This is a genomic window from Rhizobacter sp. P2_D12, from assembly GCF_056404395.1.
In genome coordinates, this window is the sequence record NZ_JBFUEB010000001.1 from 57,672 (window position 1) to 112,803 (window position 55,132).

Below are 55,132 nucleotides of genomic sequence, written 5' to 3' on the forward strand. Positions count from 1 at the left end.
GCCCGCGCGTTGTTGTTCACCGGCACCAGCGCATCGCTGCGGCCCGCCACCACCAGCGTCGGCTTGGCGCGCAGGTTGCCGTTCACCACCACCTCGGCCATGCCGGCCTGCACGGCCGCCGCCTGCGCGGCCGTCGGGCGCGTCGAGGTTTCCGTCGAGGTCAGCGGCGCCCCGGTCTCGTCGACGCCGGTCACCAGCGCGCGCTGGCACAGCGCGTTGTCGAGGCCGAAGTCCTGCACGCCGGTCGATTCGGACACCGCGAACGACCACTGCTTCGCACCGCCCACGGAGTCGTTGTAGACCACGCTGGCCGGCGCACCGTTGGCCGTGCCGTTGCCCACCGCAAAGCTCTGCGCCTTGCTGGCCGCGAGGATGGCGATCGGGTTGCCGCTCGCATCCACCTGCGCGAAGCTGGTGTGGCACAGGTTGTCGGTCACCGAGAAGCGGCCGTACATCATCGGGTACATCGCCGACAGGATCGGCCCGTTGCCCAGCGCGTAATGCGCGTTGTGCATCTGGTCGTTGTCGGCCGTCCAGCCGTAGGCGCGCAGCTTGGCCAGCGCATCCGCCGATTGCGCCGCGGTGTCCGCCCCGCTCACCAGGCCCTTGGCCGCGAGACCCGTACAGCGCGCCGTGGCCTTCGCGGTCTGCGCGGTGGCCACGAGGTAGTTGAAGGTCGAGGTCTCGGCCATCGCCGCGCCCGCGGCCAGCGCGGCACAGGGCTGGTAGAGGTTGCCGAAGGTCGTGAAGTCGCCCAGCTTCTTGCCGTAGCCGGTGACCGCGACGCCGCCGAACTGCACGCCGTAGCCGCTGGTGGTCGGCAGCTCGGTGACAGGCTCGCCGGCAACGACGCCGTCGATCAGCCCCGTGCTGTCGGCCTCGGCCGCGCGCAGCACCGCCGCGCCGCCGTTCGACACCGAGCCGGCGATCACCATCGTGTTCGCCGCGGTGAACGGCACCGGGGTGGCCGTGCTGCCGTAGCGGTCGTTCAAGGCATACAGCGCGTAGGCGGCCGCGCTCAGCGTGTCGCTGCCCCAGTCCTTCTCGGCGTTCTGCTGCGAATGCGCCTGCTTCAGCGACAGGCGGTTCGGGAACAGCACGTTGTAGGCGGCGCGGGCGCTGTCGCTCACCGCGGCGGCGAACGAGCCCAGCACGCCGGCCGCGGCACGCGTCGCACGCGTGCCGTCGATGCGGTTCACCGTGTCGTCCGTCATGTCGTACAGCCCCATGCCCTTGCCGGCATCGGTCAGCGCGACAGCACAGCCGTGCTTCAGGCCCCACTCGGCCGACGTGGCGATCGCGCCATACACGCCGCGCGAGCCGGACGACGGGCCGAGCACGATGCAGGGCGCGCTCGGGCTGAAGCTGTCGGGGATCTGCACCGCGATCACGACCCGCTTGGTGCCGGCCGCGTTGTCCAGCACCGCGACGTATTCGCGGCCCGGGATCAGGCCCTCGCCGGTCGTCGCCTGCCCGCCGGCATCGACGTTCGGCCCGTACAGCGTGCCGTAGCCGCCGGCCGCGCTGATGTCGACCAGGCCGCGGTAGTTGCTGAACAGCGCGTTGCGGCGCAGCTCGGCCGCGGTCGGGTTCAGCGGGTCGACATAGGCCGGCGCCGCGCCGCCCAGGCCGGTGCGGCCGAGGCCGGCGGTCAGCAGGTCTTGCGTCGCGGCGGTGCTGCCGGTGCCGGCGGTGGTGGCGGGATAGTCCGTCACCGCCTGCTGCGTGACGTGGGCGGGAATCGTGTTGACGGGCAAGGGCGTGTCGTCATCGCCGCAGCCGGCGAGGGCGACGGCCGACAGTCCGAGCACGGCGAGCGCGAGCGGGTGCAGGTTCATCTTCATGGTGATGTCTCCTTCTTGATGTGGTGGGCGGGCTGGCTTGTCTTCATCGCACGCAGCCGTCCCACGATCCCGTTCGGGAAGTGGTAGACCGACAGCACGAAGAGAACCCCGAGCCACAGCAGCCAGCGCTCGGGCGAGATCAGGGTGGAAAGAAGGGGCACGCCGTCGACCGCCGGGGCCGCGAGCTTCATCAGGTCTTGCAGGTAGCTCTGCGCCAGCACGAACAGCAGGCTGCCGACGACCGCGCCATACACCGTGCCCATGCCGCCGATCACGACGATCAGCAGCACGTCGAGCATGATCTCGAAGCTGAGCGAGGTGTCCGGCCCGTTGTAGCGCAGCCAGAGCGCAAGCAGGCAGCCGGCCAGCGTCGCGAACAGCGCCGACAACACATTGCCCAGCGTGCGGTACACCACCGTGCGGTAGCCGATGGCCTCGGCGCGAAACTCGTTCTCGCGGATCGCCTGCAGCACGCGGCCGAACGGCGAGTTGACGATGCGCAGCATCACCAGCACCAGCAGCGTCGCGCACGCGAACAGCAGCCAGTAGCTGGCGCGCCGGTCGGCCAGCGCCTCGGGCAACCGGAAGCTCAGGCCGTCCTCGCCGCCGGTCCATTCCGACAGCTGCGAGGCCAGCGTCAGGAAGGCCGAGGCCACCGCCAGCGTGATCATCGCGAAGAAGATCGCCTTCACGCGCAGGCCGAACAGCCCGATCAGCAGCGACAGCAGCAGGGATGCCGCCAGCGCCGCCGCCACGCCCACCGCCAGCGCGCCCCAGCCCGGCCCGAGCTGCGTGCTCGCGATCGCGATGCCGTAGGCACCGATGCCGAAGAACATCGTGTGCGCGAAGCTGACGATGCCGGTGTAGCCGAGCAGCAGGTCGAAGCTCGCCACCAGCACGATGAAGACCAGCACCTTGGCCGCGACGTTCAAGGCCTTGGTGCCCGGAAAGACGAGCGGCGCGACGGCCAGGCCCAGCACGATCAGCACCAGCAGCACGGCCAGCACGCGGCTGCGCGGCAAGTCATGCGAGAGCAGGCGGGCGATCATCGCGAGGTCACCGGATAGAGCCCGCGCGGGCGCCACAGCAGCACCAGCACCATCAGGCCGATGTTCGAGAACAGGGCAAGCTTGGGCCACAGGAAGCCGGTGTAGTTGGCCAGCAGCCCGACCAGCAGCGCGCCGGCAAGGCAACCGAGCGTCGAGCCCAGCCCGCCGATGATGATCACGATGAAGATCAGCACGTTCAGCTGCGCGCCGATCTGCGGCACCACGCCCTGCTGGTACAGCGCCCACAGCGCACCGCCCAGGCCGGCCAGCGCCGAGCCGGCGACGAACACGCCGACGAAGAGCCGGCGGATCGGGTAGCCCAGGCTCTCGACCATCTCGCGGTCCTGCACGCCGGCGCGCACCAGCAGGCCGAGCTTGGTGCGGTTCAGCAGGTACAGCATCGCCACCAGCACGAGCGCGCCCAGGCCGGTGGCGAGCAGGCGGAATTTCTCGACGCTGGCATCGCCCAGGGCGAGCACGCCGCGCAGTGCCGCGGGCAGCGACAGCGGCACCAGGGCGGGCCCCCAGATCGCCTTGATCAGCTCCTCGCCGATGATCATGCCGCCCATCGTGATCAGGATCTGCTTCAGGTGCTGGCCGTAGACCGGCCGCACCAGCACGCGCTCGAAGGCCCAGCCGACGGCGGCGGCCAGCGCCATCGCGGCCAGCATCGCCGGCAACAGCGCGGCGAGGTTGAGCCACAGGCTGTCGGCGCCGGTCCAGTCGGCCAGGCCGCCGAGCACGCTGGTCGCGATGAAGGCGCCGAACGCGATGAACACGCCGTGGCCGAAGTTCAGCACGTCCATCAGCCCGAACACCAGCGTCAGGCCCGACGCGACGATGAAGACGATCATGCCCATCGCGAGGCCGGCCACCGTGAGCGTGAGCCAGGTCGACGATGTGCCGACCAGCGGCCAGGCCGCGAGCGCGAGCGCCGGCACCAAGGCGAGCGGAACGACATCGAAGCGGGTGCGTGGCAAGGTCGCGCTCATTGGTGCGCCCCCAGCGACAGGCCCAGCAGCCGCTGCTGCAACGCGTCGTCGTCCACCAGCGCGGCCATTGACCCGCGGTGCACGACGCGGCCGTTGTCCATCACCGCGACGTGGTCGCCCAGCGCGCGCGCCAGCGCGAAATTCTGCTCCACCAGCAGCAGGGTGGTCTGCGTTGCCTTCATCTCGCGCAGCGCCGCGATCAGGTTCTGCACGATGGCCGGCGCCAGGCCCTTGCTCGGTTCGTCGACCAGCAGCAGCCGGCGCGGCTCGATCATCGCGCGCGCGATCGCGAGCATCTGCTTCTGCCCGCCCGACAGCGCGCCGGCCGGGTGCAGCCAGAACGTGCGCAGCGCCGGGAACAGGCCGCACAGCCAGTCCAGCCGCTGCGTGTCGATGTCGTCCAGCGTGCGCGCGCCGCGTGCCGCGAGCAGCAGGTTCTCGCGCACCGTCAGGTCGCCGAAGATGCCCATGTTCTCGGGCACGTAGGCGACGCCGCACTGTGCGATGGCGGGCGTGCCGAGGCGCGTGATGTCCTGGCCGCCGAAGGCGATGCGGCCGGCCGAGGCCGCCCACAGGCCCATGATGGTGCGCAGCGTCGTGGTCTTGCCGGCGCCGTTGCGGCCCAGCAGCATCGTCACCTGGCCGGCCGGCACCTCGAGGTCGACGCCGTGCAGGATGTGGTACGCGCCGATGTGGGTGTGGACACCCTGCAGGCTCAGCGTCATGCGGCGAGCCCCAGGTAGGCCTGCTGCACGATCGGCGAGGCGATCACGAGCTCGGGGTCGCCATCGGCCACCAGCTGCCCGTTGTGCAGCACGACGATGCGGTCGGCCAGCTCGCGCACCACGTCCATCTTGTGCTCGACCAGCAGGATCGCGCAGTCGCGTCGGGCCTTCAGCGCGCGGATCAGGTCGAGCACCACCGGCACCTCGTCGACGCTCATGCCGGCGGTCGGTTCGTCGAACATGAAGACGCGCGGTTGCAGCGCCATCAGCATCGCGACCTCGAGCTTGCGCTGGTCGCCATGCGGCAGGCTGCCGGCCAGCGCATCGGCCTGGCCCGCCAGGCGCACCTGCTCGAGCAGCGCCTGCGTGCGGTCCAGCACCTCGCGGTGGTCGCGCCACACCGACCACAGGTTCAGCCCGAGCCGCGCGCGCGATTGCACGACCAGCCGCACGTTCTCGCGCACCGGCAGGCCGGGGAACAGCTGCGTCAGCTGGAAGGCGCGGCCGATGCCGCGGTGGGTGCGCGCCGCCGGGCCCTCGGCGGTGATGTCGACGCCATCCAGCCGCACGCGGCCGGCGCTGGCACGCAACTGGCCGGAGACGAGGTTGAAGTAGGTCGTCTTGCCGGCGCCGTTGGGCCCGACGATGGCCGTCAGCGTGCCCGCCTCGAACGCGCAGCTGACGCGGTCCACCGCGACGTGGCCGCCGAAGCGGATGGTGAGGTCCTCAGTCTCGAGCATCGGGGCGGTCAGGGGCAGGTCCCGATGACGTAGAAGTTGGCCCCGGTCATCTTCAGCGTCGTCGTGACGAACAGGTTCCACAGCCCCATGTTCTGGTTCGACCCGTTGGCCAGCGCATAGCCGCCCTGCACGTGCGCCCGGTTGGCCGCGACGTGCGCATAGTTGCTCGCGGTGGTACAGGTGGCGGCCGGTGGCGCGCCGGTGGTGGTGCCGGTGGCTGGTGCCGACGACGCCCCTTCCACGCCGCCGCCATCCACCGCCTTCACCGTCCACGAATAGGTGGTGCCGGCGGCCAGGCCGGTGTCGGTGTAGCTCGTTCCGGCGACGAGGCTCGCATTGACCTTGCTGCCGCCGCGGTACACGTTGTAGCCGCTCGCGCCGGTGACGCTGCCCCAGCCGATCACCATGCTGCCGGCGGTGGCGCCCGAGGTGCCGACGCCGGTGGGGGCCGGCAGCCCGGACGGTGCCGAGCCGCTGCCCAGCGTCGTCATCATCGCGCGCACCGCCGCCATCTGCGGGCCGGACTTCTTCGCGTAGTTCGCGTTGTCGTAGCCCCACCAGTCCCAGCAGCTGTTGGTGGCCTGGGTGCTGGTCTGCGGGTACAGCACCACCATGTCGTTGGTGTCGGCCCAGCGGTTGTAGCCGGTGTTGCGCACGTACTGCTGGCCGACCAGCGCGGTGTTCTGCTGGCAGCCGTGGAACACCACGTGCAGCTTGCACACCGTGCCCGCGCTGCAGCTCTGCGGCACGTAGACCCAGCCGGTCGTGGCCATGCCGTGGCCCGAGACGAAGGCGGTCTGGTCGAACTCGGTGAACGTGCCCGACAGCGTGCCGTCGTTGCGCGCGTTCAGCGGGCCATGCAGCTGCTTCAGGATCTCGCCGGCGAGGTCGAAGTCGCAGTCGTTGATGTAGGGCGACGCGGTGCTGCCGCAGCTGCTGCCATAGTCGTCGGTGATCATCGCGTGGCCGGACGCAATCGTGTTCTTGTAGAAGATGCCGGCCGCCGGCACGAAGCTCTGGTAGTACGTCTTCAGGTCGTTCATCACCGCCTGCTTGACGGTGTTGTCCGAGGTGCCGGAGTAGAGGTAGACCTTCGAGGTGTTCAGGTTGGCCACCGGGTCGATCAGGGCGCTTGCGGCCCAGCTGTTGGTGGTGCTGACCAGGCTGCCGACCGGGATGGTGCTCGCATGCGTCATGCACCGGCCGGTGGCGTTGACGATCGATCCTTCGGCGCAGTCGTACGGCCCGCCGGCCACGATGCCGGCGCCGCGCCTGAAGGTGGCCGAGTACGCGACGTGCATCTGCACCGCCATGAAGCCGCCCGACGACAGGCCCGACACGCTGACCTCGGCGGGGTCGATCTGCAGTTGCGGCAAGGGTGCGGCCTGGGCCGCGGCGACAAGCGCCGCCGTGACGGCAGCGAGCATGATCTTCATGGGAGGTCTCCTGTAGCCCGGATGCCGATCCGGGATCGGCTAGCGCTTGTTGCGCACCGGCACGTCCATCTCTTCCGGCTTGATCTCGCGCACCAGTTCCGGCACGCCCCACGCGAAGGCCGGGTCGGCCTTGATGCGGAAGTGGTACATGCTCTGCATCGCCTGGTGGTCCTGCTTGCGGAACACCATGCGGCCCTTGGGCGTCTCGAAGGCCAGGCCTTCCATCGCGGCCACCAGCCTGTCGCTGGCGGTGGCGCCCTGGGTCTTCTTCAGCGCCTCGACGATCGCGATCGCCGCGCTCATGCCGCCGGCGGTGAAGAAGTCCGGCGGCGCCTTGAACTGCTTGTAGTGGTTGGCCACCAGCCATTCGTTGACCGGGTTCTTCGGGATGCCGAAGTAGTAGTAGGTTGCGCCTTCCATGCCGGGGAAGTTCTTGTACGCGGCCATCGCGGGCAGGATGTTGCCGCCGGTGGCGATCTCGATGCCGTGGCGCTTCAGGTCCAGGTCGGCGATCTTGTAGGGGTTGCCGGCGCCGGCCCACAGGATCCAGATGATCTTGCGGCCCGGCTGGTCCTTCAGCTTGTCGATCAGGCGCTGCGCGCCGGCGGTGAAGTCGGTGGTGCTGGTCGGCAGGTATTCGCCGTCGATGAACTTCGCCTTCTTGATGGCTTCCTTGAAGGCCTTCACGCCGTCGCGGCCGAAGGCGTAGTCCTGCGCCAGCGTGGTGATGGTGACGCCGGGCTTGTCGAGTGCGACCGCATTCGCGATCGCATCCTGGGAGCTGTTGCGGCCGGTGCGGAAGATGTAGGGGTTCCACTTGTCGCCGGTGATCGAATCGGCCACCGCGGGCTCGACCAGCAGCACCTTCTTGTATTCCTCGGCCACCGGCAGCAGCGCCAGCGCGACGCCCGACGATGACGGCCCGACCGCGATGTCGGCCTTGTCGTCGCCATAGGCTGCGGCGAGCTGGCTCTTGCCGACGTCGGGCTTGCCCTGGTCGTCCTTCTCGATCACCGTGAGCTTGCGGCCGGCCACCGTCATCGTGCCGCCGGTCGCGTAGTCCAGGCCCATCATGAAGCCGGTCTGCGTCTGCTTGCCATAGGCCTCCAGCGGGCCGGTCCTGCTGTACACGTGGGCGATGCGGATCTCGGCCGGAGCCTGCGCCAATGCGCTCGTGGCGGCCAGGGCAAGGCAGGCCATCAGCGCCATCTGGCGCCGTCGGGTCGCGGTCATGCTGTCTCCTGTTTTTCGATGTTCGAGGTAGCGCGTGCACCATCACAGCGCAAGCCACGTGCCATCGTGCGCCGCGAAACGCAAGCCCTTGATCGGCAAGGACTTTGTCAGGCAGTCCGAGGGTTGTTCCCGGGGTGCTGCGGGCCGGCCGTGATCGGAAAGCGGACAGCGGGGCGTGTCCGGACAGCAGGCAATGTGGTCAGAACTTGCGCATCACGGCAAGCTGCGGCGACGCCTCGGTCACCGTGGTGTCGAACGGATGCGTCAGCATGCGCGACGACTTCAGGATGCGGCTCACGTAGCCCAGCGTCTCGGCATACGGCGGCACGCCGCGGTAGCGGTTCACCGCGCCTTCGCCGGCGTTGTAGGCCGCGGCCACCAGCGTGACGTCGCCGCGGTAGTAGGCGAGCAGCCAGCGGATGTAGGCCAGGCCGCCGCGGATGTTCTGCGCCGGGTCGAACGGGCGCTTCACGTTGAAGCGCGCCGCGGTCTCCGGGATCAGCTGCATCAGGCCCTGCGCGTTCTTCGGCGATTGCGCGACCACGTCGAAGTTGGACTCGACCTGGATGAAGGCCAGCGCCAGCTGCGGGTCGACGCGGTACTCGGGCGCGATGGTCTTCACCAGGTCGACGATGTACTTCGGACCGTTGCTGCGCAGCTCGGTGGCGGGCTGCGGCGTCGGCACCTGCGCGACCGCGGCCGCGACCACCGGCGCCGGCGGGCGCATGCAGTCGGGCAGGTCGGGGCCGGGCTGCCCGACACGGTCCAGCATGCGCACGGCCTGCGGCAGGCCCTGCTCGGCGGCGGCGTGGAAGAAGAACGACGCGGTCGCATCGTTGCGCTCGATGCCGCGGCCGTTGGCGTACATCCATGCGAGGTTGTATTGCGATTCGGCATCGCCCTGGCGCGCCGCCTGGCAGTACAGCTGCGCCGCGCGCACCGGGTCCTTGGGCACGCCTTCGCCGTTCTCGTAGGCGATGGCCTCGTCGCGGGTCAGCCGCACCAGCAGGTCATCCGACGCCGGTGGCTGCGCCTGCGCCCAGGCCGGGCCGGCGAGGCCGCACAGCAGCGGGAGGAGGAAGAAAGGCAGGCGCATGGGCGTGGCAAGGGGCGGTGCCGAAACTTAATCGCCGGCACCGCCTGCCACAACCGCCCAGCCAAGGGGGTCCGGGCCCCCCGAATCAACGGACGGTATACCCCCGGCCGTCCATGCAAGCCGCCACCGCGCGCTGGAACACCGCCGCATCCGCCATCGCCGCCGGCTGCGTGGTGGCCCAGCGGTTGCATTCCTGGCGGTCGGCCTCGGTCTGTGCCGGGCTCTGGCCGTTGCGCGGGTAGACGATCGGGTCGGGTTCCGGCTTCGGCGGCGGGGGCGGCGGCACCGGCTGCGCGACCTCGGCCCCCGGCGGCGGCGCGACCACCGCATAGCCGCCCGGCGCGGTCGAGTAGTACACGCCGTTGGCGTAGTAGTACGGGGCACCGCCGATGTACAGCGTCGTGTAGGCCGGCGGCAGCAGCGGCACGACGATGCCGAACGGCGGCGCGACGACCACGAAGCGCGGCCCCTGCGGGCGGAACCAGACCCCCCCGTGGTAGTAGTAGCTGCCGCCGTGGAAGGCGATGCTGACGCTGCCGCCCGGCAGCGAACCGGCGATGTAGCCGCGCGACGGGTAGTAGTGGTCGTGGTGGTAGCGGTTGTCGAACTGCCAGTACGGCGATCGGTAGCCCGGCGCCGGCCCTGCCGGCCGGCCGGGGCCGCCGTGGCCGTGACGCTCCTGCGCCTGCGCGATGCCGCCCAAGGCCACCAGCGCGAGGGCCGCGCCGGTCAACACGAATCGCTTCAATGAGGTCATTGCAGTCTCCTGGACGAGATCATCGTCGGATCGCGTCGTGTCGGATCCGTTGCGGCCATGCAAAGAAACTTGGCTGAGCGGCAACCCCCACCCGTTCGCCCTGAGCAGGGACCGAGCTTGTCGAGGGCCTGTGTCGAAGGGTTGCAGCCGGAGCGCGTCGGCGGTCCAGCCGCACATCCACCGAGGCTTCGACAGGCTCAGCCCGAACGGGGTGGCAGACCGTTCTTCGACAAGCTCAGCCGGAACGGGGTGGCAGACCGTTCGCCCTGAGCAGGGACCGAGCTTGTCGAGGGCCCGTGTCGAAGGGTTGCAGCCGGAGCGCGTCGGCGGTGCGGCCGCACATCCACCGAGGCTTCGACAGGCTCAGCCCGAACGGGGTGACCCAGCCCGAACGGGGTGACTCGGCACGAACCGGGTGGCTCAGCCCGAATGGGGTGGCGCAGCCCGAACGGAGTTCATTCAGCCGTTCAGGTGCGGCAGCTTCTCGTACAGCGTCGCGCGCGAGATCCCCAGCAGCCGCGACGCCGCCAGCTTGTTGCCGCCGGTCGCCGCCAGCGCCTCGCGGATCGCACGGCACTCCAGCTCGGCGATCGCCTGCGGCAGCGACTTCGGCTTGTCCACGACGCCCGCCGACGGCAGCGGCTCGGCCGCCGTCTCGATCAGCGGCACGCCGGCCCCGGGCTGCACCACGCCGCGGAAATGCCGCGCCGACAGGCTCATGTCGTCGGTCATCAGCGTCGCCTGCTCCAGCACGTTGCGCAGCTCGCGGATGTTGCCCGGCCAGCGGTGCCGCGCCAGCAGCGCGAGCGCGTCCGGCTCCAGGCTCTTGTGCGGCAGCCCGCTGCGCCGCGACACGTCGTCGGCCAGCGCCTCGACCAGCGCCTCCAGGTCGGCCATGCGCTCGCGCAGCGCCGGCAGCCGGATCGGCAGCACGTTCAGGCGGTAGAACAGGTCGGCGCGAAAGCGACCGTCGGCCACCATCGCGGGCAGGTCGCGACTGGTCGCCGCGATGATGCGCACGTCCACCCGCAGCACGGTGTTGCTGCCCAGCGGCTCCACCTCCTGCTCCTGCAGCACGCGCAACAGCTTCGACTGCAACGCGAGCGGCATGTCACCGATCTCATCGAGGAACAGCGTGCCGCCATCGGCCAGCTTGAACTTGCCGTCGCGCCCCTTGCGCTCGGCGCCGGTGTAGGCACCCGGCGCGACGCCGAAGAACTCGGCCTCGAGCAAGGTGTCGGGCACCGCCGCGATGTTGACACCGACGAACGGCCGCGACGCCCGGCTGCTGGCCGCGTGGATCGCGTGCGCGAGCAGCTCTTTCCCGGTGCCGGTCTCGCCCAGCAGCAGCACCGTGCTGTCGGTCTGCGCGACGCGGCGCGCCTGGCGCTTCACCTCCATCGCCTGCGGGCTCGCGCCGATGAAGCTCGCCACCGTGAACTTGGGCCGGCGCTGCGCGGCCAGCTGGCGGCGTGCATCGTCGAGCTCGCGCTGCAGGCGGCTGAACTTGGTGATCAGCGGCTGCATCGTCGTCTCGGGGTGGTCGAGCAGCACCATGCCCATCGCACCGATCACCGCGCCCTGCTCGTCGCGCAGCGGCAGCCGGCTCACGAGGAAGGTCCCGGCCTGGTTGGTCAGCAGGTCCACCAGCATCGGCTGGCCGCTGTCGATCACGTGCGCCATCAGCGTGTTGGGCACCACCTCCTCCACCAGCCGCCCGACGAAATCGTCCTCGGCATGGCCGAGCGCCGGCAGGAAGCGCTTGTAGCCCTCGCTGATCCACACGATGCGGTGGTTGCGGTCGACCACCAGCGTGCCCATCGCGGTGCGGGCAAGCGTGTCGAACATGCTGCGCGCAGCCAGCTTCAGCAGCGCGTCGGCATCGGCCGGCAGGCCGGGCGACGGGAGGGTCGGAGGGGTGTCTGGCACGCGGACACTGTAGCGAGCGATGGGCGCCGCGGTCTCAGGGTTTGTCGCCGATGACAACCGATTTCAACCCTGCCTGCTGCACGGCCTCTTGTAATTATGAATTACTGGATTTAGAGTCCTTACCACTGCGGCACCGCCGCGGCCCACCGGTGAGCACCCATGGTCGATCCGACTCCTCTGCGCCCTGCCTCGCTGCACGAAGAAGTGGCCACACGCCTGCGCAACATGGTGTTCGAGCGGCAGCTGGTGCCCGGCCAGTGGATCGACGAGCTGGCGCTGGCGGGCGATTGGCAGATCAGCCGCACGCCGCTGCGCGAGGCGCTGAAGGTGCTGGCCGCCGAGGGGCTGGTCGAGCTGGTGCCGCGCCAGGGCTGCCGCGTCACCGCGCTGTCGGAGGACGATGCCGACGAGCTGTTCCCGGTGATGGCGCTGCTGGAGGGCCGCTGCGCCTTCGAGGCGGTGCGCAAGCTGACGCCGGCCGGCGCCCGCACGCTGCAGCGGCTGCATGCCGCGCTCGAGAAACACGCCGCCGCGCACAACATCGACGGCTACTACCGCGCCAACCACGACTTCCACACCACCGTGCAGGCGCTGGCCGCCAACCGCTGGCTCGACCGCGCCACCAACGACCTGCGCCGCTTCGTGCGGCTGCTGCGCGGGCGCCAGCTGAACTGGCCGGGGCGCATCGAGGAATCGATCGGCGAGCACCGCGCGCTGATCGCCGCCATCGAGCAGCGCGACGCCGAGCAGGCCGGGCGCGTGATGCACGACCACCTGATGGCGCAACTGGCGGCGCTGAAGGCCTTGCGCTCGCACGAGGCCGCGCTCGACACCGTCCCCGACCCGGAACACCACCATGCTTGAAAGCCTGAAGAACGCCGCGCGCCGCGCCGGCAACGACCGCGCACTGCGCAGCCTGATGCTGGATTGCCGCCGCCTGCTGTCCGAACGCGGCGAGGCCAACAGCGTGGCCATCGCGCGCGACCTGGTGGCACGCTTCAGCAGCCTGCCGGACGACCAGCAGGCCGGCTTCTTCGAGCGGCTGTCGCGCGATTTCAGCCCCGATCCGAAGGCCGTGCTGTCGGTGGCCCAGGCCTATGCCGACGAGCCGTCGGCCGACAACCTGATCCGCCTGACGCACCTGGCCGAACCCCCGCGCCAGGAGCTGCTGCGCCGCATCAACCGCACGCCCGGCGGCACCGCGCACATCGTCGCGATGCGGCGCAAGCTGCTGGCGCGCGTGAAGGCGCAGCCCGAGCTGCGCGCGCTCGAGGCCGATTTCCTGCACCTGCTGTCGTCCTGGTTCAACCCCGGCTTCCTGCAGATGCAGAAGGTCGACTGGCGCTCGCCGGCCCAGCTGCTCGAGCAGATCATCCACCACGAGGCGGTGCACGAGATCGACGGCTGGGACGACCTGCGCCGCCGGCTGCAGCCGGATCGCCGCTGCTTCGCGTTCTTCCACCCGCAGCTGCCCGACGAGCCGCTGATCTTCGTCGAGGTGGCGCTGCTGCCGGAGATGCCGGGCGCGATCGCGCCGCTGATCGACAAGAACTCGCAGCCGCTGCCGCCCGACCAGTTCAAGGTGGCGGCGTTCTACTCGATCAGCAACTGCCAGCCGGGGCTGAAGGGGGTGTCGCTCGGCAACTTCCTGATCAAGCGGGTGGCCGAGCAGTTGAAGCGCGAGCTGCCGCAGCTGAAGACCTTCTGCACGCTGTCGCCGATTCCCGGCTTCGCCGCCTGGCTGGCGCGCAACGAAGACCTCGCCGCCCTGCCCGGCCTGAAGCGCGGCGAGGGCGAGCGGCTGGTCGAGGCGCGCGCGCTGGTCGACGAGGCGAGCGGCGGCGACCTGGGCGCGCTGGCCAGCGCGGCCACGCTGGACGGCCTGGCCGAGGCCGAGCGCGAGGCGCTGTGCCGGCTGTGCGCGGCCTACCTGGTGCACGCATCGACCACGCCGCAGGGCGATGCGGTGGCGCGCTTCCACCTCGACAATGGCGCGCGGCTCGACCGGATCAATCCGTCGGGTAACCTGTCGCGCAAAGGACTCAAGCAATCGTTCGGGATGATGGTCAACTACCTCTACGACCTGCAGAAGATCGAAACCAGCCACGAGAAATTCACCCAGGGCGACGTGGCGCATTCGCGCGCCGTGGCCGCCTTGCTGTGACCGTTGTGACACCCCCCTTCCACACCAACGACCGGGAGACACCATGAGCTTCGATCATCGACGCGCGCCTTCGCGACGCGACTTTCTGCGCACCGGTGCGGCCGCGGCAGCAGCCCTGTCCGTGCCCTACGTGCAGGCACAGAGCGCGTGGCCGGCCAAGCCGGTGACCATCATCGTGCCCTTCCCGGCCGGCGGCGGCACCGACGCGTTCGCGCGCCCGCTGTTCGGGCTGATGAGCAAGAACGCCGGCAAGCAGTTCATCATCGACAACAAGGGCGGCGCCGGCGGCACCGTCGGCGCCACGGTGGCGGCCCATGCCGCGTCCGACGGCTACACCTTCTTCATGGGCGCGGTGCACCACGCGATCGCGCCGTCGATGTACCCGAAGCTCGACTACAACATCGAGACCGACTTCATCCCGGTGGGGCTGATCGCCAGCGTGCCGCAGGTGATCGTGATCAACCCGCAGCGCGTGCCGGTCACCGACCTGAAGGGCCTGCTGGAGCACGCGCGCAAGAACCCCGGCAAGCTGAACTACGGCTCGGCCGGCAACGGCACCTCGCACCACCTGGCCGGCGAGCTGTTCAAGCTGCAGACCAAGACCTTCATCACGCACATCCCGTACCGCGGCGCCGGCCCGGCCCTGCAGGACCTGATCGCCGGCCAGGTCGACATGATGTTCGACGGCCTGGGCTCGTCGGCCAACCACATCAAGGGCGGTCGCATCAAGGCGCTGGCGGTGGCCTCCGAGCGGCGCGCGCCGGGCTTCGCCGACGTGCCCACCGCGGCCGAGGCCGGCGTGCCCACCTACCAGGTCGCCACCTGGTACGGCCTGTGGGCGCCGAAGAACACGCCGAAGGAGATCGTCGAGCAGATGCGCAACGAGATGCGCAAGGCCTTGACCTCCGACGACCTGGTCAAGGCCTGGAACGGGCTGGGCGCCGAGACGCCCAACCTGTACGGCGACGCGTTCGGCAAGTTCGTCGGCGCCGAGGTCAAGCGCTGGGCCGAGGTGGTCAAGGCCTCCGGCGCCAAGCTCGACTGATGGGCTCGATCACGCTGGCGCAGCCCGAACCCGGCGTCGCCCGGGTCGGCATCGCCAACCCCGGCAAGCACAACGCGATCGACATCGCGATGTGGCGCGAGCTGCAGGCCGTCTTCGAGCGCCTGCAGGCACTGCCGGCCGGCGACGCGCCGCATGCGGTGATCGTCTGCGGCGCCGATGGCCAGTTCGCGTCGGGCGGCGACATCGTCGAGTTCGCGCAGTTCCGCTTCGACGAGCAGCGGCTGCACGACTTCCACGAAGGCGTGGTGGCGCCGGCACTGCAGGCGCTGCTCGGCTGCGACATCCCGGTGATCGCGCAGATCGAGGGGGCCTGCGTCGGCGGCGGGCTGGAGATCGCCGCCTGTTGCGACATCCGCATCGCCGGCATGGGCAGCCGCTTCGGTGCGCCGATCGCGAAGCTCGGCTTCCCGATGGCGCCCGGCGAACTGCAGTTGCTGGCGCGCGTGGTGCCGGCACCGACGCTGCGCGAGATGCTGCTCGAGGCGCGCCTCATCGATGCCACGGTCGCGCTGCAGCGCGGGCTGGTGCATGCGGTGGTGGCCGACGAGCAGGTCGCGGTGCACACGCTGCAGCGCGCGCAGGCGATGGCGGCGCTTGCGCCGCAGGCCGCGCGCATCAACAAGCGCACGCTGCGCCAGCTGGCGGCCGGCGGGCCGAACGCCGACGAGCGCCGCGCGCACTACGCCTATGCCGACAGCGCACAACACCGTGAAGGCATCCAGGCTTTCATTGAAAAGAGGCCGCCGCATTTCCAGCGCGGCTGAGCATCACCCGCGAGGAGGTTCCATGAGTTCCCCATCCGCCGTCGTGGACGGCAACCTGTTCACCGCCCTGCGTGCGGCCTTCCCGGCCGACCTCGACCAGACCGCCATCGAGACGGCCGACGGCGATCCGCTGCGCTACAGCTGGCGCGACCTCGACCGCGCCACCGCGATGCTGGCCAACCTGTTCGAGTCGCTGGACCTGCCGGCCGGCAGCCGCATCGCGGTGCAGACCGAGAAATCGGTCGAGGCGCTGATGCTGTACCTGGCGGTGCTGCGCGCCGGCTTCGTCTACCTGCCGCTGAACACCGCCTACCAGGCGGCCGAGATCGAGTACTTCATCGGCAATGCCGAGCCGGCGGTGGTGGTGTGCGCGCCGAAGAGCTTCGGCTGGGTCAGCAAGATCGCGTTCAAGGCCGGCACGCGCCACGTCTTCACGCTCGGCGACGACCGCACCGGCAGCCTGCTCGAGCGCGCGTCGCACCACGGCGATGTGCACACGCCGGCCGAACGCGGCAGCGACGACCTGGCCGCCGTCCTGTACACCAGCGGCACCACCGGCCGCAGCAAGGGCGCGATGCTGACGCACGGCAACATGCTGAGCAACGCGCGCACGCTGAAGGCGTACTGGGGATGGCAGCCGGGCGACGTGCTGGTGCATGCCTTGCCGATCTTCCACGTGCACGGCCTGTTCGTCGCGATCCACGGCGCGCTGCTGAACGGCAGCCGGATGATCTGGCTGTCGAGGTTCGACCCGAAGCGCGTGCTCGATGCGCTGCCGCGCGCGACCGTCTTCATGGGCGTGCCGACGCTGTACGTGCGGCTGCTGGCCGAGCCGGGCCTGACACGCGCGGCCTGCGGCACGATGCGGCTGTTCGTCGCCGGCTCGGCGCCGCTGCTGCCGGAGACCTTCAACGCGTGGCGCGAGCGCACCGGCCACACCATCGTCGAGCGCTACGGCATGAGCGAGACGGTGATGCTGACGTCCAACCCCTATGACCCGGCGGCCGGCGAGCGCCGCGCCGGCACGGTGGGTTTCCCGCTGCCGGGCGTGGGCCTGCGCGTGCGCGACGAGCAGGGCCGCGAGTGCCCGGCCGGCGAGATCGGCGGCATCGAGGTGAAGGGCCCGAACGTGTTCGCCGGCTACTGGCGCATGCCCGAGAAGACGAAGGAAGAGTTCACCGCCGACGGCTGGTTCAGGACCGGCGACGTCGGCCGCATCGACGAGCGCGGCTACGTCTGCATCGTCGGGCGCAGCAAGGACCTGATCATCAGCGGCGGCTACAACGTCTACCCGGCCGAGATCGAGGGCTACATCAACGAGATGGCGGGCGTGGCCGAGAGCGCGGTGGTGGGCGTGCCGCACCCCGATTTCGGCGAAGCGGTGGTGGCGGTGGTGGTGCCCAAGCCCGGCGCGCAGCTGCAGGGCAGCGAGATCGCCGCGGCGCTGAAGGCGAAGATCGCGAACTTCAAGGTGCCCAAGCTGGTGGAGCTGGTGCAGGAATTGCCTCGCAACACCATGGGCAAGGTGCAGAAGAACCTGCTGCGCGAGAGGCACAAGGGGCTGTTCGCCGCGGGTTGATGGCGCCTGCGCGCAGCGTAAGCAGTTGCGTCTGCCGTGAGGGGGCGCAACACGGTTGACGTGCTGCGGCAGCGTGGGGGCGCAATTGGTCGCCCGTCCGGGGCCGGCTTGCGGCCCTTGCCCGGACAGCCATGCCGAAAGCGGTTGGCAGGCCCCTTGCAGGGACGAAAGGTCCACGCCACGAGACCGACGCCATGACCTTGCATCCGATCGCTCGACCCGCCCTGGCGGTCAGCCTGGCTCTGACCGCGCTGGCGGCGCAGGCCACCTATGACCCGGCGAGCGGCAAGCGGCTGTTCGAGGACACGATCAACGAGACCGGCCTGTCGACCCTCACCGGCAACTGCACCAGCTGCCACACCAACGTGCAGAACCGGCGCACGAAGATCGGCGGCGACCAGTTCGCTGCCATCGAGACCGACCATGCGCTCGATCGCGTCGGCTATGCGCTGAACAACGTCAGCGCGATGAAGCAGTTCCAGGCGCTGGATGCCGACCAGCTGACCGACATCGCCGCCTTCATCGCCGACACGCCGAAGACCAGCGACGCATCGCTCGGCTTCTCGGCCGCCGCGATCAACACGCCGACGGTGGCGCAGAACCTCGACCTGACGAACGGCGTGACCTTCGGCCAGCTCACGATCGACAGCGTCGCGATCAGCGGCGCCGGCGCGGCGCGCTTCACGCTGAAGACCGACAGCTGCACCGCGCAGAAGCTGGCCGCGTCGGCGAGCTGCCGCGCGACGGTGTCGTTCAGCGCGGGCGACATGCAGGCCTACAGTGCGACACTGACGCTGACCATGCACCAAGGCACCTCCACCACCAGGTTCACGCGCAGCGTCGCGCTCGACGGCGCGGTGGGCGCGGCGCCGCCGCCGTCCGGTGGCGGGGGTTCGAGCAACAACAACGACGACTCGGGCGGTGGCGCGCTCGGTTTCGGGTGGCTGGGCGGGCTGGCGCTGGCGACGGCGCTGCTGCGGCGGCAACGTGAGCGTGCAAGCCGCTGAGCCCACCGACAACAGCACCTGCCCGCGTTGCGCGCGGGCGTTTCATTGCGGCGTGAATGACGAGCAGCCGTGCTGGTGCAGCCGGGTGACGGTGAGCGCCGAGACGCTGGAGAAACTGCAGTCGATGTACGACCGATGCTTGTGCAGCGCGTGCCTGGTCGAGATGTCCGAGCGCCCCGACACGGGCTCCGGAACCAGCCCACCCTGAGCTGTCGCGCCACTGTTTGCCGTCAGGCCCGTCGCCTCGCCAACCACAGCCCTGCGATGCCGGCCAGCATCAACACCGCCGTCGCAGGCTCCGGCACGAGGCTGACGGTCAGGCTGGTCACGTTGGCCGACAACACCGTCGAGGTATGCGCCAGGTCCTGGATCGTGAAGTAGCCCTGCGTCCAGCCGCTGGACAGCCAGCTGTTGGTGGGCAGTGCGGTGCCGGCGAACGACGTGTCCGGGCCGAGCAGATCGAGGTAATAGGAAACGCCCAGGGTCTTCTGCAGGAACGAGACGTTGTCCATCGCAGGGGTCGACCACGTGGAGTTGTCAGTGACCTCGATGGCACGGAACCCCTTCGACACATCGGGAGAACCCGATGGGAATTGCAGGCGGGTCTCGCCCGTGCGGGCGATGTAGAAGTAGTCGGTGCCCGCCGTTCCATGGAGGAACCGCGGATCGACCGCCTGGCTCGTGAAGCTCGCCGGATCGCGGTCGAAAACGTAGTGGCCGCTGATGACGCTGCCCACCGGCGCATAGCCGGCCGTGTCGAGCCAGACCGTGGCGGTGAAATCCAGTGCCACCTGCTCGGCGCGGGCCGCCGTTGGAAGCAACACGCAGACGGCGATCGAGGCGCAAAGAGCTTTCAGTGACATGGAACCTCCCTGGTTCAGTGGGTCAGCGCAGTGTAGAAGGCCGACAGCAGCGTCATCGAAGATGCCGAGGTTTCACCCCGGCTTCGGCAAGAACACCACGTCGGGCAAGCTCTCGAAATGGGCGTCGCAGGTCAGCAACTCCGCGCCTTGCTGCCGCGCCGTTGCATAGACAACGGCATCGGCAGTGGCCGAGAGTTCAAGTTGCACGATCGTGGGGACGATGCACTGTGTCTTGTCCGACAGCTCCTTGGCCAGCTTCTTGCCGAGTGCGCTGCCCGTCAGCCATTCGATCCACGCCGAGGTGTCGACCACGCGCAGAGGTGCTGCCATCGGTAGCGATCCTTGCGATCGCGGTAGCCGTCCTTGCGCGCGCCCTTGGCGATGCCGGCCAATTCGTCGAGTTCGGGCACCGGCATCACCAGGACGCCATGGCCCTTCGGAATGAACACGAACTCCTGCCCGGCCTGCCAGTTCTGCATCTCACGCACGGCTTTCGGGATGGAGATCTGGAATTTGCTCGACAGGGTGGCGGTGGGAGCCATTTTCGTACCTCATGGGCGTCGATGAGATTCTTGTAAGAATACACGGACCCCGGCGGGAAAACGAAAACGCGGGCTGTGTCTCCACAGCCCGCGCAGCGGGGCTTCCATCAAGCCACTCCCCAGGATCCGGCTCCGCCGGGCCGAGGGGAGGCGCCCCTTGGGGGCAGGAGCGGCAGCGACTGGGGGGCTGATCAGTCGCTCGCGTAGATGTCCACGTCCTTGGTCTCCTTGACGAACAGCATCCCCACCACGAAGGTGATCGATGCGAACACGATCGGGTACCACAGGCCGTTGTACATGTTGCCGGTCTGCGCCACGATCGCCAGCCCCGTCGCCGGCAGCAGGCCGCCGAACCAGCCGTTGCCGATGTGGTACGGCAGGCTCATCGAGGTGTAGCGGATGCGCGTCGGGAACATCTCGACCAGCATCGCCGCGATCGGGCCGTAGACCATCGTCACGTAGATCACCAGCACCGACAGGATGGCCACCAGCGTCCACCACTGGCCGCTCATGAACGAGATCGGCTTGGCCTTGGCCGGGTAGCCGTGTTCCTTCAGGGCTCCCGCGACCTCCTTCTTGAACGCCGCATCCTTGGCCTTGACCTCGTCCGCGGGCAGGCCCTTGGCGGTGTACGACTCGATCGTCTTGTCGCCGATCGAGATCTTCGCCGGGCCGCTGCCGGCCACGTTGTCATAGCTCACCGAGCCCGCCGCCAGCACCTGCTTGGCGATGTCGCACGAGCTGGTGAACTTGGCCACGCCGGTCGGGTTGAACTGGAACGAGCACTCCGACGGATCGGCCGTCACCGTGACCTTGGCGCTCTTCTGGGCTGCCGCGAGTTCCGGGTTGGCGGTCTCGGTCAGCGCCTTGAACAGCGGGAAGTAGGTGAGCGCCGCGATCAGGCAGCCGGCCATGATGATGGGCTTGCGGCCGATCTTGTCCGACAGCGAGCCGAACACGATGAAGAACGGCGTGCCGATCAGCAGCGCGGCGGCGATCAGCACGTTGGCCGTGGCCCCGTCCACCTTCAGCGCACCGGTCAGGAAGAACAGCGCGTAGAACTGGCCGGTATACCAGACCACCGCCTGGCCCATCGTCAGCCCGACCAGCGCCAGGATCACGATCTTCAGGTTCTTCCACTGGCCGAACGACTCGGTCAGCGGCGCCTTCGAGGTCTTGCCCTCTTCCTTCATCTTCTTGAAGGCCGGCGACTCGTTCATCGACAGGCGGATCCACACGCTGACGGCGAGCAGCAGGATGGAGACCAGGAACGGAATGCGCCAGCCCCAGTCGGCAAACGCCTCTTCACCGATCCAGGTGCGGGTGCCCAGGATCACCAGCAACGACAGGAACAGGCCCAGCGTCGCGGTGGTCTGGATCCACGAGGTGAACGCACCGCGCTTGCCGTGCGGCGCATGCTCGGCCACGTAGGTGGCGGCACCACCGTACTCGCCGCCGAGTGCCAGGCCCTGCAGCAGGCGCAGGCCGATCAGGATCACCGGTGCGGCGACGCCGATCGACGCATAGGTGGGCAGCACGCCGACGATGAAGGTCGACAGGCCCATGATCAGGATCGTCACCAGGAAGGTGTACTTGCGCCCGATCATGTCGCCCAGCCGGCCGAACACCAGCGCGCCGAACGGGCGCACGATGAAGCCGGCCGCGAACGCGAGCAGCGAGAAGATGACCTGCGATGCCGGGTCGAGGTTGGAGAAGAACTGCTTGCCGATGATGGCAGCCAGGGTGCCGTACAGGTAGAAGTCGTACCACTCGAACACGGTGCCGAGGCTGGAAGCGAAGATGACCTTGCGCTCCTCCCCCGTCATCGGCGCGGCGGGATTGCGCGCGGGCTTGGCCACTGCAGTTGCCATTGAAAGTCTCCTTGTCGTCGTCAAGCTCCCTGCCGAACGGCGGGATGTGCTGCATCTTCACGAGCGCCTCTGACCCATCCCTGACGCGAAGCTGAACGCCCGCTGACAAACTTGGTGGCAACCCTGACAAATCGTTTCTCATCGCGGGAAACGAGGGTGTACCCGACCTAGGGCTTTCGCTGAATGCCCAGCGGCTGCCGCGCCGCCTCGTCCCACTCAGGCCCGTCGAACCAGGCATCGCCATCCAGGTAGCCGCGCAGCAGCTCCAGGCCGTCCAGGCCCCAGAACAGCCGCCCGTCGATCTCGACCGTCGGCACGCCGAACACGCCCAGCGATGCGGCGTGCAGGGTCGCGTCCTTCAACGCCGCCTTGGCCTCGTCGCCATGGGGGTCGCGTGCCGGCTGCAGCCGCTGCACCAGTTCGGCGAACCTTGCCGGGTCGGTGGCATCTGCCCCACCGCGCCACACGTGGTGCAGCAGCTGCTCGCACACCCAGCGGCCGGGCGTGTCCAGCGGCCCGCTGCAGGCCATGCCCAGGCGCAGCAGCGCCAGCGGGTTGAATGGATGCTGCGCCGGCAGCTGCAGCGGCACCGCCAGCCGATGCGCCAGCCAGGCCACCTGGCGGTAGGTCCAGTCGCGCTTCGGTGCGATCTCGGCCGGCCCCTTCTGGCCCCAGTGCGACAACAGCCCGGCGAACAGCACCGGCTGGTAGCGCACGTCGACGCTGTGGCCTTCCAGCACCTGCGGCAGGCGCTCGAACGCCAGGTACGCATAGGGCGAGATCACGTCGAACCAGAACCGCAACTGCTTCATCGCGTTTGCTCCCGATGCGCCGGCGGCGCGTCCCAATGCGTGTCATCGGCCTGCCGCAACCCGATCGCATGCCACACCGCGCGCTTCGCATCGTCGTCCATGCGCGACCAGCCGGCGATCTCGTCGATCGTGCGCCAGCAGCCCGCGCACAGCCCGCTGCCGGCGTCCATCCGGCAGACGTCGATGCAGGGGCTCGCGACGGGCAGCGGCTCGGCCATCAGCTCAGCACCAGCTCGGCAATGTCGTCCCACAGCGCGGCATCGATGCGGCCGTGCACCTGCTTCACCTCGCGGTGCTGCCGGTCGAGGATGAACGAGGTGGGCGGCTGCGCGATCGCGCCGAAATCGTCGCGCTGCGCCGCATCGGCGCGCCACAGCATCGGGAACTGCTGCTCCATCGGCACCACGCGGTCCAGGATCGCGATGTACTCGCGCAGCGCCTGCCGGCTGCGGTCCAGGCTCACCGCCACCAGCTGGAACGGCTTGTCGCGCCAGGCCTCGTAGTTGGCGCGCAGCTCGGGCATCTTGTCGCGGCACACCGCGCATTCGGTGGACCAGAAGAACACCAGGACGGCCTTGCCGGCGTCCTGCGCCAGCGCGTACGGTCGGCCTTCGATCGTGGTGCCGGCGAGGCTGTGGCCGCGCGGCTCGGCGGCGCGCAAGGCGCCCGCAGGCCACAGCGCCACAAGCGCGGCGGCAGACAGGAACGAGCGGCGGTCGGTGCGTGAGGAGGAGTTCATGGCGCGGCGTGTCGCAGTGGTGCAGCCCCTTGGTCGGTGCCGCCCGGCCTCCATTACGTGACGTCTGCCACGGGCGCCTGCGTCAGCGCCTGCAATTGCGCCGGGCTGAGTCGGAACACGCCCTTCGGGTGCCCGGCCGCGGCCCAGATCTCGTCGAAGCGCAGCAGCTCGCGGTCGATCAGCGTGACCGGCGCGTTCGCATGCCCGACCGGCGACACCCCGCCGATCGTGAAGCCGGTGCGCGCCTTCACGAAATCCGCATCGGCCCGCCCCAGCGGCCCGGCCAGCGCCGCCACCTTCTTCTCGTCGACGCGCCGGTCGCCCGAGGTCACCACCAGCACCGCGACGTCGTCGGCGCGGCGCCGGAAGATCACGCTCTTGGCGATCTGCCCCAGCTGCACGCCCAGTGCATCGGCCGCTTCCTGCGCAGTGCGCGCGTGCACGTCGAGCAGCACCGGCGCATGCGGGTGGCCCAGCCCCTGCAGCACCGCGCTGACGTGCCGGAAACCGTCCGGCAATTCCTGCATCACCGTCGCATCGCTCATGCCTTCGCCTCCAGTGCCGCCGCCCGCTTGGCCAGCAAGGCCTTGCCCGCGCGCGACACCGGCGCGCGCCCCAGCACCTGCGAGATGTAGTTACCGGCGTCCACCAGCGCATCGATGTCGATGCCGGTGTCGATGCCCAGCCCGTTCAGCATGAACAGCACGTCTTCCGTCGCGACGTTGCCGGTCGCGCCCTTCGCATACGGGCAGCCGCCCAACCCGGCCGCGCTGGCGTCGAAGGTGTGCACCCCCATCTCGAGGCAGGCGTAGATGTTGGACAGCGCCTGGCCGTAGGTGTCGTGGAAATGCCCGCTCACCTCGACCAGCGGGTAGTGGCGCAGCGCGCGTTCCATCGCGGCCTGCACGCGCTTCGGCGTGCCGACGCCGATGGTGTCGGCCACGCCGCAGTGGTCGACGCCGATGCCCCGCATCAGCCGCACGACGCGCTCGACCTCGTCGGGCGTGACCTCGCCCTGGTAAGGGCAGCCGAGCGCGCACGAGATCGCGCCGCGCACCTTGATGCCGTGGGCATGCGCCGCCTCGGCCACCGGGCGGAAGCGCTCGATGCTCTCTTCGATGCTGCAGTTGATGTTGCGCTGGCTGAAGGCCTCGCTGGCCGCGCCGAACACGACGATCTCGTCCGGCCGGGTCGCGAGCGCCGCCTCGAAGCCCTTCAGGTTGGGCGTCAGCACCGAATAGCGCACGCCGGGCCGGCGCTGCAGCCCGGCCATCACCTCGGCGTTGTCGGCCATCTGCGGCACCCATCTGGGGCTGACGAAGCTGGTGACCTCGATCTCGCGCAGGCCGGCCGCCTGCAGGCGGTGCACCAGCTCGATCTTGTGCGCGGCGTCGACCTGCTTCGCTTCGTTCTGCAATCCATCGCGTGGACTGACATCGACCAGCGTGACATGGCTTGGAATCATGACTTAAGTCTCGATTGGGGCTGCGCCTGGAGGCCACCCCCCTTTGTCTGGGGATGGCGGGTGGCACAGGGGCTGTCGAAGATACCTGAACTCACCGGAGCTTGCTGTGTCCACACCCGCCGAACTGCGCATCGCCACCCGAATCCATTTCGGCCTGAAGCACATGCTCGGCGAAGGCATCGACGTCGAGACGATGCTGAAGCAGCCGCAGGAAGCGCGCGAGATCCTGTTCGTCTGCCAGGCCTCGGGCAACCCCGAGCTGATGGCGCTGGCGAAGGAATTCGCGAAGGCCCGCTCCGACAAGCCGCGCGCGGCGCAGCGGCCGGCCGCACCGGTGGCCGCGGCGGCCCCGAAGACGCGCGGCGCAGCCAAGCAGGACCTGGCCTGGGCGCGCGACACCAGCGGCTTCGGCATCACGCAGCCGGCCGAATTGAGCCCGGCGGAAGACACCACCACCAGCTGGCGCAAGCCTTCGACCTGGCTGCGCACGGCCCGCCCGTAGCCCGGATGCCAATCCGGGTGTGCGTGGCCGAGAACCCGGATTGGCATCCGGGCTACGAAAGCTTGAGAAGCTCGCCGCCTTCGCCGACCTGATCGCCTGCGGCATACAGCAACTCCTGCACCGTGCCGTCGCGCGGCGCGGTGATGGTGTGCTCCATCTTCATCGCCTCCAGCACCGCCAGCGGCTGGCCTTGCTTGACCACGTCGCCCGCCTTCGCCAGGAAGGCCACCACCTTGCCCGGCATCGGCGCGGTCAGGCGCCCGCCTTCGGCCGCCCCGTCGCCGGCATGCGCCAGCAGGTCGACCTCGCTCGCCGTGGCCGACCCATCCGGCGCGAACACCGCGAAGCGCTCGCCGTGCGCATACACCGACAGCACCCAGCGCCGCTCGCCGACCACGACGGCGTGGCGGTCCGGCGCCAGCGCCTGCGCCGAGAACGCGAAGCGCCGATCCCCGATCGCCAGCGCCATCGCGCCGCGGTGGCTGCGCTCCAGCGTCACGATGTGGTGCGTGCCCTGCAGCTCGATGTCGAAGCGCCGCTGCGCGCTGCCGTGCAGCCGCCAGCCGTCGCGCCGTGACCACGGGTCGCCGGTCTGCAAGGCCTGCTCCGCCGCCAGCGCGTGCGCGACGATGCCGGCGGCCACGCATTCCACCGGCAGCGGCGGCGCGTTGAACAGCACCGCCCGCTCGCGCTCGATCAGCGCGGTGTCGAGGTCGGCCGTCGCGAACGAGCGGCTCGCGACCACGCGGCGCAGGAAGGCGACATTGGTGTGCAGCCCGACGATGTGCGTCTGCGCCAGCGCCGCGTCCAGCCGCGCCAGCGCCTGCGCACGGTCGGCGCCCCAGACGATCAGCTTGGCGATCATCGAGTCGTAGTAGGGCGCGATCGCGTCGCCCTCGCGCACGCCGGCATCCAGCCGCACGTCGGCGCGCTCGAAGCTCGCCGCCGCGGCCGGCGTGCGGTAGACCTGCAGCGTGCCGGTGGCCGGCAGGAACTGCGCATCGGGGTTCTCGGCGCAGATGCGCGCCTCGATCGCATGGCCGCGCATGCGCAGTTCGTCCTGCGCCAGCGGCAGCGGCTGGCCGGCCGCCACGCGCAGCTGCCACTCCACCAGGTCGAGCCCGGTGATGGCCTCGGTCACCGGGTGCTCCACCTGCAGCCGCGTGTTCATCTCCATGAAGTAGAAGCGCAGGTTGCCCTCGGCCGTCGGCTCGGCGATGAACTCCACCGTGCCGGCGCCGACGTAGCCCACCGCCTGCGCCGCGGCCACCGCCGCGCGGCCCATCTCACGCCGGCGCACCTCGCTGATGCCGGGCGCCGGGGCCTCCTCGAGCACCTTCTGGTGACGCCGCTGCACCGAGCAGTCGCGCTCGAACAGGTAGACGCACTGCCCGTGCGCGTCGGCGAACACCTGGATCTCGATGTGGCGCGGCCGCGTCACGTAGCGCTCGACCAGCACCGCATCGTCGCCGAAGCTGTTGATCGCCTCGCGCTTGCACGAAGCCAGCGCGTCCTGGAATTCGGCCGACGACGCGACAGCGCGCATGCCCTTGCCGCCGCCGCCGGCGCTGGCCTTGATCAGCACCGGGTAGCCGATGCGGTCGGCCTCGCGCTGCAGCAGCGCCGGGTCCTGGTCGGCGCCGTGGTAGCCGGGCACCAGCGGCACGCCGGCCTCGGCCATCAGCCGCTTCGATTCGGCCTTCAGCCCCATCGCCTGGATGGCCGACGGCGGCGGGCCGATGAAGACCAGGCCGGCATCGGCGCAGGCCTGCGCGAAGTCCTCGTTCTCGCTCAGGAACCCATAGCCGGGGTGGACCGCCTGCGCGCCGGTGGCACGCGCCGCCTCGATGATGCGTTCGCCGCGCAGGTAGCTGTCTTTCGGCGCGGCGCCGCCGATGTGCACCGCCTCGTCGCAGGCCTGCACGTGCTTGGCATCGGCGTCGGCGTCGGAGTACACGGCGACCGTGCGGATGCCGAGCTTGCGCGCGGTGGCGGCAACGCGGCAGGCGATTTCGCCGCGGTTGGCGATCAGGATCTTGGTGAACATGCTTGTCTCCGGATTCAGGGCGTCCACACCACGTCGTTGTCGACGGCGTACAGCTTGCACGGCTCGCCCTTGCGCTGGCAGAAGCCGAGCGCCCGGCCGATCGCCCAGTCGCCGCTGGCGGTGCCCGCCGCGCCCCTGGGCCCGACCGCGTAGGCGCGCGGCAGCTTCGACGCGAGGAACTTGCGGTAGTGGTTCTCGCGCGTGGCGGCGCTGACCGGCACCTTGTCGACGTCGTCGATGGCGGCGAACGACGAGGCCGGCGGGCGCGCGATCACGCCCGGCTTGTCGAAACCCAGCTTCGCGAGAAAGGCCTCGGCATACGGCACCCAGTGGTCCAGGTCGAAGTTCACCGCGCCGTGACCGTTCTGTCCGGCCGCGGCCAACTGGTGGAACTCGGCCTGGCCGCCGCCGGCGACAAAGGCCTCGTGCCAGCGGCGCGGCACGTCCGGGCCCCAATAGAGGTCGTTCTCCCAGTACAGCCACAGCATCGGCGCCTTGGCGCCGCGGGCCTGCTCCTTCCACAGCGCCTCGATCTGCTGCGGGCTGCAGGGGTTGCGCGGACGGTTGTCCGGATCGCCGCCGCTGCCGCCCGAGAAGTTGATCGCGCCCACCAGGCCGGGCGGATGGCGCGACACGGTGGACACCGCCGTCAGGCCGCCCGCCGACTGGCCCATCACCAGCCAGCGCGAGGTGTCGATGTAGGGCAGCGTCTTCGCGAACGCCAGCGTCGCGACCACCTGGTCGGCCACCGCGGCGGACATCGGTCCGGGACGCCGGGATTGGCAATTGCCGGTGTCCTCCGGGTCGAAGTCGCCGTAGGTGTCGGCATAGCCCACGCGGGTGGGCAACAGCACCGCGAAGCCCTTGCCGACGAGGTAGCGCGACAGCCATTCGTAGCGCTGGCGGCCCTGCGCCGACCGCTTCTCGGCCGTTGCGCGGCCGTGGTTCATGATGACCAGCGGAAACGGCCCGTCGCCCGGCGGGCGGAAGATCATCACCGGGATCTGCCGCGTCTGCTGCTTGCCGTACAGGTCGCTCACGGTGACGCCGATGAACTGCGTCTCTTCGCGCAGGTCCTTCAGCACGGCCGCCTCGTCCGGGGCCTGTGCGCCGGCCCGGCCGGCCGACAGCGCCAGGCACAGCGCGGCGGCGAAACCTGCGACGGCCGAGGCCGATGTCCAGCGTGCTTTCAAGATCTCTCCCTGGCAGCGCCGGGTGCGCCGTGCGACGTTGAAGAAAAGCGGCGCACCAGCTGCCGCAGGAACTTCGCCAGCACCCACACCAGCGTCGCCGACACCATGAGCGCCAGCACCAGGAACCCGGCCAGCACCAGCGGATGCGTCCACGACAGCCACAGCACCGCCGGCACCAGCCCGTCGCCCAGCAGCGACAGCCCGATGTTGGAGAACGGCTCGGGCGAGGTGTTGACCGCCGCCCGCGTGGTGGCCTTCGCGACGTGGCTGGTGGCGGCGAGGCCGCCGCCCAGGACCGCCGCGATGGTCGCCCAGGTGGCCTGGTCGGCACCGAACACCGCGGCCGCCAGCGCCGCGCCGGCCGGGATGCGCAGCACGGTGTGCAGCACGTCCCACAGGCTGTCGACGCCGGGGATCTTGTCGGCGAAGAACTCGACGCACAGCATCAGCCCGCTCGCGCCCAGCATCAGCGGGTGCTGCAGCAGGTGCAGCCCGTGCGGCAGCTCGACCCAGCCGAGCGCGCCGGCGGCGCCGGTCAGGAACAGCACCGCGTACAGGCGCAGCCCGCTGGCCCAGCCGAGCGCGGCCGCGATCGCGAGCAGTTGCGGCGTGTCGAGGTTCATCGCGGCGTCAACCCGGTTCCAGCCACGACGGCTTGCGCTTGCCCAGGAAGGCCTGCACGCCCTCGCGGCCTTCGTCGCTGGCGCGGATGTCGGCGATGCGGCGTGCGGTGTCCTCGCGCAGCGCCGCGCTGATCGGCTGGCCGGCGATGTCCTGCACCAGCCGCTTGCAGGCGCGCGCCGCCATCGGCCCGTTCGCCACCAGCGCGGCGACGATCTCGTCGACCTTGGCGTCCAGCGCGCCGGCCGCGCACACCTCGTGCACGAAGCCGAGCGCCTGCGCCTGCGTGGCCGTGAAGCGCTCGGCCGTCACCATGTAACGCCGCGAGGCCTGCTCGCCCAGCGCGCGGATCACGTAGGGGCTGATGGTGCCGGGCAGCAGGCCGAGCTTCGCCTCGCTGAGGCAGAAGCCGGCCGCGTCGGCCGCGACCAGCACGTCGCACACGGCGGCCAGGCCGACGCCACCGGCATAGCAGTCGCCGTGGATGCGGCCGACCACCGGCACCGGGCAGCTGTAGACCGTCCACAGCATGTCGGCCAGCGCCTGCGCATCGGCGCGGTTCTGCTCCCAGCTGTAGTCGGCCATCGCGCGCATCCACGCCAGGTCGGCACCGGCGCAGAAGGCCTTGCCGTGGCCGCCGAGCACGATCGCGCGCAGGCCGGTGTCGGCGCCGAGCACGGCGAAGGTGTCGCGCAACTCGGCGATCACCCCGTCGTTGAAGGCGTTGCGCACGTCGGGGCGGTTCAGCCACACGGTGGCCACGTGGGCCGAAGGACGCCCGATGTCGAGTGTGGCAGCCATGGCAGTCACTCGGTCTCCGGCACGGCCCGCGGCACCGCCGCGACCGGCGCGGCGGCCGCGAGCTGGCCGGCGCGGCTCACGCGCAGCGCCGGCTCGGTGCGCCAGACCACGCGGTCGTCGGCCGCATAGAGCCAGCAGGTCGTGCCTTCGCGTTCGCAGGCGCTCAGCACGTCGGCCATCGCTGAAGCGCTGTCGGACGCCATGCGCGCGCTGCCGTCGGCCGCGATGGCAAACGCGCGCGGCATCGGCAAGGTGAGGAACTGCAGGTACTTGCCGCGCGCGTCGTCGCGCACCGGCACCGAGGCCGCGTCGTTCAGGTTGGCGAAGCGGCTGTCGGCCGGCACGGCGAAGCGGTTGGGCTTCGGCACGGCCGCCAGCGCCGTCGCCGGGGCCTTCTCGGCCTCGGCCGGCGCGACCCACACCACCGTCTTGTCGACGGCATACAGGCGGCACGGCACGCCCTTCGAGGCGCGGCGGCAGAAGTCCATCGCCCGCAGGTTCGGATCGGCCGGTGCGCCGGGCTCCCGGCCTTGCCACGTATAGGACAGGCCGACGTGCTGGCCGTCGTTGCTGACCGCAAAGGCACGCGGCATCGGCCGGGTCAGGAAGTCGCGGTAGAAGGCGCGCGAACGCGGCCCGACCGGCACCTTGTCGACGTCGTCCAGCGGCGCGAACGCCGTCGAGGCCGGCATGGTGCGCGGGTTCAACGTGCTGGCGTTGCCGCTGCCCTTCACCGCGATGATGTCGAGGCTGGCCGTGCGGCCCATCGTGACGACCGCGACGCCCGGGTATTCGAAGGCGGCGCCGTTGGCGTAGTCGACGCCGGCACCGATCACGCCGCCGAGGAGGATGTTGCCGAACATCGCCGCGCGCGTGCTCGATTCGACGCTCAGCTGGCCCGGCACCTGGCCGGCCTGCCGGCACTCGATCTTCATCGGCCGGTTCGAGCGGGCGACCTGCAGGTCGCCGGGCGCACGCAGCTGCCAGCTGCCCTTGTCGTTGCTCAGCACGCAGTCGGCGGCCGGCACCGCGATGGCGTCCAGCGTCTCCACCTTCACGAACAGCGGCTGCGACGAGCCCCCGGTCACGGAAGCGCATCCGGCCAGGGCCATGGCGGCCAGCGCACCGGCCAGCCCTCGGATCAAACGGGATTGCACAGGTTCACCCTCCTCGATGGTTCTACATCCGGAACACGCCGAACTTCACGTCCGGGATCGGCGCGTTCAGGCTCGCGCTGATCGCCAGCGACAGCACGCGGCGCGTGTCGGCCGGGTCGATCACGCCATCGTCCCACAGGCGCGCGCTCGCGTAGTAGGGGTGCGCCTGCTGCTCGAACTGGTCGAGCACCGGCTGCTTGAAGGCCGCCTCCTCGGCGGCGCTCCAGCTGCCGCCCTTGGCCTCGATGCCGTCGCGGCGCACCGTGGCCAGCACGCTCGCGGCCTGCTCGCCGCCCATCACCGAGATGCGCGCGTTCGGCCACATCCACAGCAGCCGCGGGTTGAAGGCGCGCCCGCACATGCCGTAGTTGCCGGCGCCGAAGCTGCCGCCGATGATCACGGTGAACTTGGGCACCTGGGCGGTCGACACCGCGGTCACCATCTTGGCCCCGTGCTTGGCGATGCCTTCGGCCTCGTACTTGCGGCCGACCATGAAGCCGGTGATGTTCTGCAGGAACACCAGCGGCACCTTGCGCTGGCAGCACAGCTCGATGAAGTGCGCGCCCTTCTGCGCCGATTCGGAGAACAGCACGCCGTTGTTGGCGATGATGCCCACCGGCATGCCGTCGATGTGGGCGAAGCCGGTCACCAGCGTGGTGCCGTAGCGCGCCTTGAACTCCTCGAACTCGCTGGCGTCGACGATGCGCGCGATGATCTCGCGCACGTCGAAGGGCTTGCGGGTGTCGGTCGGGATGATGCCGTGCAGTTCGCCCGCGTCGAACAGCGGCGCGCGCGGCGCGATGCAGCGCAGCGCCGCATCCTTGCGCCAGTTCAGGTGCGAGACCGCGGTGCGCGCGATCGCCAGCGCATGCGCGTCGTTCTGCGCCAGGTGGTCGGCCACGCCCGACAGGCGGGTGTGCACGTCGCCGCCGCCCAGGTCTTCGGCGCTGACGATCTCGCCGATGGCCGCCTTCACCAGCGGCGGGCCGGCCAGGAAGATCGTGCCCTGGTTCTTCACGATGATCGACTCGTCGCTCATCGCCGGCACGTAGGCGCCGCCGGCGGTGCACGAACCCATCACGACGGCGATCTGCGGGATGCCCAGGGCGCTCATCTGCGCCTGGTTGAAGAAGATGCGTCCGAAGTGGTCGCGGTCGGGGAACACCTCGTCCTGGTTCGGCAGGTTGGCGCCGCCGGAGTCGACCAGGTAGATGCACGGCAGCCGGTTGGCCTGCGCGATCTCCTGCGCGCGCAGGTGCTTCTTGACCGTCATCGGGTAGTAGGTGCCGCCCTTCACCGTCGCGTCGTTGCACACGACCATGCAGTCGACGCCCGAGACGCGGCCGATGCCGGCGATCAGTCCCGCGCCCGGCGCGTCGTCGTTGTACATCCCCAGCGCGGCGAGCGGCGCCACTTCGAGGAAGGGCGTGTCCGGGTCGAGCAGCATCTCGACGCGGTCGCGCGGCAGCAGCTTGCCGCGTGCCACGTGCTTGGCGCGCGGGCCGTCGCCGCCGCCCTGCGCGATGCGCGCCAGCTTCGCGTTCAGGTCGTCGACCAACGCACGCATCGCCGCGGCATTGGCCTTGAAGTCTTCCGAGCGGGGGCTGAGCTTGGACGCGAGGGCGGGCATGGAGTCTCCTGGTGCGCGGTCTTTGCCGCGCCGGCACAAGTCTAGGCTCGACAGCATACGCAGCCGCGGGCCCCATCGGCAGCCACCGAGGTTGCAAATCGTGCCAGACTCGCGGCATGTCCCGGACCGCCGCCACGCCGATGGCCTTCGCCCGCTGCGTCGTGCTCGCTTACGAGCGCTACGGCGCCGACCCGCGCGCGGCGCTGCATCAGGCACAAATCACGCCAGCCGATCTGCGCCGGCCCGACGGGCGCATCACCGCGGCGCAGATGGAGGCGCTGTGCGGTTTCGCGATGCAGGAGCTGGACGACGAGGCGCTCGGCTGGTTCTCGCGGCGGCTGCCGTGGGGCAGCTACGGCATGCTGTGCCGCGCGTCGATCACCGCGCCGACGCTGGGGGTGGCGATGAAGCGCTGGTGCCGCCACCACCGCCTGCTGACCGACGACCTGTTGCTGCACCTCGACACCGGCGGGCCGGTCGCGCAGCTGACCCTCACCGAGAACCGGCGCTTCGGCGCGCTGCGCGAGTTCTGCCTCGTCACCAGCCTGCGCTACCTGCACGGCTTCGCCTGCTGGGCGATCGATTCGCGCATCGCGCTGCGCGACGCGAGCTTTCCGTTCGCGGCGCCGCCGCACCGCGAGGTCTACCCGGTGCTGTTCCCGGGCACCGTGCGCTTCGACGCGGCGCAGGCCGGGTTCAGCTTCGATGCGCAGGACCTGGCGATGCCCTTGCGGCGGGACGAGCGCGCGCTGCAGGCGATGCTGCAGCGCGCGCTGCCGCTGACGGTGCTGCCCTACCGGCGCGACCGGCTGTTGGCGCGGCGCGTGCGCGAGCTGCTGCGCCAGGACGCGGCGCGGCATGGCACGGCCGATGCGCTGGCGCAGGCGTTGAACCTGTCGGTGCGCAGCCTGCACCGGCAGCTGAAGGACGAGGGGGTGTCGCTGCAGGCGCTGAAGGACGAGGTGCGGCGCGACCAGGCGAGCGAGCTGCTGTTGCGCACCGACCGCCCGGTCAAGCAGGTGGCGCAGGCGGTCGGGTTCGGCAACGAGAAGAGTTTTGCCAGGGCGTTCAAGCAGTGGACCGGCAGGTCCCCCCGCGAATTCCGTAGCCCGGATGCCAATCCGGGATGACCCGTCCCATCAGGGGAGCACCGGCGTCGCCACGGCCTGCTGGATCCGCAAGTCCGCATCCCGCTGCAACAGGAAGCGCTGCGCCACCAGCGCATTCGCCGCCGCCGTCACCGCGCCCACATACCCCGCCTGGTTGCCATACAGCGACTCCAGCGACGGCCGCGCATCGCCCGCCGCCAGCCGCGCCGCCTCGGTCTTGTGGAACGGCAGGTAGCTCCCCGTCAGGCTCGTCAGGTCGACCATGCCCGGCGTCGCGACGTAGTTGAACTCGACGCTGGTGCCCAGCGGCGCCTGCACCTCGATGCCGCGGATGCCGGCGCTCGGCATGCCGGTGGCCGCATCCACCTGCGGCACCAGGATCGCGTAGTCGGTGCCGGCCAGCGGCGGCAGCTGGGTCGCGATGCCGCTCTCGTCCTGCGGCACGTACTGCGGGCCGAAGTCCAGCACGCGGTAGCCGTTGAACCAGCCGCGGTAGCTGAAATCGGGCACCGCGCTCGCGACGCCGGCCACCGGCCAGGCGACCCCCTTGATGGCCGGGAACGCCACCCGCTCCGGCCGCACCAGCGTGCCGGCCGCGATGGACGGCACCTGGCTCGGCGGCGGCGCGGTGTCGTGCACCACCCAGTCTTCCAGCGCGATGAACAGCGCGCGGAAGGTGTCGGTGTGGTGCGCCACCGTGCCGCGCGGATAGACGCTGTTCGTCGGCGCATACAGGATGCTCGCGGTACCGCCCGGCCCGCCATGCTGCGTGGCCGCGTAGTAGTAGATGCGCGCGTTGCCCGGCTGCACCAGGTCGGCAAAGCCCCAGGCGTCGGTCAGCACCGGCGAGCCCTGCAGCTGCCAGAACTCGGTGCCCGACAGGCCGAGGAAGAACTTCGGGCAGGTGTTGCTCGCGGCGCAGCGCGTCATCACGCCGCCCTTGCGGCCGGTGATCGGGTCGACGTAATCCTTGTCGAGCGCGCGCGGCGCGGTCTGGCCGAACGCGGTGTGGTCGGTGCGGATCGCACCACCGCCGCCCGGCACCGCGAAGCGCGTGTTGACGTTGGTCTGGCGCGCCGCCACGTGGGCGTACAGGCCGTCGAACACCTTGCTGCCGTCCAGCGCCTGGTTGAAGCCCAGGTGCAGGAAGGTCTTCATCGCATTGCCCGACTGCGAGGTGCCCTGCCCGATCGCATGCGTGATGCGCCCGGCCAGCGGGTTGGCCACGCCGTCGGCATCGGTGGCTTGCCGGCGGAAGAAGCTCACCGTGTCGCGCAGCGCGGCCAGGCCCAGGCCCATCACCTTCGGGTCCTTCGCGACGTAGACCAGCTCGTACAGGTAGGCCGGGTCGAAGCCGCCCTTCAGGCAGACCTTGCTGCCGTCGGGGGTGCCGGGGAAAGGCTTGGCCGAGGTGTCGCAATCAGCGAACTTCCAGTCCGACGGCGGGATCGCGACCCGCGCATCGGTGTCGTTCAGGCGCCGCGTCAGCGAGTAGCCGGGCAGCGTGTTGTCGAGGCTGGTCGGCGCATACGGGATCATCGTGCCGTTGAAGACGCCGCCGGGCAGCGTCATCACCGGCGTCGCGGCGGCGGGGACCAGCTCGCTGCGGTAGGTGCCGGTGATGGACGTGCCGTCCTTGTTGAGCGCCACCGGCACGCTCAGCGTCAGCCGCGCCGGGCTGCTCTTGGGCACGTCGCCCTGCCAGGCCGAGTACAGCAGCACGTAGCCGCGCTCCAGGAACACCGCATCGCTCGGCGTCGTCGCCGGCGCGGGCAGGGTCAGGATGTTGCCGCGGTTCGGCGCGTCGTAGCGCAGCACGCCGCTCGCCTTCGTCATGTCCTTGGGCTTGAGCAGCACGAACTCGGCGCTGTACTCGACCATGCCGCGCGCATTCACCGGCGCGAGGGCCAGGTCCTGGATGATGGCGTTGTGCGCGTCCTTCGGGTCGACCTCGCCGCGCAGCGTGCCGCTGACTTTCTCGTACGCGCCGACGCTGCCGTAGCTGCCGGCGAAGTCTTCGGTGGCGGTGATGCTCAGGTGCATCTGCGGCGTGGCGGCCACGGGTGGCGGTGCGCTGCCGCCGGAATCGCCGCCGCAGGCGGCCATGAACGTGGCAAGGCATGCCGCACTGAAGCGGCCATGGAAGGCATGTCTCATGTCTGTCTCCTGATTGATCCAGAGAAGCAAACTGCCCACCCGGCAACGACCCGGGATCCGGCTTTGCCGGGCCCAGGGTTGGCGCCCCTTGGGGGCAGGAGCGAAGCGACTGGGGGGCCCGATCTACTCGGGTTCGATGCCGGCGGACTTGATCACGCGGCCCCACTTCTGCGTCTCGCCGGCCTGGAAGCTGGCAAGGCCCTCCGGGGTGGTCGTGAAGGCAACCGACCCGCTGGCGTCGAAGAACGACTTCGCCGCGGCACTGGCCGTGCCGTTGATGAGCAGCTCGCGCAAGCGCGTCACCACCGCCGGCGGCGTCCCGGCCGGCACATAGGCCGCGAACCAGTACCCCATGTCGTAGCCCTTCACGCCGGCTTCGTCGATGGTCGGCAGCTCGGGCAGCAGCGGCGAGCGCTGCGCGGTCGACACGCCCAGCGCGCGCAGCTTGCCGGCTTTGACCTGCGGCACGCCGGTGGAGGTGTCGGTGATCATCAGGTCGATCTGGCCGCCCAGCAGGTCGGTGATCGCCAGCGGGTTGCTCTTGTACGGCACGTGCAGCAGGTCGACGTGCGCCATCTGCTTGAACAGCTCGCCGGCCACGCGGCTGGACGAGCTGCCGCTGCCGAAGCTCAGCTTGCCCGGCTGCTGCTTCGCGGCGGCCAACACGTCGGCCACCGTCTTGTACGGCGACGCCGCATTGACCACCATGATCTGCCCGCCCTTGCCGAGCGCGGTGACGGGCGCGAAATCCTTCACCGGGTCGTAGGGCAGCTTCTTGTACAGGTGCTCGTTGGCGGCATGCGTGGTGTTGGTGGTGATCAGCACGGTGTAGCCGTCGGGCGCCGCGCGCGCGACGTTCTGCGCGGCCAGCATGCCGCTCGCGCCGGCCTTGTTGTCGACCACCACCGCCTGCTTCGTGTCGACGCTGACCGACTGGCCGAGCGCGCGCGCCAGCTGGTCGGTCGCGCTGCCGGCCGCGAAGGGCACGACGAAGGTGATGGGCTTGGCCGGCCACGCCTGGGCATGCGCCGCACCGATCGCCACGACGAACGACGCAACACCGAGGCCGGCGGCCAGCAGCCGTCGTCGCAGCAGGGAAGAACAGGAAATCGTCATCGCTTGTCTCCGTCAGTTGTTCGAATCGAAAGGCGGGCCGGCCAGGCAAGCGGCCAACCTGGCCGGCACCTGCAGCGGCAGCTCCAGCAGCAGGAAGGACAAGGCTTTGCCATGCCCGTCCAGGTTCAGTGCCTCGTTGACGCCGCCGTCCAGCACGTCGTCGAGCATGAAGTTCATCGCATGCAGCCGCGGCAGCAGGTGGCGCACGATGGCGCCCGGCCGGCGGTGCGCGAACTGGCGGCGCACGGCCGCCTCGTCCACCTGCGCGACCAGCAGCGGCCACAGCTCGGGGTGCCAGGCGATCAGGCTGATGTTGGCGCGGTTGCCCTTGTCGCCGGTGCGCGCATGGGCGGCGCGGTACAGCGGCACGGTGAGGAGGGTGTCCGTGCTCACTGGAGTACCTTCGTGCTGCGCACTGCGGTATTCGCCCTTGGGGCGGCCCGGCGGGCTCACTGGAGTACCTTCGTGCTGCGCACTGCGGTATTCGCCCTTGGGGCGGCCCGGCGGGCTCATGCGCCGTCTCCCGCTTCCGCGAGAAAGCCGAAGCGCCCCGGCACGCGCTCGCGCGGCACGCTGCAGCTGGCGATGCCCAGGCGCCGGCGCAAGGCGGTGCGCACGCCACCGCCGCCCGCCGGGCCGCAGGTGTACAGCGCGGTCACCTCGCGCGCCAGCCGCTCGGCCTGGCCACGCTCGGCGTGCTGCAGCGCGACGCGCAGCCGCACGTCGCGTGCATCGCGGTCGGCCATGCCGCTGGCCCAGGTCCCGCCGTCGTCACCGAACACGCTGCCGACGCCGATCAGGTCGGCACGCAGCGGGCCCAGGCCCTGCAGGCGCTCGCGCAGGATGCCGGCCGCGAGCCGCGCCCGCGCCTCGGCGCGCGGCCCGGCGTACGAGATCTCGCCTTCGGCCAGCCAGCCGGTCTCGTGGCAGACGTTCACCTTCAGCTGCGCCGGCCGCGCATGGCCGCGCACGCCGCCCAGCCGCACCCGGTCGGGCGCGAGCTGCCGCACCCAGGCCTCGGAGATGTCGGCCACCACGTCCGGCGTCAGGTAGGCGGCCGGGTCGTGCACCTCGTAGAGCAGTTGCTCCTTCACGGTGTGCTCGTCGATGCGGCCGCCGCTGCCGGCCGGCTTGGTGATCACGCAATCGCCGTCGGCATCGATCTCGGCGATCGGGTAGCCCAGCTGCGCCAGGCCCGGAACGTCCTTGTAGCCGGGGTCGGCGTAGTAGCCGCCGCAGACCTGCGCGCCGCATTCCAGCAGGTGGCCGGCCATGGTGGCGCGTGCAAGGCGGTCCCAGTCGTCGCGCGCCCAGCCGAAATGCGCCAGCGCCGGGCCCACCGTCAGCGACGGATCGGCGACGCGCCCGGCGACGACGATCTCGGCCCCGGCCGACAGCGCATCGGCGATCGCCTCGGCGCCGAGGTAGGCGTTGGCCGACACGACGCGCAGCGCGGCGCCGTCGCGGCCCAGCGCCTCGAGCAGCAGCCCGCGGTGCGTGTCGCCGGCCAGGTCGTCGCCGGCCACCACCGCGATGCGCGGCGTGCGCAGACCGAGCTCGCGCGCCAGCGCGGCGATGCGGCGTGCGGCGCCCGGCGGGTTGGCCGCGCCGAAGTTGCTGACGATGCGCACGCCGGCCGCGAGGCAACGCGCCAGCACCGGCCGCAGCAGCTCGTCGAGCAGCGGTTCGTAGCCGCCATCCGGGTCGTCGCAGCGCGCCAGCTGGGCCAGCGCCAGCGTGCGCTCGGCCAGCGTCTCGAAGATCAGCACGGCCGGGCCGCCGGCGGCAATCAGCGCGTCGACCACCGGGCCGGCCGCGTCGGTGCGGTCGCCCGAGAAGCCGGCGGCGCAGCCGATGCGCAAGGTGTCGTGTTGCATGCGGCCATCGTAGGCAGCGCCGATTAATATGGGAAATCGCAAATTCGGATGAGTTGATCCGTCATGCAAATGAATGTCTCGACGCGCGAGCTGCGCGCCTTCGTGCTGCTGGCCGAGCAGCGCAACTTCTCGCGCGCGGCGGCGCTGTCGCACCTGTCGCAGCCGGCGTTCAGCGCGCTGATCCGCCGGCTGGAGGAGACACTCGGGCTGCGCCTGTTCGACCGCAGCACGCGCTCGGTCGAGCTGACGGCCGAGGGGCGCGAGTTCGAGCTGTCGGCGCGCCGCGTGCTCGACGAGTTCGACGCCGCGCTGTCCGGCGTGCGCGACCAGGCCGCGCGGCGCCGCGGCCGGGTCTCGATCGCGCTGCTGCCGTCATTGGCGGCCGGCTGGCTGCCGCGGGTGCTGGCCGGCTTCCGCGCCGCCTACCCGGGCATCGAGCTGCAGGTGGCCGACGTGCTGTCGGAGCCCTGCATCGAGCTGGTGCGCAGCGGGCATGCGGACTTCGCGCTGGCCGCGACGCGCGCCGAGACGCCCGAGCTGCGCGCCGAGGCCTTCTGCAGCGACGACTTCCACCTGGTCTGCCCGTCGCGGCACCCGCTGGCGCGGCTCGCCGACGTGCGGCCGAAGGACGTCGCTGCGTGGCCGTTCATCCACCTGTCGCGCACGTCCAGCGTGCGCCAGTACCTGGACGCGGCGACGCACCCGCAGGCGATGAACGCGGTGCTCGAGGTGGACCAGCTGGCCACCGTGATGGGCATGGTGCGCGCCGGGCTGGGGGTCAGCATCGTGCCGTGGCTGACGCTGTTCCACTTCAAGGCGCCGGGGGTGGTGACGCGCGCGCTGCCCTGGCCGGGGTTGACGCGCCAGCTGTACCTGGTGCGGCGGCGCGACCGCGGACTGTCGGTGGCCGCGCAGGGCTTGTACGAATGGGTGATGGCGCGTCCGCCGGAGGGCACGCAGCCGGGTGCGGCACGGCGGGGGCGCAAGGCGCCCTAGGTTTTTCGCCTGGGCTTGTCCTGCACCGGCCCGCCGCTCTCCTTCCACGCGCTGAAGCCGCCGTCGATGTGGGCGACGTGCCCGATGCCCATGTCCATCAACGTCTGCGTCGCGAGCGCCGAGCGCCAGCCGGCGGCGCAGAACAGCACGTACTCCTTGTCCTCGCCGAACTCGGGCTTGTGGTACGGCGATTCGGGGTCGACCCAGAACTCCAGCATGCCGCGCGGCGCATGCAGCGCCCCGGGGATCACGCCTTCGCGCTCGAGCTCGCGCACGTCGCGCACGTCGACGAACTGCACGCCGGGCTGGCCGTGCATCGCACGTGCCTGCTCGACGGTGTAGGTGGTGACGCGGGCCATGGCTTCGTCGACCAGGGCCTTCGCGGTCTTCTTGATCATGATCGGGTCTCCGCGGGGCGCCTCTTCAGCGCCTGCCGATCGTTGCCCCGGAACGGCCCGCCGTCAAGTCAGGGCGCCGCAGCCACCTGGCCGGCCTGCGGCGAGCGCGGGCCCGGCAACACGCCGTTGTAGCGCGGCGCACCCAGCGCGCGCTGGTTGGCCAGCACCGCGTAGGTCAACGCCGCATCGGTCGCGTTGTTCATCACCTGCTTCACCGCCGCCGCGATCAGCAGGCCGATCAGGCCGCCCTGTGCCTGTTGCTGCTGTTCGGCCGAACTCGCCATCGCGCTGCCCTGCCACAGCAGGTCGCCGCTGCGCAGGTCGACGATGCGGGCCTCGACGGCCACGCGCACCTCGCTGGCCAGCACGGTGTAGCTCGATCCGTAGCTCTTGACCCGCAGGTAGACAGCCGCGTCGGCCCCGAAGTACTCGCGCAGCTTGGCGTAGGGCAATTCCTGCGCGTCGTGGGCCACCGTCACGCCGTTCTGGCGGAAGGTCTCGTCCACCAGCGCGACGGGCAGCACGTAGTAGCCTGCCTCGGCCAGCGGGCGCGTGGCATGGGCCCACACGCCCGGCGTCGCCTGCACGTCGGGCGAATCGTTGATCGGCGGCAGCACCAGCATCGAAGCCGGCCTGGCGCGCTTGAACGCGGTGTAGTCGTAGGGCGGCGCCTGGGTGGCGCAACCGCCGAGCCACGCTGCCGCGAGGAGGATCAGCCAGCGGGCCTGCATCATGTCGACTTCTCCGTCTTGGTGGCCTGTCCCGCCTTGGCGGGCGCTTCGAGCCGCTTCAGCAGCCGGTCCATGTACTGGGCCGACTCCGGGAACGTGGTCTTCTCGGCCAGCCAGAGTTCGCGCGCGCGGTCGACGTTGCCGGCATCCAGCTGCAACATGCCCAGGTGGGCGCGGAAGCCGGGCGGCAGCGCGGCGCCGGTGCCGCGCGCCTTCTCGGCATGCGCCTCCATCGCGCGGATCTGCTCCTGCGGGCCGACGCCGGCGTGCAGCAGCGTGTCGTATTGCTGGCGCGGGAAGTCCTCCCACATGTAGAGCGACACCGGCTTCTGCGCGCAACCGGCGAACAGCGCGATGCCCGCGGCCGCCAGCGCGCAGCGCACCGGGGTGCGGGCGTGCATCAGGAGCCCCATTGGTTGGCGTCCTTGGCGGCGACGAGGTTGTTGACGGCTTCGCGCATGGCCAGGTCCAGCACCTTGCCGTTCAGCGTCGCGTCGTAGCCGGCGGTGCCGCCGAAGCCGAGCACCTCGCGGTTCGACAGCTCGTACTCGCCGGCGCCGCGTGCCGAGTAGACGACCTCGGAGGTGAGGATGTTGACCACGTTGAGCGTGATCTTCGCGTAGGCCACCTGCGTCTTGCCGCGGCCGAGCAGGCCGAACAGCTGGTGGTCGCCGACTTCCTTGCGGCCGAACTCGGAGATGTCGCCGGTGACGACGAACGAGGCGCCCTTCAGCGTCTGGGTCGCGCCGAGCAGCTTGGCCTCCTGGCTGGCCTCGCTGAGGTTGTCGCGGTCGAGCACCGAGAAGCGCTGCGAATCCTGCAGGTGGGCGATCAGCGTGGTCTTGGCCTGGCTGCCGAGGCGGTCGACGCCATCGGAGAACACGCCGCGCATGAAGCTGGAGCGGTTGTCGAACTTGCCGACGGACACGGGCACGCGCTTGCCCGCGAAGGGCGCGGCGGCGGACTGGACTTTCTCGACCGCGACGCTGCGCGAGCTTTCCGTGGCGCAGCCGGCGAGCGACAGCAGAGCAGCCGCCGCACACGCGGCAATGAGACCTTGGTTCATGGATCCTCCCGAAATGACAGGCCGGTTTATACCGGCTGGCAGCCCGTGTCGGATACCCCAATGAAGGGGATGTCGGCACCGAAACGACAGCGCCCGGTGGCAGACCGTGCGATCCGGCACTCTCTACGCCAGCGCCCGCCCGATCAGGATCTTCTGCACGTCGCTCGTGCCCTCGTAGATCTGGCACACCCGCACGTCGCGGTAGATGCGCTCGACCGGGAAATCGCTGACGTAGCCGTAGCCGCCGAACACCTGGATCGCCTCGCTGCACACGCGCTCGGCCATCTCGCTGGCGAACAGCTTGCCCATCGCCGCCTCCTTCAGGCACGGCAGGCCGGCGTCCTTCAGGCGCGCCGCATGGTGGATCAGCTGGCGCGCCGCCTCGATCTGCGTCGCCATCTCCGCGAGCCGGAACTGCACCGCCTGGTGCTCGAAGATCGGCTTGCCGAACGCGACGCGCTCCTTCGCGTACTGCAGCGCCGCCTCGAAGGCTGCGCGCGCCATGCCCACCGCCTGCGACGCGATGCCGATGCGCCCGCCTTCCAGGCCCGACAGCGCGATCTTCAGGCCCTGCCCCTCGTCGCCCAGCAGGTTGGCCACCGGGATGCGGCAGTCCTCGAACAGGATCTGCGCGGTGTCGCTCGCATGCTGGCCCATCTTGTCCTCGAGCCGCGCGACCCCGTAGCCGGGCGTGGTTGTCGACACGATGAAGGCGCTGATGCCCTTCTTGCCGGCCGCCTTGTCGGTGACCGCCATCACGATCGCGACGTCGCCGTGCTTGCCGCTGGTGATGAACTGCTTGACGCCATTCAGCACGTAGTGGTCGCCGTCCTTCACCGCGGTGGTCTTCAACCCGTCGGCCTGCGAGCCGACGTGCGGTTCGGTCAGGCAGAACGCGCCCAGCATCTCGCCGCGCGCCAGCGGCCTGAGCCACTGCGCCTTCTGCGCGTCGTTCGCCCACGCCATCAGGATCGAGCACACCGGGCAGTTGTTGACGCTGACGATGGTGGACGTGGCGCCGTCGCCGGCGGCGATCTCCTCGAGGATCAGCGACAGGCTCAGGTAGTCGAGGCCGGCACCGTCCCATTCGGCGGGCACCGCGACGCCGTAGCAGCCGAGCTCGGCCAGGCCGCGCAGCTCGTCCTTCGGGAAGTGGTGCTCCTTGTCCCAGCGCGCCGCCTGCGGCGCGATGCGGTCCTGCACATAGGCGCGCACGGCGTCCTGCACCGCGCGGTGGTCTTCGGTCAACATCGCTTTGTCTCGTTTCTTCGTGCGGCTACCAGGCCAGCGGCTGGTGGTCGTGGTTGAGGAAGCTGCCGTTCTCGGACGGCTTCAGCGCGGCCAGCGTGCGGCGCATGTCGCCGACGCTGCGCTCGACGTCGAGGTCGGCGGCCGAGCCGCCCATGTCGGTGCGCACCCAGCCGGGGTGGAAGGCGACGCAGGTGGCACGGTCGGCGAGCACGAAGGACATGTCCTTCAGCACCGAGTTCAGCGCCGCCTTCGAGGCCCGGTAGAGCCAGCTGCTGCCGGTGCTGCGCAAGCCGATCGAGCCCATGCGCGAGGACAGCACCGCGAGCTTCGCGCCGGGCGCCAGCGCGTCGGCCACCTGCGGCAGGATGCGCATCGCGCCGAGCACGTTGACGTGCATCACGGCATCGAAATCGGCCTGGCTGGGCGTCTGCGGCGCAGCCAGGCGCGGGCCGGTGACGCCGGCGTTGACGATCACGACGTCGAAGGCCTGGCCGTCGATGCGCCAGGCCAGGCCCGAGGCGCTGGCGGTGTCGGCCACGTCGAGCGCGAAGGCCTCGGCGCCGAGTTCGCGCAGGCGCGCGAGGCCGGCCTCGTCGCGCGCGGTGGCGGTGACGCGGGCGCCGTCGGCGCGGTACTGGCGGACGAATTCCAGGCCGATGCCGCGCGACGCGCCGATGATCAGGACGTTCATGGGGTGCGTTCCCGGATTGGCATCCGGGCTACACCAATTCCACGGCCATGGCGGTGGCCTCGCCGCCGCCGATGCACAAGGCCGCCACGCCGCGCTTCAGCCCGCGCTTGCGCAAGGCCCCGAGCAGCGTGACCACGATGCGCGCCCCGCTGGCACCGATCGGGTGGCCCAGCGCACAGGCGCCGCCGTGCACGTTGACGATCTCGTGCGGCAGCTTGTACTCGTGCATCGCCGCCATCGTCACCGCGGCGAAGGCCTCGTTGACCTCCCACAGGTCGACCTCCTTCGCGGCCCAGCCGGTCTTCTTCAGCACCTTGTCGATCGCGCCGATCGGCGCCGTCGTGAACCAGTTCGGCGCCTGCGCATGCACCGAATGCGCCTGGATGCGCGCGAGCGGCTTGCAGCCCAGCCGCCTGGCCGTGCTCTCGCGCATCAGCACCAGCGCCGCCGCGCCGTCGGAGATGCTCGACGCGTTCGCCGCGGTGATCGTGCCGTCCTTCTTGAACGCCGGCTTCAGCGACGGGATCTTGTCGAGCCTGGCCTTGAACGGCTGCTCGTCGAACTTGACCACCGTGTCGCCGGCCTTGCCGGGCAGCGTCACCGGCGCGATCTCCCACTCGAAGCTGCCGTCCTCGTTGGCCTGCTTGCTGCGCTGCGTCGACGCGATCGCGAACGCGTCCTGCGCCTCGCGCGTGAACTGGTACTTGGCCACGCATTCCTCGGCGAACACGCCCATCGCGCGGCCGCGGTCGTAGGCATCCTCCAGCCCGTCGATCGCCATGTGGTCGAACATCTGCGCCGCGCCGTAGCGCACGCCCTTGCGCGCGAACACCAGGTGCGGCGCATTGGTCATGCTCTCCATGCCGCCGGCCACCATCACGTCGGCGCTCTCGGCCTTCAGCATGTCGTGCGCGAACATCATCGCGCGCATGCCCGAGCCGCACATCTTCGACAGCGTCACCGCGCCGGCCGACTGCGGCAGCCCCGCGCCCAGCGCCGCCTGGCGCGCCGGCGCCTGGCCCTGGCCGGCCATCAGGCAGTTGCCCATCAGCACCTCGTTGACGGCGTCGCCGGTGATGCCGGCACGCTCGACCGCGGCCTTGATCGCGATGGCGCCCAGCTGGTGGCCCGCCAGCGCGCTGAAATCGCCCAGCATGCCGCCGATCGGCGTGCGGGCGGCGGAAACGATGACGATGGGATCGGACATGGGGGTCTCCTTCGGTCGGTGAATGGACATCTTTGTACGCTCGGCCGGGCCGGCGTCAATCGGGAATCGGTCCGGCCTGCGCGATCTCGCGCAGGGCCTGCAGCAGACGGTCGACGTCGGCCTCGGTGTGGGCGGCCGACAGCGTGATGCGCAGCCGCGCGCTGCCCACCGGCACCGTCGGCGGCCGGATCGCGGGCACCCACAGGCCGCGCTTTCGCAGCGCCGCGGTCATCGCCAGCGCCTCGGCGTTGCCGCCCAGGATCAGCGGCTGGATCGGTGTCGGCGACGGCGGGTTCGCCCACGGCAGTTCCGCCAGGCCCGTGCGCAGCCGCTGCACCAGCGCCAGCACGTGCGCACGCCGCTGCGGCTCGCGCTGCATCACGCGCAGGCTCTCGCGCAGCACCTCGGCCTGCATCGCCGGCATCGCGGTCGCGAAGACGTAGCTGCGGGTGCGCTGCAGCAGCCAGTCGACCAGCGTCGCATCGCCCGCGACGAAGGCGCCCGCGACACCGGCCGCCTTGCCGAGCGTGGCCATGTAGACCAGCCGGTCCGACTGCAGCCCCAGCTGCGCGGCCGTCCCCTGCCCCTGCGGCCCCAGCACGCCGAAGCCGTGCGCATCGTCGACCAGCAGCCAGGCCCCGTGCCGCTCGCACAGCGCCAGCATCTCGCGCAGCGGCGCGACGTCGCCGTCCATGCTGAACACCGCATCGGTGACGACCAGCTTGCGCTCGGCGGACGAGGCAGCCAGCTGCTCGGCCAGTGCCGCCAGGTCGCCATGCGGGTAGACCGAGACCTGCGCCCCGGACAGGCGTGAACCGTCGATCAGGCAGGCATGGTTCAGCGCATCGCAGAACAGCGCGTCGCCGCGCCCCACCAGCGCCGGCAGCAGCCCGACGTTGGCCGCGAACCCGGCGTAGAAGCTCAGCGCCGCCGGCATGCCGACGAAGGCAGCCAGCTCGCGCTCCAGCGCCTCGTGCGCCTCGGTGTGCCCGCAGACCAGCGGCGACGCAGTCGCGCCGACGCCCCAGGTGGCGGCCGCGCGCTGCGCCGCGGCGACCAGGTCCGGGTGCTGCGCGAGGCCCAGGTAGTCGTTGCTGCAGAAGGCCAGCAGCGCTTCGCCGTCGACCACCATGCGCGGGCCGTCGGCCTGCTGCACGACGCGGCGGCGCCGGCGCAGGCTTTTCTCGTCCAGCGCATCCAGCTGCGCGGCCATCTCGGCCAGGTCGAAGGCGTTCATCGGGTCGTCCAGTGCGCCAGCATGTCCTGCGCGGTCGCCTGCGGGCGGTACGGCAGCTCGGCCCACAGCGGCGCGTCCAGCCGCTCGCGCAGCGTCTGCACGTTGGCATCGGCCGACTGCATCGCCGGGTCGATGTGGTTGGCCACCCAGCCGGCCAGGCGCAGGCCGCGCGCGCGGATCGCCTCTTGCGTGAGCAGCGCGTGGTTCAGGCAGCCCAGGCGCAGGCCGACCACCAGCAGCACCGGCAGGTCCAGTGCCTGCGCCAGGTCGGCACCGGTCTGCGTGTCGTTCAGCGGCACCAGGAAGCCGCCGGCGCCTTCCACCACCACGGCGTCGGCCAACGCCGCCAGCTCGCGGTAGCGGCGGCCGAGCTCGCAGATGTCGATCTGCACGCCGGCGGCACGCGCCGCGAGATGCGGCGACAGCGGCAGCGGCAGGCAGTACGGGTTGTCCAGCTCGCGCGGCACCGCGACATTGCCGGCGGCGCGCAGCGCCAGCACGTCCTCGCTGTCGTCACCGTGCGGCGTCGCGACGGTGCCGGCGGCCACCGGCTTCATGCCGACCACGCGCTTGTGGCGGCGGCGCAGGTCCAGCATCAGCGTGCTGCTGACCAGCGTCTTGCCGACGCCGGTGTCGGTGCCGGTGACGAAGTAGCCTTCGACGTTCACGCGAGGTCTCCCTTGGCCCGGGTGTCGGTCCGGGGTGCATTCTTGTGGCGCGGTCCCGGATTGACATCCGGGCTGCGAAGGGCCGCCAGGGCGCCCGAGGCGAGGTGCGCGCATGCGGCCTCGTCGATCACGTAGGGCGGCATGAAGTACAGCGTCGACCCGATCGGCCGAAGCAACAACCCCTCGCGCAGCGCCGCCGCGTGATACCGCCGCGCAAACAGCGGATCGTCGGTGTCGATGTCGAACGCCCACACCATGCCCATCCGCCGGCTGCGCAGCACCGCCGGGTGCGCGCGCAGCGGCTCGCACAACGCATCCAGCGTCGCCGCCGTCGCCGCGTTGTGCGCCATCCAGTCGCGCTGCGCAAAGATCTCCAGCGTCGCCAGCGCCGCGCGGCAGGCCAGCGGGTTGCCGGTGTACGAATGCGAATGCAGGAAGCCGCGCGCCGTGCTGTCGTCGTAGAACGAGGCGTACACGGTGTCGGTCGTCAGCACCGCCGACAAGGCCATCGTGCCGCCCGTCAGGCCCTTCGACAGGCACAGGAAGTCCGGCACGATGCCGGCCTGCTGGTGCGCGAACAGGCTGCCGGTGCGGCCGAAGCCGACCGCGATCTCGTCGCACACCAGGTGCACCTCGTGGCGGTCGCACAGCGCGCGCAGCTCGCGCAGGTAGTGCGGGTCGTGCATCGCCATGCCGGCGGCGCACTGGATCAGCGGCTCGACGATGACGGCCGCGATCTCGTCGTGCTGCGCCTCCAGCACCGCCTGCAAGGCCCGCGCGCAGCGGCGCGCCACGTCGGCCGGCGACTCGCCCGCCTCGGCCCGGCGCGCATCCGGGCTCGGCACCGTCGCGCTCAGCCGCACCAGCGGCCCGTAGGCCTCGCGGAACAGCGGGATGTCGGTGACCGACAAGGCCCCCACCGTCTCGCCGTGGTAGCCGCCTTCCAACCCGATGAACTTCGTCTTGCCCGGCCGCCCGCGGTTGCGCCAGTGGTGCGCGCTCATCTTCAGCGCGATCTCGGTGGCCGCGGCGCCGTCGCTCGCGTAGAACGCATGGCCCAGGCCGGTCAGCGCCGCCAGCTGCTCCGACAGCGCCACCACCGGCTCGTGCGTGCAGCCGGCCAGCATCACGTGGCACAGCGTGTCGAGCTGCCGGTGCAGCGCCGCGCGCAAGTGCGGGTGCCCATGGCCGAACAGGTTGACCCACCACGAGCTGATGCCGTCCAGGTAGCGCCGACCGGCGCCGTCGACCAGCCACACCCCTTCGGCACCCGCGACCTCGAGCAGCGGCTGCGTCTCGTGCTGCTTCATCTGGCTGCACGGGTGCCACACCGCGGCGCGGCTGCGCTCGTTCAAGCCGCTCATGCCGCTCATGCCGCAGCCTCCTGCGCGGCGCGCAGGCGCCGCAGGTTCTTGAAGCGCTTCGCCGGGTCGTACGGGAACACGTCGTGCACATGCCCGCCTTGGATGCGCTCCTTGCGGCTCTGCCAGAACTCCGCCTCCAGCAGGTCGGCGTGGTGCTTCATGAACACCTCGCGCACGCCCGGGTTCCCGAGCAGGAAGGGCCCGAAGGTCTCGGGGAACACGTCGCGCGGCCCGACCCGGTACCAGACCTCGGCCGACAGCTCTTCCTCCTCGGTGCGCGGTGCCGGCACGCGGCGAAAGTTGCAGTCGGTCAGGTACTCGATCTCGTCGTAGTCGTAGAACACCACCTTGCCGTTGCGCGTGACGCCGAAGTTCTTCCACAGCATGTCGCCGGGGAAGATGTTGGCGGCCACCAGGTCCTTGATCGCGTTGCCGTACTCCACCACCGCCCGCTCCACCTGCTCGGGCGTCGCCTCCTGCAGGTAGATGTTCAGCGGGATCATGCGGCGCTCGATGTAGACGTGGCGGATCACCAGGTCGTCGCCGTCCTCCTCGATCAGGCTGGGGCAGAAATGCTTCAGCTCGGCCACCAGCTCGTCGTCGAAGCGAAAGCGCGGGAAGGCCACGTTGCTGTACTCCAGCGTGTCGGCCATGCGCCCGACGCGGTCGTGCTGCTTGACCAGCAGGTACTTGCCCTTGATCTGCTCGCGCGTCGTCTCCTTCTGCGGCGGGTAGAAATCCTTGATCACCTTGAAGACGTACGGGAACGACGGCAGGTCGAACACCAGCATCACCATGCCCTTGATGCCGGGCGCGATGCGGAAGGTGTCGCTGCTGTGGCGCAGGTGCGCGAGCAGGTCGCGGTAGAAGATGTTCTTGCCCTGCTTCTGCAGCCCGATCGCGCTGTACAGCTCGGAGCGCGGCTTGCGCGGCATCAGCGTGCGCAAGAACTGCACGTAGGCCGACGGGATTTCCATGTCGACCAGGAAGTACGCACGCGCGAAGCTGAACAGCATCAGCAGCTCGTCCTCGCTGAGCAGCACGGTGTCGATGGTCAGCCCGCGCCCGCCGGCGCTGTGCAGGATGGGCAGCGCGAACGGCGTCTCCTTGAAGCCGTTGATCACCTTGCCGACGGCATAGGCGCCCTTGTTGCGGAAGAACAGCGAGCTGAGCACCTGGATCTGGAAGTTGGCGCGCGGGCGGAAGTCGCCCAGCTCGGCCGTCACCGCCGCCAGCACGTGGTCGACGTCGCGCGCCAGGTCTTCGAACTCGCAGGCGAGCTGGAAGTTGTTGACCACGCGCAGCCAAGTCTCGCGCAGCGTGTCGCGCGTCGGGTAGTAGGCGCGGTAGGTGGGCTGCGAGGCCGGCTCGTCGTTCTCGATGTACTCGGTCGAGACCGCGGGCCGCACGAAGATGAAGTCGTTGTTGAAGTAGCTGCGGTGCAGGATCTTGGTCGTCACCGAGTTGAAGAAGGTCTCGGCCAGCTCCGGCTGGTGGTGGTTGGTCAGCAGGCCGATGTAGTGCAGCTTGGCCTCCTGCCAAGCCTCCATCGACAGCGTGCCGGCACCGAAGTCGCGCTGCAGCCGCTCCACCGCCTCGTCGACGCGCAGGTCGTAGAACTCGATGCGCTCGCGCTGCGCACGCTGCTGGCCGTGCCAGTCGGCGCGCTCGAAGCGCTGCTTGGCCTCGGCGCTGGCGGCGCGGAACAGCCGGTAGTGGCGGTTGAAACCGTCCAGCATCGCCTGGGCGATGCCGAAGGCGCGCGCGTCGGTGAGGGCCTGCGGGAACATGCGTGGCAGCGGTTCAGCCGACCGCCCCCATCGACGCATAGCGCGACTGCAGGCCGGCCAGCGCGTCGTCGTAGGCCGTCGCCACCTGCTCGGCGCCGGCGATGGTGATCTTCATGTCCTGCAGCAAGCCGTTGTACAGGCCGTAGAACCAGCCGTGCACCACCAGCTCCTGGCCGCGCCGCCAGGCTTCCTCGACCACCGTGGTCTGGCACACGTTGCGCGCCTGCTCGATCACGTTCAGCTCGCACAGCGCGTCGACGCGGCGCGCCTCGTTCACCGTGTCCAGCCAGGCCTGGTGCTTGTTGCGCACGTCCTTCACGTGGCTGATCCAGTTGTCGGCCAGCCCGACGCGGCGGTCGTGCAGCGCCGCCGCGACACCGCCGCAGCCCGAATGGCCGACCACGATGATGTGCTTGACCTGCAGCATGTCGGTCGCGAACTGGATCACCGACAGGCAGTTCAGGTCGGAGTGCACCACCACGTTGGCGACGTTGCGGTGCACGAACAGTTCGCCCGGCGCCAGGTCGACCAGCTCGTTGGCCGGCACACGGCTGTCGGCGCAGCCGATCCACAGGTACTGCGGCGCCTGCTGCTTCAGCAGGCCGGTGAAGAAGCCGGGCGTGCGCGCCTCGGTGCGCTGGGCCCACAGGCGGTTGCTGTCGAGGAGTTCTTGCAGGTCGGTGGTCATGATGTTGCAGTGCAGCGAAACCGGATGCAGTGTACGCATCCGGGCTGCACGCCGACCCCGCCGACGTGTCGAGTGCCAGGTGCCGTGCCACCGCTCCCGCGGTGGCACGGAGCACCCGCGGTTATTGAAGGATCTTGCCGTTCGAGCCGAACATCGCGAAGTCGACGTAGCGCGAGCCCGGGCGGTCGTTGCTGCTGAAGTCGAGCGTGTAGCCGCCCACGTCCACCGAGGCGGCGGCGTTCATCGCCTGCGTCACGCCGGCGGGCGTCAGGTTGTTGCTGCTCTCGAGGACCTTGACCAGCGCCTTGGCCGCGATGAAGCCCTCGATCGAACGCGCCGACAGGTCGGGGTTGTTCGACGCCTGCTTCAGCTGCAGGTACTCGCGCACCACGGCCAGGTTGGTCTGCTGCGCGGTCGGCAGCACCACCGAGAACGCGTAGCCGCGCGAACGCTCCGGGCCCAGCGCCTTCAGCAGCGCGTCGGTGTCGATGATCGACAGGCCGTACAGGATGCCCTGGCCGCCCTTGGCGGCGTACTGCTTGACGAACTCGATGCCGGCCGCCGTCGTCGCGCCCAGGAACACCACGCCCACCTTCGCGTTGATGATGTCGGCCACCGATTTCTCGACCTGCACCGTGTTGCGCGGGTAGCCGCTGGTCACCACCAGGTCGATGCCGTGCTGCTTGGCAGCCGCCTGCGCACCGGCCAGCACGTCGCGGCCCAGGCCGTCGTCCTGGTAGACCAGGCCCACGCTCTTGACGCCCACGTGCGCCAGCTGGTCGAACAGCCGACCCACCTCGTCGTGGTAGCTCGCCTTGACGATGTGCATGCCCGGCGCCTTGACCACCGTCGCCGCACCCGACACCGCGCCGATCAGCGACACCTTGGTCTGCGTGAACACGCCGTCCTTGGCCAGCGCCTCGAGGTTGGCGGTGCCCACCGTGCCGATCATCGCGACCGGCGATTCGGCGCCGATCAGCTCGCGCGTCAGGCGCACGCTCTCCTCGGGCTTCTGGCCGTCGTCGCGCGTCACCAGCTTGATCGGCCGGCCGCGCACGCCGCCCTTCAGGTTGACCGCGTCGAAGTAGAGCTTCGCGCCGGCATTCATCGCCTTGCCGGTCACGGCCTGCGGGCCGCTGAACGGGGCGACTTGTCCGATGACGATCGGTTCGGCAGCCAGCGCCGCGAGCGGCGAGAACAGGGCCGCCATCAGGCCCGTGAACGCCAGGGCGCGCACGCGAAACCGCGCGGTGGAGGTCGGGTTGGTTTTCATCAGGATGTCCGGTTGGGCGCAGGACGCGCCGAATGGACAGCATCTTAGAAAATTGGACCGGGTTTTCCCTAGTCATCCGACGACTCAATTGAAAGCCCATGTGAACTGCTGCGCGAAGTTTGACCTGGGCACCGCGGCCCTTGTGCGCCATGCGCCCGAAGCTGTCAATTTGCCGTCAGGCCGGCAGACCGAATAGGCTGGGGGCGGCATAGCTGCTACATCGTCTCGGCGAACAGCTCCCGGCCGATCAGCATGCGCCTGATCTCCGACGTGCCCGCGCCGATTTCGTAGAGCTTCGCGTCACGCCAGAGCCGGCCCAGCGGGTACTCGTTGATGTAACCGTTTCCACCGAAGACCTGGATGCCCTCGCCGGCCATCCAGGTGGCCTTCTCGGCGCACCACAGGATCACGCTTGCGCAATCCTTGCGCACCTGGCGCACGTGGTCGGTGCCCAGCGCGTCGAGGTTCTTGCCGACCGTGTAGCAGAAGGCGCGCGCCGCCTGCAGCACGGTGTACATGTCGGCGACCTTGCCCTGGATCAGCTGGAACTCGCCGATGCTCTGGCCGAACTGCTTGCGGTCGTGGATGTACGGCACGACGTTGTCCATCACCGCCTGCATGATGCCGATCGGCCCGGCCGCCAGCACCGCGCGCTCGTAGTCGAGGCCGCTCATCAGCACCTTGGCGCCGCCGTTCAGGCTGCCCAGCACGTTGGCCGCCGGCACCTCGACGTTGTTGAACACCAGCTCGCCGGTGTGGCTGCCGCGCATGCCCAGCTTGTCGAGCTTCTGCGCGATCGAGAAGCCCTTCATGCCCTTCTCGACCAGGAAGGCGGTGACGCCGCGCGCGCCCAGCTCGGGCTCGGTCTTCGCGTAGACCACCAGCGTGTCGGCATCGGGGCCGTTGGTGATCCACATCTTGTTGCCATTGAGCAGGTAGAAGCCGCCCTTGTCTTCAGCCTTCAGCTTCATGCTGATGACGTCGGAGCCGGCGCCCGGCTCGCTCATGGCCAGCGCGCCGACGTGTTCGCCGCTGATGAGCTTGGGCAGGTACTTCTGCCTCTGCGCCTCGCTGCCGTTGCGCTTGATCTGGTTGACGCACAGGTTGCTGTGCGCGCCATAGCTCAGGCCGACGCTGGCGGACGCGCGGCTGATCTCTTCCATCGCGATCATGTGGGCCAGGTAGCCCATGCCGGCACCGCCGTATTCCTCGCTGACGGTGACGCCGAGCACGCCCAGTTCGCCCATCTTGCGCCACAGGTCCATCGGGAACTGGTCGCTGCGGTCGATCTCGGCGGCACGCGGCGCGATCTCGGCCTCGGCGAAGGCGCGCACCGTGTCGCGCAGCGCGTCGATGTCTTCGCCGAGCTGGAAATCGAGTCCGGGCAGGTTCATGGGGTGTCTCCTTCAGTCTTGTGATGATGAGTTCAGCAGCCGCTTCGCTTCTTTCTCGTGCTGGCGCACCTCGTCGAGCGTCACGTGCAGGTCGGCCATCTGCTGCTCCAGCTGCTGGCGGTGCACCGCCAGCACGGTCAGGAACTTCTTCAGCTGCGGCTGGGTGTCGCGCGGCGACTCGTACATGTCGACCAGCTCCTTCACCTCGGACAGCGTGAGCCCGAGCCGCTTGCCGCGCAGCGTCAGCTTGAGCCGGGTGCGGTCGCGCGCGGTGTAGATGCGGTTGCGCCCGGCACGCTGCGGCGACAGCAGCCCGCAGTCCTCGTAGAAGCGGATGGCCCGCGTGGTCAGGTCGAACTCGCGCGCGAGTTCGCTGATCGTGTAGGTGATTCCCGAGGATGACGAGGCGGTGGACGCCTCGGCGACAGCAGCGTGCGGCATGAAAACCTAGAATCGGCTGATTGACGTATACGTAAAGTGTAGCAACCTCCATGAAGCCGATGAACGAGCTCGAACGCCAACTGCAGTACCCGCTGGACGAGACGCTGCCCGACAGCGGCCGCACGCTGGAGGTGGCGCCGGGCGTGCGCTGGCTGCGCATGCAGCTGCCGTTCGCGCTGGACCACATCAACCTGTGGCTGCTGCGCGACCAGGCCGACGGCGTGGCGGGCTGGACGATCGTCGATTGCGGCATCACCAACGATGCGACGCGCGCCGCCTGGGAGCAGGTGTTCGAGACCGAGCTGCAGGGGCTGCCGGTGCTGCGGGTGATCGTGACGCACATGCATCCGGACCACATGGGGCTGGCGCACTGGCTGACCGAGCGTTGGGGATGCCGCCTGTGGATCAGCGCGACCGACTACAACGCGGCGCGGGTGGCGAGCAGTTCCACCACCGGCTTCGGCGGCGCGGCGGCGGCGAAGTTCATGGCCAGCCACGGGCTGACCGACCCGGAGGCGGTGGAGAAGATCAAGGCGCGCAGCAACTACTACGCGAGCATGGTGCCGCAGGTGCCGGCGGCGTTCCGCCGCTTGCTCGACGGGATGGTGCTGGCCATCGGCGGGCACGATTGGCAGTGCATCTCGGGCTACGGGCATGCGCCGGAGCACATCTCGTTGTACTGCGCCGGGCTGGGCGTGCTGATCTCCGGCGACATGCTGCTGCCGAAGATCTCGACCAACGTCAGCGTGATCGACCTGGAGCCGGAGGCCGACCCGCTGCCGCTGTACCTGTCGTCGATCCAGCGTTTCAGTTCATTGCCGGCCGACACGCTGGTGCTGCCATCGCACGGGCGGCCGTTCCGCGGGATGCACACGCGGATCCAGCAGTTGGTGACGCACCACGACGAGCGGTTCGCGGAGGTGATGGCGGCGTGCGCGGCCGCGCCGCAGAGCGCGGCCGACCTGCTGACGGTGCTGTTCAAGCGCAAGCTGGACCTGCACCAGACGACGTTTGCGATGGGGGAGTCGATCGCGCATCTGCATGCGCTGTGGCT

55 protein-coding genes (2 of these 55 only partly in view) are annotated in these 55,132 nt (G+C 70.1%); 11 read left to right on the forward strand and 44 right to left on the reverse strand.

The genetic code is table 11. The annotated features are described in order from the left end of the window. The 10 genes from AC1DYN_RS00230 to AC1DYN_RS00275 all read right to left on the reverse strand — a co-directional run. On the reverse strand, positions 1-1,844 hold the 5' portion of the coding sequence (locus AC1DYN_RS00230) for a 3-hydroxybutyrate oligomer hydrolase family protein (protein ID WP_477957071.1). It extends 343 nt beyond the left edge of the window; 1,844 of the gene's 2,187 nt are visible here — the first part of the coding sequence; it begins with the start codon at positions 1,842-1,844; its stop codon lies beyond the left edge, outside the window. Continuing rightward, the gene (locus AC1DYN_RS00235) at positions 1,841-2,893 is read right to left on the reverse strand and encodes a branched-chain amino acid ABC transporter permease (RefSeq protein WP_477957072.1); all 1,053 of its coding nucleotides are present in this window, start codon (positions 2,891-2,893) and stop codon (positions 1,841-1,843) included. Before AC1DYN_RS00235 ends, AC1DYN_RS00230 begins: the two co-directional genes overlap by 4 nt. Continuing rightward, a complete protein-coding gene (locus AC1DYN_RS00240) occupies positions 2,890-3,885 on the reverse strand; it encodes a branched-chain amino acid ABC transporter permease (RefSeq protein WP_477957073.1) in 996 nt (331 codons plus the stop codon). Before AC1DYN_RS00240 ends, AC1DYN_RS00235 begins: the two co-directional genes overlap by 4 nt. Beyond that, positions 3,882-4,610 (reverse strand): ABC transporter ATP-binding protein, encoded by a 729-nt coding sequence (locus tag AC1DYN_RS00245; RefSeq protein ID WP_477957074.1) that lies wholly within the window; start codon positions 4,608-4,610, stop codon positions 3,882-3,884. Before AC1DYN_RS00245 ends, AC1DYN_RS00240 begins: the two co-directional genes overlap by 4 nt. Then, positions 4,607-5,350: an ABC transporter ATP-binding protein gene (locus AC1DYN_RS00250; protein WP_477957075.1), complete on the reverse strand. Its 744-nt coding sequence runs from the start codon at positions 5,348-5,350 to the stop codon at positions 4,607-4,609. The genes AC1DYN_RS00245 and AC1DYN_RS00250 overlap by 4 nt, the downstream gene beginning before the upstream one ends. 8 nt (positions 5,351-5,358) lie before the next feature. Beyond that, positions 5,359-6,786, reverse strand: a complete 1,428-nt coding sequence (locus AC1DYN_RS00255; RefSeq protein WP_477957076.1) for an extracellular catalytic domain type 2 short-chain-length polyhydroxyalkanoate depolymerase — start codon at positions 6,784-6,786, stop codon at positions 5,359-5,361. A 39-nt stretch (positions 6,787-6,825) separates the two neighbouring features. Beyond that, positions 6,826-8,019, reverse strand: coding sequence for a substrate-binding domain-containing protein (locus tag AC1DYN_RS00260; protein WP_477957077.1), 1,194 nt, complete (start codon positions 8,017-8,019; stop codon positions 6,826-6,828). A gap of 199 nt (positions 8,020-8,218) precedes the next feature. Then, positions 8,219-9,115, reverse strand: coding sequence for a transglycosylase SLT domain-containing protein (locus tag AC1DYN_RS00265; RefSeq protein WP_477957078.1), 897 nt, complete (start codon positions 9,113-9,115; stop codon positions 8,219-8,221). 85 nt (positions 9,116-9,200) lie between these two features. Then, positions 9,201-9,872, reverse strand: a complete 672-nt coding sequence (locus AC1DYN_RS00270) for a DUF6515 family protein (protein ID WP_477957079.1) — start codon at positions 9,870-9,872, stop codon at positions 9,201-9,203. A gap of 459 nt (positions 9,873-10,331) precedes the next feature. Beyond that, positions 10,332-11,801 (reverse strand): sigma-54 interaction domain-containing protein, encoded by a 1,470-nt coding sequence (locus tag AC1DYN_RS00275; protein WP_477957080.1) that lies wholly within the window; start codon positions 11,799-11,801, stop codon positions 10,332-10,334. Between the two features lie 159 nt (positions 11,802-11,960). Here AC1DYN_RS00275 and AC1DYN_RS00280 point away from each other — a divergent pair, with 159 nt between their 5' ends. From AC1DYN_RS00280 to AC1DYN_RS00310, 7 genes are all read left to right on the forward strand, one after another. After that, a complete protein-coding gene (locus tag AC1DYN_RS00280) occupies positions 11,961-12,665 on the forward strand; it encodes a GntR family transcriptional regulator (protein ID WP_477957081.1) in 705 nt (234 codons plus the stop codon). Then, complete coding sequence (locus AC1DYN_RS00285; protein ID WP_477957082.1) at positions 12,658-13,965, forward strand: malonyl-CoA decarboxylase; 1,308 nt, start codon at positions 12,658-12,660, stop codon at positions 13,963-13,965. Before AC1DYN_RS00280 ends, AC1DYN_RS00285 begins: the two co-directional genes overlap by 8 nt. Positions 13,966-14,008: 43 nt before the next feature. Next, entirely contained in the window at positions 14,009-15,010 is a 1,002-nt protein-coding gene (locus AC1DYN_RS00290; RefSeq protein WP_477957083.1) for a Bug family tripartite tricarboxylate transporter substrate binding protein, read from the forward strand. Beyond that, complete coding sequence (locus tag AC1DYN_RS00295; RefSeq protein ID WP_477957084.1) at positions 15,010-15,795, forward strand: enoyl-CoA hydratase/isomerase family protein; 786 nt, start codon at positions 15,010-15,012, stop codon at positions 15,793-15,795. The genes AC1DYN_RS00290 and AC1DYN_RS00295 overlap by 1 nt, the downstream gene beginning before the upstream one ends. 22 nt (positions 15,796-15,817) lie before the next feature. Further along, positions 15,818-17,374, forward strand: coding sequence for a malonate--CoA ligase (locus AC1DYN_RS00300; protein WP_477957085.1), 1,557 nt, complete (start codon positions 15,818-15,820; stop codon positions 17,372-17,374). Between the two features lie 194 nt (positions 17,375-17,568). Further along, positions 17,569-18,381 (forward strand): hypothetical protein, encoded by an 813-nt coding sequence (locus AC1DYN_RS00305; RefSeq protein WP_477957086.1) that lies wholly within the window; start codon positions 17,569-17,571, stop codon positions 18,379-18,381. After that, positions 18,368-18,589 carry a cysteine-rich CWC family protein gene (locus AC1DYN_RS00310; protein ID WP_477957168.1) on the forward strand — a complete coding sequence of 74 codons (222 nt, stop codon included), beginning with the start codon at positions 18,368-18,370 and terminating at the stop codon, positions 18,587-18,589. Before AC1DYN_RS00305 ends, AC1DYN_RS00310 begins: the two co-directional genes overlap by 14 nt. Before the next feature lie 22 nt (positions 18,590-18,611). On the opposite strand, the gene AC1DYN_RS00315 is transcribed toward AC1DYN_RS00310, so the two are convergent. The 9 genes from AC1DYN_RS00315 to AC1DYN_RS00355 form a co-directional block, all read right to left on the reverse strand. Beyond that, entirely contained in the window at positions 18,612-19,244 is a 633-nt protein-coding gene (locus AC1DYN_RS00315; RefSeq protein ID WP_477957087.1) for a PEP-CTERM sorting domain-containing protein, read from the reverse strand. Positions 19,245-19,316: 72 nt separating this feature from the next. Beyond that, on the reverse strand, positions 19,317-19,556 hold the full coding sequence (locus tag AC1DYN_RS00320) for a PIN domain-containing protein (protein ID WP_477957088.1): 240 nt from the start codon (positions 19,554-19,556) through the stop codon (positions 19,317-19,319). Further along, on the reverse strand, positions 19,523-19,786 hold the full coding sequence (locus tag AC1DYN_RS00325; protein ID WP_477957089.1) for an AbrB/MazE/SpoVT family DNA-binding domain-containing protein: 264 nt from the start codon (positions 19,784-19,786) through the stop codon (positions 19,523-19,525). The genes AC1DYN_RS00320 and AC1DYN_RS00325 overlap by 34 nt, the downstream gene beginning before the upstream one ends. A 191-nt stretch (positions 19,787-19,977) precedes the next feature. Then, positions 19,978-21,657, reverse strand: coding sequence for an MFS transporter (locus tag AC1DYN_RS00330; protein ID WP_477957090.1), 1,680 nt, complete (start codon positions 21,655-21,657; stop codon positions 19,978-19,980). A 167-nt stretch (positions 21,658-21,824) separates the two neighbouring features. Next, a complete protein-coding gene (locus tag AC1DYN_RS00335; protein WP_477957091.1) occupies positions 21,825-22,469 on the reverse strand; it encodes a 2-hydroxychromene-2-carboxylate isomerase in 645 nt (214 codons plus the stop codon). After that, positions 22,466-22,687 carry a DUF1289 domain-containing protein gene (locus AC1DYN_RS00340; protein WP_477957092.1) on the reverse strand — a complete coding sequence of 74 codons (222 nt, stop codon included), beginning with the start codon at positions 22,685-22,687 and terminating at the stop codon, positions 22,466-22,468. The genes AC1DYN_RS00335 and AC1DYN_RS00340 overlap by 4 nt, the downstream gene beginning before the upstream one ends. Then, positions 22,687-23,208: a TlpA family protein disulfide reductase gene (locus AC1DYN_RS00345; protein WP_477957093.1), complete on the reverse strand. Its 522-nt coding sequence runs from the start codon at positions 23,206-23,208 to the stop codon at positions 22,687-22,689. Before AC1DYN_RS00345 ends, AC1DYN_RS00340 begins: the two co-directional genes overlap by 1 nt. Before the next feature lie 53 nt (positions 23,209-23,261). Further along, positions 23,262-23,753, reverse strand: a complete 492-nt coding sequence (locus AC1DYN_RS00350) for a YbaK/EbsC family protein (RefSeq protein ID WP_477957094.1) — start codon at positions 23,751-23,753, stop codon at positions 23,262-23,264. Further along, the gene (locus tag AC1DYN_RS00355) at positions 23,750-24,673 is read right to left on the reverse strand and encodes a hydroxymethylglutaryl-CoA lyase (RefSeq protein WP_477957095.1); all 924 of its coding nucleotides are present in this window, start codon (positions 24,671-24,673) and stop codon (positions 23,750-23,752) included. The genes AC1DYN_RS00350 and AC1DYN_RS00355 overlap by 4 nt, the downstream gene beginning before the upstream one ends. A gap of 106 nt (positions 24,674-24,779) precedes the next feature. On the opposite strand from AC1DYN_RS00355, the gene AC1DYN_RS00360 reads away from it, so the two are divergent. After that, complete coding sequence (locus AC1DYN_RS00360; protein WP_477957096.1) at positions 24,780-25,175, forward strand: hypothetical protein; 396 nt, start codon at positions 24,780-24,782, stop codon at positions 25,173-25,175. Between the two features lie 52 nt (positions 25,176-25,227). On the opposite strand, the gene AC1DYN_RS00365 is transcribed toward AC1DYN_RS00360, so the two are convergent. The 6 genes from AC1DYN_RS00365 to AC1DYN_RS00390 are packed head-to-tail and all read right to left on the reverse strand — an operon-like array spanning position 25,228 to position 32,624. Next, positions 25,228-27,222, reverse strand: coding sequence for an acetyl/propionyl/methylcrotonyl-CoA carboxylase subunit alpha (locus tag AC1DYN_RS00365; protein WP_477957097.1), 1,995 nt, complete (start codon positions 27,220-27,222; stop codon positions 25,228-25,230). A 14-nt stretch (positions 27,223-27,236) separates the two neighbouring features. After that, the gene (locus AC1DYN_RS00370; protein WP_477957098.1) at positions 27,237-28,415 is read right to left on the reverse strand and encodes a dienelactone hydrolase family protein; all 1,179 of its coding nucleotides are present in this window, start codon (positions 28,413-28,415) and stop codon (positions 27,237-27,239) included. Beyond that, positions 28,412-29,038 carry a DUF4126 domain-containing protein gene (locus AC1DYN_RS00375; protein WP_477957099.1) on the reverse strand — a complete coding sequence of 209 codons (627 nt, stop codon included), beginning with the start codon at positions 29,036-29,038 and terminating at the stop codon, positions 28,412-28,414. The genes AC1DYN_RS00370 and AC1DYN_RS00375 overlap by 4 nt, the downstream gene beginning before the upstream one ends. 7 nt (positions 29,039-29,045) lie before the next feature. Next, positions 29,046-29,837, reverse strand: a complete 792-nt coding sequence (locus AC1DYN_RS00380; protein WP_477957100.1) for an enoyl-CoA hydratase/isomerase family protein — start codon at positions 29,835-29,837, stop codon at positions 29,046-29,048. A gap of 5 nt (positions 29,838-29,842) precedes the next feature. Next, the gene (locus AC1DYN_RS00385) at positions 29,843-30,994 is read right to left on the reverse strand and encodes a hypothetical protein (RefSeq protein ID WP_477957101.1); all 1,152 of its coding nucleotides are present in this window, start codon (positions 30,992-30,994) and stop codon (positions 29,843-29,845) included. A 22-nt stretch (positions 30,995-31,016) separates the two neighbouring features. Then, positions 31,017-32,624, reverse strand: a complete 1,608-nt coding sequence (locus tag AC1DYN_RS00390) for a carboxyl transferase domain-containing protein (protein WP_477957102.1) — start codon at positions 32,622-32,624, stop codon at positions 31,017-31,019. Between the two features lie 116 nt (positions 32,625-32,740). On the opposite strand from AC1DYN_RS00390, the gene AC1DYN_RS00395 reads away from it, so the two are divergent. Continuing rightward, positions 32,741-33,754, forward strand: a complete 1,014-nt coding sequence (locus AC1DYN_RS00395) for an AraC family transcriptional regulator (protein WP_477957103.1) — start codon at positions 32,741-32,743, stop codon at positions 33,752-33,754. Positions 33,755-33,763: 9 nt separating this feature from the next. Here the strand turns inward: AC1DYN_RS00395 and AC1DYN_RS00400 are convergent, their stop codons facing one another. The 4 genes from AC1DYN_RS00400 to AC1DYN_RS00415 form a co-directional block, all read right to left on the reverse strand. Further along, positions 33,764-35,839: an alpha/beta hydrolase domain-containing protein gene (locus tag AC1DYN_RS00400; RefSeq protein ID WP_477957169.1), complete on the reverse strand. Its 2,076-nt coding sequence runs from the start codon at positions 35,837-35,839 to the stop codon at positions 33,764-33,766. Between the two features lie 174 nt (positions 35,840-36,013). Further along, the gene (locus AC1DYN_RS00405) at positions 36,014-37,006 is read right to left on the reverse strand and encodes a Bug family tripartite tricarboxylate transporter substrate binding protein (protein WP_477957104.1); all 993 of its coding nucleotides are present in this window, start codon (positions 37,004-37,006) and stop codon (positions 36,014-36,016) included. Between the two features lie 12 nt (positions 37,007-37,018). Then, complete coding sequence (locus AC1DYN_RS00410; RefSeq protein WP_477957170.1) at positions 37,019-37,399, reverse strand: AtuA-related protein; 381 nt, start codon at positions 37,397-37,399, stop codon at positions 37,019-37,021. 116 nt (positions 37,400-37,515) lie between these two features. Continuing rightward, on the reverse strand, positions 37,516-38,883 hold the full coding sequence (locus AC1DYN_RS00415) for an acyclic terpene utilization AtuA family protein (protein ID WP_477957105.1): 1,368 nt from the start codon (positions 38,881-38,883) through the stop codon (positions 37,516-37,518). Positions 38,884-38,952: 69 nt separating this feature from the next. On the opposite strand from AC1DYN_RS00415, the gene AC1DYN_RS00420 reads away from it, so the two are divergent. After that, complete coding sequence (locus AC1DYN_RS00420; protein ID WP_477957171.1) at positions 38,953-39,879, forward strand: LysR family transcriptional regulator; 927 nt, start codon at positions 38,953-38,955, stop codon at positions 39,877-39,879. On the opposite strand, the gene AC1DYN_RS00425 is transcribed toward AC1DYN_RS00420, so the two are convergent. From AC1DYN_RS00425 to AC1DYN_RS00495, 15 genes are all read right to left on the reverse strand, one after another. Further along, the gene (locus tag AC1DYN_RS00425; protein ID WP_477957172.1) at positions 39,876-40,280 is read right to left on the reverse strand and encodes a rhodanese-like domain-containing protein; all 405 of its coding nucleotides are present in this window, start codon (positions 40,278-40,280) and stop codon (positions 39,876-39,878) included. The genes AC1DYN_RS00420 and AC1DYN_RS00425 overlap by 4 nt on opposite strands. A 65-nt stretch (positions 40,281-40,345) precedes the next feature. Continuing rightward, positions 40,346-41,011, reverse strand: coding sequence for a DUF799 domain-containing protein (locus AC1DYN_RS00430; RefSeq protein WP_477957106.1), 666 nt, complete (start codon positions 41,009-41,011; stop codon positions 40,346-40,348). Then, positions 41,008-41,409 carry a DUF4810 domain-containing protein gene (locus tag AC1DYN_RS00435; protein WP_477957107.1) on the reverse strand — a complete coding sequence of 134 codons (402 nt, stop codon included), beginning with the start codon at positions 41,407-41,409 and terminating at the stop codon, positions 41,008-41,010. Before AC1DYN_RS00435 ends, AC1DYN_RS00430 begins: the two co-directional genes overlap by 4 nt. Continuing rightward, a complete protein-coding gene (locus AC1DYN_RS00440; RefSeq protein WP_477957108.1) occupies positions 41,409-42,074 on the reverse strand; it encodes a CsgG/HfaB family protein in 666 nt (221 codons plus the stop codon). Before AC1DYN_RS00440 ends, AC1DYN_RS00435 begins: the two co-directional genes overlap by 1 nt. A gap of 123 nt (positions 42,075-42,197) precedes the next feature. Continuing rightward, a complete protein-coding gene (locus AC1DYN_RS00445; RefSeq protein ID WP_477957109.1) occupies positions 42,198-43,325 on the reverse strand; it encodes an acyl-CoA dehydrogenase family protein in 1,128 nt (375 codons plus the stop codon). 25 nt (positions 43,326-43,350) lie between these two features. Next, positions 43,351-44,016, reverse strand: a complete 666-nt coding sequence (locus AC1DYN_RS00450; RefSeq protein WP_477957110.1) for an SDR family oxidoreductase — start codon at positions 44,014-44,016, stop codon at positions 43,351-43,353. A gap of 28 nt (positions 44,017-44,044) precedes the next feature. Next, positions 44,045-45,223, reverse strand: coding sequence for an acetyl-CoA C-acyltransferase (locus tag AC1DYN_RS00455; RefSeq protein ID WP_477957111.1), 1,179 nt, complete (start codon positions 45,221-45,223; stop codon positions 44,045-44,047). A gap of 55 nt (positions 45,224-45,278) precedes the next feature. Then, positions 45,279-46,460 (reverse strand): 8-amino-7-oxononanoate synthase, encoded by a 1,182-nt coding sequence (bioF, locus tag AC1DYN_RS00460; RefSeq protein ID WP_477957112.1) that lies wholly within the window; start codon positions 46,458-46,460, stop codon positions 45,279-45,281. Continuing rightward, entirely contained in the window at positions 46,457-47,128 is a 672-nt protein-coding gene (bioD, locus tag AC1DYN_RS00465) for a dethiobiotin synthase (RefSeq protein WP_477957113.1), read from the reverse strand. The genes bioF and bioD overlap by 4 nt, the downstream gene beginning before the upstream one ends. Next, positions 47,125-48,501: an adenosylmethionine--8-amino-7-oxononanoate transaminase gene (gene bioA / locus AC1DYN_RS00470; RefSeq protein ID WP_477957114.1), complete on the reverse strand. Its 1,377-nt coding sequence runs from the start codon at positions 48,499-48,501 to the stop codon at positions 47,125-47,127. The genes bioD and bioA overlap by 4 nt, the downstream gene beginning before the upstream one ends. Next, the gene (gene aceK, locus AC1DYN_RS00475; protein ID WP_477957115.1) at positions 48,498-50,282 is read right to left on the reverse strand and encodes a bifunctional isocitrate dehydrogenase kinase/phosphatase; all 1,785 of its coding nucleotides are present in this window, start codon (positions 50,280-50,282) and stop codon (positions 48,498-48,500) included. Before aceK ends, bioA begins: the two co-directional genes overlap by 4 nt. Before the next feature lie 13 nt (positions 50,283-50,295). Next, positions 50,296-50,970 carry a carbonate dehydratase gene (can, locus tag AC1DYN_RS00480; protein ID WP_477957116.1) on the reverse strand — a complete coding sequence of 225 codons (675 nt, stop codon included), beginning with the start codon at positions 50,968-50,970 and terminating at the stop codon, positions 50,296-50,298. A gap of 121 nt (positions 50,971-51,091) precedes the next feature. Next, positions 51,092-52,243 (reverse strand): ABC transporter substrate-binding protein, encoded by a 1,152-nt coding sequence (locus tag AC1DYN_RS00485; RefSeq protein ID WP_477957117.1) that lies wholly within the window; start codon positions 52,241-52,243, stop codon positions 51,092-51,094. Between the two features lie 215 nt (positions 52,244-52,458). Next, the gene (locus AC1DYN_RS00490) at positions 52,459-53,637 is read right to left on the reverse strand and encodes an isovaleryl-CoA dehydrogenase (RefSeq protein WP_477957118.1); all 1,179 of its coding nucleotides are present in this window, start codon (positions 53,635-53,637) and stop codon (positions 52,459-52,461) included. A gap of 12 nt (positions 53,638-53,649) precedes the next feature. Further along, a complete protein-coding gene (locus AC1DYN_RS00495; RefSeq protein ID WP_477957119.1) occupies positions 53,650-54,078 on the reverse strand; it encodes a MerR family transcriptional regulator in 429 nt (142 codons plus the stop codon). Between the two features lie 59 nt (positions 54,079-54,137). Here AC1DYN_RS00495 and AC1DYN_RS00500 point away from each other — a divergent pair, with 59 nt between their 5' ends. Continuing rightward, on the forward strand, positions 54,138-55,132 hold the 5' portion of the coding sequence (locus AC1DYN_RS00500; protein ID WP_477957173.1) for an MBL fold metallo-hydrolase. It continues 61 nt past the right edge of the window; only the first 995 of its 1,056 coding nucleotides appear in the window; the start codon lies at positions 54,138-54,140; the stop codon falls past the right edge of the window.

Coding starts and splice junctions, on each gene's coding strand:
- AC1DYN_RS00235 (WP_477957072.1), bottom strand. CDS start 2,893: ATGATCGCCCGCCTGCTCTCGCATGACTTGCCGCGCAGCCGCGTGCTG.
- AC1DYN_RS00240 (WP_477957073.1), bottom strand. CDS start 3,885: ATGAGCGCGACCTTGCCACGCACCCGCTTCGATGTCGTTCCGCTCGCC.
- AC1DYN_RS00245 (WP_477957074.1), bottom strand. CDS start 4,610: ATGACGCTGAGCCTGCAGGGTGTCCACACCCACATCGGCGCGTACCAC.
- AC1DYN_RS00250 (WP_477957075.1), bottom strand. CDS start 5,350: ATGCTCGAGACTGAGGACCTCACCATCCGCTTCGGCGGCCACGTCGCG.
- AC1DYN_RS00255 (WP_477957076.1), bottom strand. CDS start 6,786: ATGAAGATCATGCTCGCTGCCGTCACGGCGGCGCTTGTCGCCGCGGCC.
- AC1DYN_RS00260 (WP_477957077.1), bottom strand. CDS start 8,019: ATGACCGCGACCCGACGGCGCCAGATGGCGCTGATGGCCTGCCTTGCC.
- AC1DYN_RS00265 (WP_477957078.1), bottom strand. CDS start 9,115: ATGCGCCTGCCTTTCTTCCTCCTCCCGCTGCTGTGCGGCCTCGCCGGC.
- AC1DYN_RS00270 (WP_477957079.1), bottom strand. CDS start 9,872: ATGACCTCATTGAAGCGATTCGTGTTGACCGGCGCGGCCCTCGCGCTG.
- AC1DYN_RS00280 (WP_477957081.1), top strand. CDS start 11,961: ATGGTCGATCCGACTCCTCTGCGCCCTGCCTCGCTGCACGAAGAAGTG.
- AC1DYN_RS00285 (WP_477957082.1), top strand. CDS start 12,658: ATGCTTGAAAGCCTGAAGAACGCCGCGCGCCGCGCCGGCAACGACCGC.
- AC1DYN_RS00290 (WP_477957083.1), top strand. CDS start 14,009: ATGAGCTTCGATCATCGACGCGCGCCTTCGCGACGCGACTTTCTGCGC.
- AC1DYN_RS00295 (WP_477957084.1), top strand. CDS start 15,010: ATGGGCTCGATCACGCTGGCGCAGCCCGAACCCGGCGTCGCCCGGGTC.
- AC1DYN_RS00300 (WP_477957085.1), top strand. CDS start 15,818: ATGAGTTCCCCATCCGCCGTCGTGGACGGCAACCTGTTCACCGCCCTG.
- AC1DYN_RS00305 (WP_477957086.1), top strand. CDS start 17,569: ATGACCTTGCATCCGATCGCTCGACCCGCCCTGGCGGTCAGCCTGGCT.
- AC1DYN_RS00315 (WP_477957087.1), bottom strand. CDS start 19,244: ATGTCACTGAAAGCTCTTTGCGCCTCGATCGCCGTCTGCGTGTTGCTT.
- AC1DYN_RS00325 (WP_477957089.1), bottom strand. CDS start 19,786: ATGGCTCCCACCGCCACCCTGTCGAGCAAATTCCAGATCTCCATCCCG.
- AC1DYN_RS00330 (WP_477957090.1), bottom strand. CDS start 21,657: ATGGCAACTGCAGTGGCCAAGCCCGCGCGCAATCCCGCCGCGCCGATG.
- AC1DYN_RS00335 (WP_477957091.1), bottom strand. CDS start 22,469: ATGAAGCAGTTGCGGTTCTGGTTCGACGTGATCTCGCCCTATGCGTAC.
- AC1DYN_RS00340 (WP_477957092.1), bottom strand. CDS start 22,687: ATGGCCGAGCCGCTGCCCGTCGCGAGCCCCTGCATCGACGTCTGCCGG.
- AC1DYN_RS00345 (WP_477957093.1), bottom strand. CDS start 23,208: ATGAACTCCTCCTCACGCACCGACCGCCGCTCGTTCCTGTCTGCCGCC.
- AC1DYN_RS00350 (WP_477957094.1), bottom strand. CDS start 23,753: ATGAGCGATGCGACGGTGATGCAGGAATTGCCGGACGGTTTCCGGCAC.
- AC1DYN_RS00355 (WP_477957095.1), bottom strand. CDS start 24,673: ATGATTCCAAGCCATGTCACGCTGGTCGATGTCAGTCCACGCGATGGA.
- AC1DYN_RS00365 (WP_477957097.1), bottom strand. CDS start 27,222: ATGTTCACCAAGATCCTGATCGCCAACCGCGGCGAAATCGCCTGCCGC.
- AC1DYN_RS00375 (WP_477957099.1), bottom strand. CDS start 29,038: ATGAACCTCGACACGCCGCAACTGCTCGCGATCGCGGCCGCGCTCGGC.
- AC1DYN_RS00380 (WP_477957100.1), bottom strand. CDS start 29,837: ATGGCTGCCACACTCGACATCGGGCGTCCTTCGGCCCACGTGGCCACC.
- AC1DYN_RS00390 (WP_477957102.1), bottom strand. CDS start 32,624: ATGCCCGCCCTCGCGTCCAAGCTCAGCCCCCGCTCGGAAGACTTCAAG.
- AC1DYN_RS00395 (WP_477957103.1), top strand. CDS start 32,741: ATGTCCCGGACCGCCGCCACGCCGATGGCCTTCGCCCGCTGCGTCGTG.
- AC1DYN_RS00400 (WP_477957169.1), bottom strand. CDS start 35,839: ATGGCCGCCTGCGGCGGCGATTCCGGCGGCAGCGCACCGCCACCCGTG.
- AC1DYN_RS00405 (WP_477957104.1), bottom strand. CDS start 37,006: ATGACGATTTCCTGTTCTTCCCTGCTGCGACGACGGCTGCTGGCCGCC.
- AC1DYN_RS00415 (WP_477957105.1), bottom strand. CDS start 38,883: ATGCAACACGACACCTTGCGCATCGGCTGCGCCGCCGGCTTCTCGGGC.
- AC1DYN_RS00420 (WP_477957171.1), top strand. CDS start 38,953: ATGAATGTCTCGACGCGCGAGCTGCGCGCCTTCGTGCTGCTGGCCGAG.
- AC1DYN_RS00430 (WP_477957106.1), bottom strand. CDS start 41,011: ATGATGCAGGCCCGCTGGCTGATCCTCCTCGCGGCAGCGTGGCTCGGC.
- AC1DYN_RS00435 (WP_477957107.1), bottom strand. CDS start 41,409: ATGCACGCCCGCACCCCGGTGCGCTGCGCGCTGGCGGCCGCGGGCATC.
- AC1DYN_RS00440 (WP_477957108.1), bottom strand. CDS start 42,074: ATGAACCAAGGTCTCATTGCCGCGTGTGCGGCGGCTGCTCTGCTGTCG.
- AC1DYN_RS00445 (WP_477957109.1), bottom strand. CDS start 43,325: ATGTTGACCGAAGACCACCGCGCGGTGCAGGACGCCGTGCGCGCCTAT.
- AC1DYN_RS00450 (WP_477957110.1), bottom strand. CDS start 44,016: ATGAACGTCCTGATCATCGGCGCGTCGCGCGGCATCGGCCTGGAATTC.
- AC1DYN_RS00455 (WP_477957111.1), bottom strand. CDS start 45,223: ATGTCCGATCCCATCGTCATCGTTTCCGCCGCCCGCACGCCGATCGGC.
- bioF (WP_477957112.1), bottom strand. CDS start 46,460: ATGAACGCCTTCGACCTGGCCGAGATGGCCGCGCAGCTGGATGCGCTG.
- bioA (WP_477957114.1), bottom strand. CDS start 48,501: ATGAGCGGCATGAGCGGCTTGAACGAGCGCAGCCGCGCCGCGGTGTGG.
- aceK (WP_477957115.1), bottom strand. CDS start 50,282: ATGTTCCCGCAGGCCCTCACCGACGCGCGCGCCTTCGGCATCGCCCAG.
- can (WP_477957116.1), bottom strand. CDS start 50,970: ATGACCACCGACCTGCAAGAACTCCTCGACAGCAACCGCCTGTGGGCC.
- AC1DYN_RS00485 (WP_477957117.1), bottom strand. CDS start 52,243: ATGAAAACCAACCCGACCTCCACCGCGCGGTTTCGCGTGCGCGCCCTG.
- AC1DYN_RS00490 (WP_477957118.1), bottom strand. CDS start 53,637: ATGAACCTGCCCGGACTCGATTTCCAGCTCGGCGAAGACATCGACGCG.
- AC1DYN_RS00495 (WP_477957119.1), bottom strand. CDS start 54,078: ATGCCGCACGCTGCTGTCGCCGAGGCGTCCACCGCCTCGTCATCCTCG.